The 43,769-nt window shown below is 59.1% G+C and carries 38 protein-coding genes, 1 tRNA gene and 1 pseudogene; 29 read left to right on the top strand and 11 right to left on the bottom strand.

Going from position 1 to position 43,769, the window contains the following annotated elements; genetic code table 11:
• Positions 1-87 precede the first annotated feature (87 nt).
• Positions 88-675, bottom strand: a complete 588-nt coding sequence (locus Q7C20_RS22930; protein WP_348055802.1) for a hypothetical protein — start codon at positions 673-675, stop codon at positions 88-90.
• Positions 676-691: 16 nt separating this feature from the next.
• The gene (locus Q7C20_RS22925) at positions 692-1,303 is read right to left on the bottom strand and encodes a hypothetical protein (protein ID WP_375070460.1); all 612 of its coding nucleotides are present in this window, start codon (positions 1,301-1,303) and stop codon (positions 692-694) included.
• A 436-nt stretch (positions 1,304-1,739) separates the two neighbouring features.
• Here Q7C20_RS22925 and Q7C20_RS22920 point away from each other — a divergent pair, with 436 nt between their 5' ends.
• Genes Q7C20_RS22920 through Q7C20_RS22910 form a run of 3 tightly spaced genes read left to right on the top strand, consistent with a single transcriptional unit; the run spans position 1,740 to position 3,458 of the window.
• On the top strand, positions 1,740-2,420 hold the full coding sequence (locus tag Q7C20_RS22920) for a CsgG/HfaB family protein (RefSeq protein WP_375070459.1): 681 nt from the start codon (positions 1,740-1,742) through the stop codon (positions 2,418-2,420).
• Positions 2,421-2,448: 28 nt separating this feature from the next.
• Positions 2,449-2,811, top strand: coding sequence for a DUF4810 domain-containing protein (locus tag Q7C20_RS22915; protein ID WP_348055796.1), 363 nt, complete (start codon positions 2,449-2,451; stop codon positions 2,809-2,811).
• On the top strand, positions 2,808-3,458 hold the full coding sequence (locus Q7C20_RS22910) for a DUF799 domain-containing protein (protein ID WP_375070456.1): 651 nt from the start codon (positions 2,808-2,810) through the stop codon (positions 3,456-3,458). The genes Q7C20_RS22915 and Q7C20_RS22910 overlap by 4 nt, the downstream gene beginning before the upstream one ends.
• A gap of 53 nt (positions 3,459-3,511) precedes the next feature.
• Here the strand turns inward: Q7C20_RS22910 and Q7C20_RS22905 are convergent, their stop codons facing one another.
• Positions 3,512-5,158, bottom strand: a complete 1,647-nt coding sequence (locus tag Q7C20_RS22905) for a M10 family metallopeptidase C-terminal domain-containing protein (protein WP_375070454.1) — start codon at positions 5,156-5,158, stop codon at positions 3,512-3,514.
• 513 nt (positions 5,159-5,671) lie between these two features.
• On the opposite strand from Q7C20_RS22905, the gene Q7C20_RS22900 reads away from it, so the two are divergent.
• The 3 genes from Q7C20_RS22900 (at position 5,672) to Q7C20_RS22890 (ending at position 8,627) form a co-directional block, all read left to right on the top strand.
• Positions 5,672-7,312 carry a von Willebrand factor type A domain-containing protein gene (locus tag Q7C20_RS22900; RefSeq protein WP_375070452.1) on the top strand — a complete coding sequence of 547 codons (1,641 nt, stop codon included), beginning with the start codon at positions 5,672-5,674 and terminating at the stop codon, positions 7,310-7,312.
• 140 nt (positions 7,313-7,452) lie between these two features.
• Complete coding sequence (locus Q7C20_RS22895; protein WP_375070449.1) at positions 7,453-8,025, top strand: RNA polymerase sigma factor; 573 nt, start codon at positions 7,453-7,455, stop codon at positions 8,023-8,025.
• The gene (locus Q7C20_RS22890; RefSeq protein ID WP_375070447.1) at positions 8,022-8,627 is read left to right on the top strand and encodes a hypothetical protein; all 606 of its coding nucleotides are present in this window, start codon (positions 8,022-8,024) and stop codon (positions 8,625-8,627) included. The genes Q7C20_RS22895 and Q7C20_RS22890 overlap by 4 nt, the downstream gene beginning before the upstream one ends.
• A 177-nt stretch (positions 8,628-8,804) precedes the next feature.
• Here the strand turns inward: Q7C20_RS22890 and Q7C20_RS22885 are convergent, their stop codons facing one another.
• On the bottom strand, positions 8,805-9,557 hold the full coding sequence (locus Q7C20_RS22885) for a hypothetical protein (RefSeq protein WP_375070445.1): 753 nt from the start codon (positions 9,555-9,557) through the stop codon (positions 8,805-8,807).
• A gap of 713 nt (positions 9,558-10,270) precedes the next feature.
• On the opposite strand from Q7C20_RS22885, the gene Q7C20_RS22880 reads away from it, so the two are divergent.
• Positions 10,271-10,585, top strand: coding sequence for a hypothetical protein (locus tag Q7C20_RS22880; protein WP_375070443.1), 315 nt, complete (start codon positions 10,271-10,273; stop codon positions 10,583-10,585).
• A gap of 274 nt (positions 10,586-10,859) precedes the next feature.
• Positions 10,860-11,111: a hypothetical protein gene (locus Q7C20_RS22875; protein ID WP_012724084.1), complete on the top strand. Its 252-nt coding sequence runs from the start codon at positions 10,860-10,862 to the stop codon at positions 11,109-11,111.
• A 1,167-nt stretch (positions 11,112-12,278) separates the two neighbouring features.
• Here Q7C20_RS22875 and Q7C20_RS22870 read toward each other — a convergent pair.
• The 3 genes and pseudogenes from Q7C20_RS22870 to Q7C20_RS22860 all read right to left on the bottom strand — a co-directional run bounded on the left by Q7C20_RS22870 (position 12,279) and on the right by Q7C20_RS22860 (position 13,917).
• Positions 12,279-12,842: a hypothetical protein gene (locus Q7C20_RS22870; RefSeq protein WP_375070441.1), complete on the bottom strand. Its 564-nt coding sequence runs from the start codon at positions 12,840-12,842 to the stop codon at positions 12,279-12,281.
• A 452-nt stretch (positions 12,843-13,294) separates the two neighbouring features.
• Positions 13,295-13,654: pseudogene (locus Q7C20_RS22865) on the bottom strand (DUF927 domain-containing protein); the annotation flags it as partial.
• Between the two features lie 186 nt (positions 13,655-13,840).
• Positions 13,841-13,917, bottom strand: a tRNA-Arg gene (locus tag Q7C20_RS22860).
• A 369-nt stretch (positions 13,918-14,286) separates the two neighbouring features.
• Here Q7C20_RS22860 and gabD point away from each other — a divergent pair.
• Together gabD and gabT are read left to right on the top strand one after the other, a co-directional pair.
• On the top strand, positions 14,287-15,729 hold the full coding sequence (gene gabD / locus Q7C20_RS22855; protein WP_375070439.1) for an NADP-dependent succinate-semialdehyde dehydrogenase: 1,443 nt from the start codon (positions 14,287-14,289) through the stop codon (positions 15,727-15,729).
• Between the two features lie 198 nt (positions 15,730-15,927).
• Positions 15,928-17,205, top strand: coding sequence for a 4-aminobutyrate--2-oxoglutarate transaminase (gene gabT, locus Q7C20_RS22850; RefSeq protein WP_110622919.1), 1,278 nt, complete (start codon positions 15,928-15,930; stop codon positions 17,203-17,205).
• 392 nt (positions 17,206-17,597) lie between these two features.
• On the opposite strand, the gene Q7C20_RS22845 is transcribed toward gabT, so the two are convergent.
• Both Q7C20_RS22845 and desA read right to left on the bottom strand, forming a co-directional pair.
• A complete protein-coding gene (locus Q7C20_RS22845; RefSeq protein ID WP_348055781.1) occupies positions 17,598-18,599 on the bottom strand; it encodes a sensor domain-containing diguanylate cyclase in 1,002 nt (333 codons plus the stop codon).
• A 313-nt stretch (positions 18,600-18,912) separates the two neighbouring features.
• A complete protein-coding gene (gene desA / locus Q7C20_RS22840) occupies positions 18,913-20,097 on the bottom strand; it encodes a delta-9 fatty acid desaturase DesA (protein WP_348055779.1) in 1,185 nt (394 codons plus the stop codon).
• 165 nt (positions 20,098-20,262) lie between these two features.
• On the opposite strand from desA, the gene dibA reads away from it, so the two are divergent.
• The 6 genes from dibA (at position 20,263) to Q7C20_RS22810 (ending at position 26,670) form a co-directional block, all read left to right on the top strand.
• On the top strand, positions 20,263-22,176 hold the full coding sequence (dibA, locus tag Q7C20_RS22835; protein ID WP_375070436.1) for a phosphodiesterase DibA: 1,914 nt from the start codon (positions 20,263-20,265) through the stop codon (positions 22,174-22,176).
• A 301-nt stretch (positions 22,177-22,477) separates the two neighbouring features.
• The gene (gene oscA, locus Q7C20_RS22830; RefSeq protein WP_010565387.1) at positions 22,478-22,660 is read left to right on the top strand and encodes a sulfur starvation response protein OscA; all 183 of its coding nucleotides are present in this window, start codon (positions 22,478-22,480) and stop codon (positions 22,658-22,660) included.
• Positions 22,661-22,727: 67 nt separating this feature from the next.
• Complete coding sequence (locus Q7C20_RS22825; protein WP_375070433.1) at positions 22,728-23,738, top strand: sulfate ABC transporter substrate-binding protein; 1,011 nt, start codon at positions 22,728-22,730, stop codon at positions 23,736-23,738.
• Positions 23,739-23,981: 243 nt separating this feature from the next.
• Positions 23,982-24,800 carry a sulfate ABC transporter permease subunit CysT gene (gene cysT / locus Q7C20_RS22820; protein ID WP_058413035.1) on the top strand — a complete coding sequence of 273 codons (819 nt, stop codon included), beginning with the start codon at positions 23,982-23,984 and terminating at the stop codon, positions 24,798-24,800.
• Between the two features lie 13 nt (positions 24,801-24,813).
• Positions 24,814-25,686, top strand: coding sequence for a sulfate ABC transporter permease subunit CysW (cysW, locus tag Q7C20_RS22815; RefSeq protein ID WP_375070431.1), 873 nt, complete (start codon positions 24,814-24,816; stop codon positions 25,684-25,686).
• Between the two features lie 3 nt (positions 25,687-25,689).
• Positions 25,690-26,670, top strand: a complete 981-nt coding sequence (locus Q7C20_RS22810; RefSeq protein WP_375070429.1) for a sulfate/molybdate ABC transporter ATP-binding protein — start codon at positions 25,690-25,692, stop codon at positions 26,668-26,670.
• 122 nt (positions 26,671-26,792) lie between these two features.
• Here Q7C20_RS22810 and Q7C20_RS22805 read toward each other — a convergent pair whose 3' ends face one another.
• Positions 26,793-27,317: a DUF962 domain-containing protein gene (locus Q7C20_RS22805; protein WP_375070427.1), complete on the bottom strand. Its 525-nt coding sequence runs from the start codon at positions 27,315-27,317 to the stop codon at positions 26,793-26,795.
• A gap of 83 nt (positions 27,318-27,400) precedes the next feature.
• Here Q7C20_RS22805 and Q7C20_RS22800 point away from each other — a divergent pair, with 83 nt between their 5' ends.
• From Q7C20_RS22800 to Q7C20_RS22760, 9 genes are all read left to right on the top strand, one after another.
• Positions 27,401-28,087: a Crp/Fnr family transcriptional regulator gene (locus tag Q7C20_RS22800; RefSeq protein WP_375070425.1), complete on the top strand. Its 687-nt coding sequence runs from the start codon at positions 27,401-27,403 to the stop codon at positions 28,085-28,087.
• Between the two features lie 38 nt (positions 28,088-28,125).
• Complete coding sequence (locus Q7C20_RS22795; protein WP_375070423.1) at positions 28,126-28,491, top strand: response regulator; 366 nt, start codon at positions 28,126-28,128, stop codon at positions 28,489-28,491.
• Between the two features lie 156 nt (positions 28,492-28,647).
• Positions 28,648-29,229, top strand: coding sequence for an alpha/beta hydrolase (locus Q7C20_RS22790; protein ID WP_375070421.1), 582 nt, complete (start codon positions 28,648-28,650; stop codon positions 29,227-29,229).
• Between the two features lie 50 nt (positions 29,230-29,279).
• Positions 29,280-30,206, top strand: a complete 927-nt coding sequence (locus tag Q7C20_RS22785; RefSeq protein WP_375070419.1) for a sigma 54-interacting transcriptional regulator — start codon at positions 29,280-29,282, stop codon at positions 30,204-30,206.
• A 126-nt stretch (positions 30,207-30,332) separates the two neighbouring features.
• Positions 30,333-31,115 carry a MetQ/NlpA family ABC transporter substrate-binding protein gene (locus Q7C20_RS22780; protein WP_348056277.1) on the top strand — a complete coding sequence of 261 codons (783 nt, stop codon included), beginning with the start codon at positions 30,333-30,335 and terminating at the stop codon, positions 31,113-31,115.
• Positions 31,116-31,624: 509 nt separating this feature from the next.
• Positions 31,625-32,290, top strand: a complete 666-nt coding sequence (locus Q7C20_RS22775) for an amino acid ABC transporter permease (RefSeq protein ID WP_375070417.1) — start codon at positions 31,625-31,627, stop codon at positions 32,288-32,290.
• Complete coding sequence (locus tag Q7C20_RS22770) at positions 32,271-32,930, top strand: amino acid ABC transporter permease (protein WP_375070415.1); 660 nt, start codon at positions 32,271-32,273, stop codon at positions 32,928-32,930. The genes Q7C20_RS22775 and Q7C20_RS22770 overlap by 20 nt, the downstream gene beginning before the upstream one ends.
• Positions 32,927-33,703: an amino acid ABC transporter ATP-binding protein gene (locus tag Q7C20_RS22765; protein WP_375070413.1), complete on the top strand. Its 777-nt coding sequence runs from the start codon at positions 32,927-32,929 to the stop codon at positions 33,701-33,703. Before Q7C20_RS22770 ends, Q7C20_RS22765 begins: the two co-directional genes overlap by 4 nt.
• Positions 33,700-34,554, top strand: coding sequence for a transporter substrate-binding domain-containing protein (locus Q7C20_RS22760; protein ID WP_375070412.1), 855 nt, complete (start codon positions 33,700-33,702; stop codon positions 34,552-34,554). The genes Q7C20_RS22765 and Q7C20_RS22760 overlap by 4 nt, the downstream gene beginning before the upstream one ends.
• Positions 34,555-34,680: 126 nt before the next feature.
• Here Q7C20_RS22760 and Q7C20_RS22755 read toward each other — a convergent pair whose 3' ends face one another.
• Positions 34,681-35,841 carry an AAA family ATPase gene (locus Q7C20_RS22755; protein WP_375070410.1) on the bottom strand — a complete coding sequence of 387 codons (1,161 nt, stop codon included), beginning with the start codon at positions 35,839-35,841 and terminating at the stop codon, positions 34,681-34,683.
• 119 nt (positions 35,842-35,960) lie between these two features.
• Here Q7C20_RS22755 and Q7C20_RS22750 point away from each other — a divergent pair, with 119 nt between their 5' ends.
• The 4 genes from Q7C20_RS22750 to Q7C20_RS22735 all read left to right on the top strand — a co-directional run bounded on the left by Q7C20_RS22750 (position 35,961) and on the right by Q7C20_RS22735 (position 43,567).
• Positions 35,961-37,043 (top strand): efflux RND transporter periplasmic adaptor subunit, encoded by a 1,083-nt coding sequence (locus Q7C20_RS22750; RefSeq protein ID WP_375070408.1) that lies wholly within the window; start codon positions 35,961-35,963, stop codon positions 37,041-37,043.
• Entirely contained in the window at positions 37,040-38,110 is a 1,071-nt protein-coding gene (locus Q7C20_RS22745) for an efflux RND transporter periplasmic adaptor subunit (RefSeq protein WP_375070406.1), read from the top strand. The genes Q7C20_RS22750 and Q7C20_RS22745 overlap by 4 nt, the downstream gene beginning before the upstream one ends.
• Positions 38,107-41,172 carry an efflux RND transporter permease subunit gene (locus Q7C20_RS22740; protein ID WP_375070404.1) on the top strand — a complete coding sequence of 1,022 codons (3,066 nt, stop codon included), beginning with the start codon at positions 38,107-38,109 and terminating at the stop codon, positions 41,170-41,172. The genes Q7C20_RS22745 and Q7C20_RS22740 overlap by 4 nt, the downstream gene beginning before the upstream one ends.
• 208 nt (positions 41,173-41,380) lie before the next feature.
• Complete coding sequence (locus tag Q7C20_RS22735) at positions 41,381-43,567, top strand: glycoside hydrolase (RefSeq protein WP_375070402.1); 2,187 nt, start codon at positions 41,381-41,383, stop codon at positions 43,565-43,567.
• Positions 43,568-43,769: the final 202 nt, after the last annotated feature.

Genomic DNA, 43,769 nt, shown 5'->3' with positions numbered 1-43,769 from the left:
CGCGAAAGCGGTATATCAGCCACTAAAGATACTGCCTGACCCACCGCCTTCGCGAGCAAGCCCGCTCCCACATTGGTCAGGCGTGCATCAGAACAATTTGCGCTGCACCGCCTCATCCAGCGTACTGCGCGTCAGCGCTTCAACCACTTCCCGCGTATCCGCCTGGAAGGGAATGCCCACGATCAGTAGGAGCTGCATCCAGGTGCGCACCGATTCGCTTTTACTGACCCGGCCCAACTCTTTGCCGTCCTTGTCTTTGAATACCGTTTCAAGGGTGAAAGTGTTCTTTGCCGTGGACGGAATGATGAAGAACGTCGCGCCGGTGATGATCGCCGAGGCCATGCTGAACTGTTCGTTGTTGTGCAACGTGGCGTCGGCATAGATGTCCGAGTCGACCTTATCCGTGCTCACCCGCGAGAAACGGTTGGACTGGCGGAATGAGTCGGCCACGGTTTTTTCCCAGAGGGCCGCCGGTTTGCCGGCGGCGGTGTTGCCCGGGCCGCCGTTGACGTGGCTCAGCGACGTGGTGCGCACAAACGCCGTAGGCTTTTGTGCCGGTGCGTTGGCGGTTGGCGGCCAGGTCTGCACCGGTGGCAGTTCATGTTGCGAGTAGGACACGCAACCGGTCAGCAAAACGGCCGCGAGGACCAGGCTGTGTTTAATCAATCCTTTCATGTGTTGCTCCTTGAAATTAAGGTTTGGCCAGTTTGGCGGTGGCTGTGTCGAGCAGTTTTGCGACCAGCTCGTTCAGCTGTTTGGCGCCCATGGTCGGTGCCCAGTATTCGCGGCCATAGAGGCCCACGTTGCGTTCGAACTTGACCTCTTGCTTGGCACTCGCCAGCTCCTTGCCGTCGCGGTCGACGATCACCAGGTCGCCAGCCACGTCAAAGGTGTCGACGTAAATCGGGCCGTTGACCCATATCCAGATCGTCAGCGTCAGCAAGGCCCCTGGCACGTAGCCGGGGTGAACGCCACGGTGGCCCTTGAGCGAGGTCATGTTGAACTTCAGCGCTACGTCGTTTTCGCCCAGTCGCACCGGGTACTCGGTGACTTGGCTGAAGTAGCCCGCAGCGCGCACGTACGTGTTGAGCTGGGCCGTGAGCGAGCGGCTGATTGCAGTTTTGTTGGCGTCGTTGACGTCGGCGGCGCTCACCGTCACGTCGGCGATTTGCGCACTGCGCGGGCTGCTGGTAGAGGCCGGATGGAGCGGGGCGCCGATGGGGCCGGTAACGGTGTAGGAGACGCAGCCGGTCATCGACAGCGTCGCTATCAGGGCCGCAGCCCGGAGGAGGATTTTCAACACGCAACTTCCTGTTTATTGAGCAAATCAAGCCAATGTCGCCCTCTGGCGGCATTACTTTAGAGGGCATTGCCGTTGGGCGGCGAGATGCCCATGAGCATCAAAACCGCTTGAGTACCGCGATCAACCCCGTAAAATGCCGCCGCATATGTTACAAGACATTTTTCAAGGATGAATCAAGAAATGCGCATTTCTGCTTATCCCCCGGCCTCCTGCTTTTCAGCGGGCAGCGCCTGCCCAGCCGCGCTGCTCCGCGCCGGGCATCCTCTCCAAAACAGTCACCTGCCTGCTCGACACTGCTGATGTTGAAGCGGTGGGCAAATGCGCGCGTTTTTCCAGACACGTCTGACAGCTTCGACTTGGCTGACGGCGTACACAGCATCCCTTGCCGCGGGTTTTACCTGCGGCAAGGGCTGATTTCTCACTTCAGGAGCACCCCGTGAAAACACTCTGCAAAATCCTGCTGTCGGGCCTTACCGCCGCAGCGCTGCTGGCCGTGGCCGGTTGCGCCACTGAAAGCAACCGCGCGATGCCGGTAGAACAAGTCGCCAGCGCCAGCGTCGCCTATTCCGGCGTGCGCGTGCCGATTGCCGTGGGCAAGTTCGACAACCGCTCCAGCTACATGCGCGGCATCTTCTCCGACGGCGTCGACCGCCTCGGTGGCCAGGCCAAGACCATCCTGATCACTCACCTGCAGCAGACCAACCGCTTCAGCGTGCTGGACCGCGACAACATGGGCGAAATCTCCCAGGAAGCCGCGATCAAAGGCACTGCGCAAAAGCTCAAGGGCGCTGACTATGTAGTGACGGGCGATGTGACCGAGTTCGGCCGCAAAGAGACCGGCGACCGCCAACTGTTCGGCATTCTTGGCCGTGGCAAAACCCAGGTGGCTTACGCCAAAGTCGCGCTGAATATCGTCAACATCAGTACTTCCGAAGTGGTGTATTCCACCCAGGGTGCCGGTGAATACGCCCTGTCCAACCGCGAAATCGTGGGCTTCGGCGGCACCGCCAGCTACGACTCCACCCTCAATGGCAAGGTCCTCGACCTGGCCATGCGCGAAGCGATCAACCGCCTGGTAGACGGTATCAACGCCGGCGCCTGGAACCCGCGCAAGTGACAGTCACACCCACAGGAGCAGCACACGGATGAACAAGGCAGTAAAGTTGGCGCTGATGCTGACAGCAATCGCGACGGTCGCCGGGTGCCAGACGGCGCCCCAACCCCTGTATCAATGGGAAAGCTACCAGCCGCAGGTTTACGAATACTTCAAGGGCGAGCCGAAAGAAGCCCAGGTGGAAGCACTGGAGCGTGACCTGCAAAAGATCAACGCCAGTGGCCGCAAGGCGCCGCCGGGTTACCACGCGCACTTGGGCCTGCTGTACCTCGGCCTGGGCAAGGATGACCAGATGGTGCAGGAACTGCGCACCGAGAAGGCCTTGTTCCCTGAGTCCGCCGCGTACATGGACTTTCTGCTGAAAAACGCCAAGACCGGAGTCGCCAAAAAATGAGCCTGTTAAAACTCACCGGCGCCCTGCTCGCCCTGGCCTTGCTCGGCGGTTGCGCGGCCCCCAAAACCATCGACTACACGGCGTACAAGCAAGCGCGCCCGAAATCGATCCTGGTATTGCCGCCGATCAATGAGTCGCCCGAAGTGCAGGCGTCCTACAGCCTGGTGTCGCAAGTCACTTACCCGTTGGCCGAAGCCGGTTACTACGTGTTGCCGATCGCCCTGGTGGACGAAACTTTCCGCCAGAACGGCCTGACCACTGCCAACGATATCCAGGCCGTGGCACCGGGCAAGCTGCATGACATCTTCGGCGCGGACGCGGCGTTGTACATCACCGTCAGCGAGTACGGCACCAAGTACATGCTCATCTCCAGCGACACCTCCGTGACCGCTTCGGCCAAGCTGGTGGATTTGCGCACCGGCACCACGTTGTGGACCGGTGCCGCGCGGGCTTCGAGCGAGGAAGGCAACAATAACAGCGGCGGCCTGGTGGGCATGCTGATCACGGCGGCAGTCAAACAAGTGATCAACAGCTCCACCGATGCGGCGCACCCGATTGCCGGTATCACCAGTGCGCGCCTGCTGTCGGCGGGGCAACGCACCGGGATTCTGTACGGGCCGCGCAATCCGAAGTACGGCACTGACTGATCTGCCGAACAAAGCCTTTGCTGGCCCCCCGGTCAGCAAAGGTTTCCAGGCATTCAGTTCACTAGAATGTCCTTCGGTTTGATCACCTGCGTGCTCTTCACCAGAAAGTCCGGGCGGCGATTGCCGGTCAGGTCGATGGCGACGAAGTAGCGGTAGGTGTGCGGGTTGTAACTCACGATTGCCTCTCCAATGCGCCCGGTGAATGCATTGACTAGGGTAAGGCGTGTATTGGCCTGTTTTTCCAGCCCGCGCAGGTCGAGTTTGTCTGTGCCCGAGGTAAAATCCGTGAACAATCGGGCATTGGCGAGGCTTGATTCGCGTGCCGTATTGAAGACGAAACGCGGTCGTGCCATGGGCGCATCAATCGGTGGTTTCAGGATCGGGCTATTGAGCGGGATGATATCCGCAGGCCGGACTCGCCCATGGGTCATGATCAACAGGTTTGCTCTGCCATCACCCGTCAGGTCGACGGACACCGAACCCCTGCCACTTTTCTCGTCATGGGTGATCAGCGCTTCACCTGCCTTGCCGCTCCAGGCATTGACGAAAGAAAGTGAAGCCAGGCCTGCGTTGCGCAACGCTCCCGATACGTCGATGGTGTCGATGCCGCTGGTGAAATCCATGATTTCATCCGGGTTTTCAGGCGTGGAGTCGTTGGCGGAGTGATAGATGAAACTGTCGGCGCCCCTGCCTCCGCGCAAGCGATCGGCACCCAACCCGCCGGTGAGGCGGTTATTCTCATCGTTGCCAATCAACGCATCATGGCCTGAACCGCCAATGGCGTTTTCGATGGTGCAATCTCGGGCGATGGAAACGTTGCCCTTCAAGTCGCCTATATCGGAGAACGAGCCCGCCCTCAGGTTGATGACTTGATTGTCGTAGTAACCCGAAGCGTCCAGCGTGTCGATGCCAGCACCGTCCCAAATGCAGAAAGTGGCTGTGTCACGGGAAGTGTTCAGCGAGTAATAGTCCCTCCCGCTGTTTGAATTGAAGCCATAGGTGTTGTTCTCCCTACGGGTTTGGGTGTTCGCGCCGTACTTGTGTTGAATGCTGCTGATGTCATCCATCATCGGTGCTTTGGGCCTGTCGCCAATACGTTTGCCACTGTAGCTGTCTGACACATAACTCATCACGGTGTGGGCGCGTGAGTCTTCTGCGTAGTCGCGCAGTTCCGCGAAGTCGGCGTCAGTGCGTGTTTCATCTTTGCCTCTGTGATTGTAATTGCTCGGATGAGGCAGCCCGAGGCTGTGGCCGATCTCATGCGTTAACGTTGGGCGGGTCACATAGTTTGGGTTGTAGCGGGTGTCTCCGTTATTGGAATAGGGGCCGGGAGGAGCGCCATAGGCAGTTGTCTGATCGCTCGAAATACCAAAAGACAAGCGGCCTTCGGCCCGACCGCCGTTTTCAGTGAAGACCACGTTAGCCACATCACCCCACGACTGAATGGCGCGCCGCGCCTCTTGTTTTTGGAGTTCGTTGAACGCGACACCTCTAATGGAGTTGAAGTAGTAGGCTATTTCGGTCTTGTTATTACGGTTCAAGTCCTGCCATGTGGGCATATGCCGTGTGAGCTGCTCAACGGCTCGTTGTTTATCAAAAGATTGCTTGTTGACTCTACTGATATAGGGGTCGTTCGCGCGTTGAGTGGCGTCATGGTTGCCTTCGTTCGTGTTTGCAGTATCCGGAGAAGGAGTGCCCAAACGACGATGTTGTTGGATGTCTCGTGGTGGCGCCGATCGCACAAAAGGGTGCCGGGTGGAGGATTGGGTAAACGGTCGCCACACCGGCCGTAAAAGGGAAGGACGTTGAGCGTGCTGGGTGTCGGTTGGCGTTAGGGGATAAAAAGGCGTTCTCGACTCTATTTTCAAGAGGGTTATTTCCGCTGTGTGTTTACACTCATCCTTACTGCGTCAAGCCCGCAAATTCCCTTTGCCGAGTGTAAAACTGCCAGTGCGGGAATAAATTTCCAAAGGTCGATATGTGTCTTGGTAAATCCTTATGTGCCGTTAACAAACTGTTGACGTTGATGGTTGTTGGTTCACGCACTATTTGATTTCAGCACGCATGCCCGCTGTTGCTGGGTAGACGACAGTCAACGGGTTTACCCACTGCTACCTGTACGGATTTTCCGAGTGTTGCTGGCCTTTAACCCGAACCATGGAAGCCTTGCGTCTGACCTTGTGAGCGGATCATTCATACACGAGGTTAAGCCAATGTCCCGTCCCCTTCTGCACATGCGTCCTGCAGCCCAAGGCTTCACCGTTACGCTGCTGGTAGCGTTGGCAGGTTGCGGGCTGTCTTCCTCCCGCGATGTGCCAAAGCCAGCCGACGCAGCGCCCATCTCCGAGCTGCAAAGCGAACCTGTCCAGGGTGCAATGAGCAAACGCATGGCCTTGCCCGCGCCCATGGCCACGCGCCTGGCGATGCAGGATTCGACGGCGATGCAATACCGCAGCGAGCCCCGTGAGCAATACGCAAACCTGCCGGAAAACCCGGTGCACCGAGTCACGGAAATGCCCGTCTCAACCTTCAGTGTCGACGTCGACACCGGCAGTTATGCCAACGTAAGACGTTTCCTCAACCAAGGCAGCCTGCCGCCCGAAGGTGCCGTGCGACTGGAGGAAATGGTCAATTACTTCCCCTACAACTACGCGTTGCCCACCGACGGCTCGCCCTTTGGTGTGACCACCGAAGTGGCCGCCACGCCGTGGAATCCACATACCCAATTGCTGCGCATCGGCATCAAAGCTTCCGACCGTGCCGTGGCCGACCTGCCACCAGCCAACCTGGTATTCCTGGTGGATGTGTCGGGCTCCATGAACCGCCGCGAAGGCCTGCCGCTGGTGAAAAGCACCCTGAAGTTGCTGGTGGATCAACTGCGTAAACAAGACTGCGTATCGCTGGTGGCCTACGCCGGTGAATCCCGTGTGGTGCTTGAACCGACCTCCGGGCGCGATAAAACCAAAATCCGAAACGCCATCGATCAACTCACCGCAGGCGGCGCCACCGCCGGTGCATCCGGCATCGAACTGGCCTATCAGATGGCACGTGCGGGCTTTATCGACAAGGGCATCAACCGCATCCTGCTGGCCACCGACGGTGACTTCAACGTGGGCATCAGCGACTTCGACAGCCTCAAGCAGATGGCCGTTGACCAGCGCAAAAGCGGTGTCTCACTGACCACCTTGGGCTTTGGTGTGGACAACTACAACGAACACCTGATGGAGCAACTGGCCGATGCCGGCGATGGCAACTACGCGTATATCGACAACCTGCGCGAAGCGCGCAAGGTGCTGGTGGATCAGCTGAGTTCAACCCTGGCAGTGGTGGCGCGGGATGTGAAACTGCAGGTGGAATTCAACCCGGCCCACGTCAGCGAATACCGACTGCTCGGCTATGAAAACCGCGCCTTGAAGAGTGAGGATTTCAACAACGACAAGGTCGACGCCGGAGAAATTGGTGCAGGGCATACGGTGACCGCGCTGTACGAAATTGTGCCGAAGGGCGAGAAGGGCTGGCTGGAGCCGCTGCGTTATGCCGCCTCGCCTGCGGTTGGCAACCCATCGGAGGAGCTGGCAATGGTACGCGTGCGCTACAAGCCGGCTGCTGGGGGTGAGAGTCAATTGATCGAGCGGCCAGTGCGCAACCCATCGACCAACGCCAGCGACGACCTGCGCTTCTCGGCAGCAGTGGCCGCCTTCGCCCAACAGCTCAAGGGCGATGGCCGCTACACTGGCAGCATGAGTTTGCAGGACACCGCCGCCCTGGCCCGCTCGGCCCGAGGCGACGACCCGTTCGGCTTGCGTAATGAATTCGTGCAACTGGTGGAATTGGCGCAGAGCCTCAAACACTGACGAACCATTGTGGGAGCGGGCTTGCTCGCGAATGCGGTGTATCAATTAACAGATTTATTAGCTGACCCACCGCATTCGCGAGCAAGCCCGCTCCCACACTTGGATCGATGTCGACTGTCAGAAAGGAGTTCGCCACCAACATGGCCGTTCCAGATGATTCACCCAGCGACGAATCGCTGCTGGCCCGCTACCGAACCGGCGACGCTGCCGCGTTTGAAGTCTTGTACGCGCGACACCGCCAAGGCCTTTACCGGTTTCTCGTGTCCCTGAGCAACAAGGCCGAACTGGCCGAAGAAGTGTATCAAGACACCTGGCTCAGCCTGATCCGCAGCACCACCCAGCCACAGGGGCGGGCGAGTTTTCGTACGTGGCTGTTCCAGATTGCCCGCAACCGCCTGATCGATCACTGGCGCAAGCACGGCATGCACAACCCACTGCACGACAGCTACGACGAACAACTGCACGCCCAGGCCGACGACAGCGCCGGCCCCGAGCAACAACTGAGCCTGAGCCGCGACCAGGCGCGCCTCGACGCCGCGCTGCAAGACCTGCCCGCCGACCAGCGCGAAGTCTTCCTGCTGCGCCTGCACGGTGAACTCGAAGTGCCGCAAATCGCCGCCCTCACCAAAACCCCGCTGGAAACCGTGAAAAGCCGCCTGCGCTACGCCCAGCAGAAACTGCGCCGCCTGCTGGCCGAGGAGATACCCGTATGACCGACTCCCGACACACCCAGGGTTCCGACGACGTGTTACTGCAACACGTTCGTCAACACAGCACCGGCGAACCCCCAGCGTCCCTCGATGCCCTCATCCTCAACACCGCCCGCCGCGAAGCCCCGGCGCCGCAGCCAAGCCTGTGGCAACGCTGGCTGCAAGCCTGCCAGCGCCCGCGTTGGCAGATGGCATTTGCCACCGTCGCCGGTGTCGCGCTGTTGGTCGGCGTGGTTGTGCGCTCACCCGTGCCGCAACCGGAGATATCCACAGCAACCTTCAGCGCCCTGCGCGAAGAAACCGCACGCCCTGCACCGCAAGCGTATTCGGCGCCAGCGCCCATGACGCGGATGGCGGTTGCCCCCAAGGTAGACAGTGCGTCGGCACAAGCCGAAATCGCCGGTTCCTTGGCGGATGCACCGGCGGCGAAACTGAGCAAGCGCGCACCGGCGGCGCAGCCTTCATTGGAGGAGGGCTTGCAGGAGATTGTGAGGCTGCGTGAGGCTGGGGAAACCAGGTTGGCGGATGAGAAGCTGCTGGCGTTGTACAAACGCTTTCCACAAGAGGATTTGCCCGCGCGGCTGGAGGCGTTGAAAGCCCGTTAATACAGCGCCCACAAAAAAGCCCCAGGTGTTTCGACCTGGGGCTTTTTCATCTGTGTATGGTGCACCCGGCGTCGTTTGAACTGGGCGGTAAGAGTCCCGTGTTTACTGGGTATCTTAGGTCGTGTGTCGGTTAGGCATACACGTGGGCATACATGGCCCTTACTGCTATCCGTGCTTTTACGGCTTGGAGGGTGGCTTTTTCATCTCGGAAGGACGTCGTTTCAACTCAGTCTCACGGATCACGCGGCCAGTCGTACCGTCAAGCTTGAATAGGGTTCTTCCCACGAGTATGAACGTGCTTTTGCTGTCCGCCAGAATCAGATGGCCAACCAAGCGTTCGCCTTTTTCGGTTACCACGACGTCCACCGCTTCAAGTTCTCCAGCAGCTTCCTGCTGCGTATATTTTTCGAAGTCTGCCAGCCCAGTACTCATGCCTTGGCGAACACTCGCGGCAGGAGCGAGGAAGGCCATGAACATGAAGATGCCCATCCATGGCGCAAGGCCACTCACTACGTTCGCTTTAGGTCTCTTCGTAATAGCTGTGATGTAGATCGCTGCGATCACCGCAAATGTAATCGGCAATAGAGCGGAGCCGACAATGGGCAATTTTTCCGCTACATCCAATACGCTAGAGAAAGAGTTGGTATACCCATGGAGAAGTAGAGCGGGTGTACTCAGGGATAGCTCGTTTGGGTCGATGCCGAACTCCCGGAATCTGCCGACAAGGAGCGAGTAGCCATAGATCACCAGTGCCGCTTGCGATGCTAATGCTCCGAAGGTAATCAGTTTGAAAGCTAGATCGGTATTGGTTTTCGCTTCCTTAGCAGCGTGTTCATCGACCGTTTCGAGACGAGCGGGGGGTAAGGGACCAGTGAGGTGGATAGGGTTGAGCAGCTCGACCTTCAGTGGTTTGTCTCTGCGCCAGAACATGGTGTTTCCTACTCCAATGGGTAACTGAAGAAAATACCGCTGAATCTGGTGGGAGGGTAGGGCTGAAATATCGCTGGGGACCCTGGAGAATTCTTGAAGGTACGGGGCATGAAACCCGCGGGATCGAGTTAGTGGGAGGTGCCGGAAGTTACTGAAATTTCAATCGTTGAAATTGAAAGGATCTTGAAGAAAAAGGGCCATCGTTACAGCTTTGGTAAAGGTGGCTGTATCTGTCGCTGATAGTGAACACCTGCATGGCGTCAACCATGGTGATGGGTGTCAACCACGTCAACCTGTCAACCAACTTAAAAAATCCATCCGCTAACACGAACGTACGGGTTCTTTGCCCCGTACCTTTAAGAATGCTCCAGGGTCCCCACTATCGAACCAAAGCCAAGAACATGACCCGCCTCGCTTCGCTGGAGGAGTAATACTAAATGGGGCTAGGGGGATACCCTGATAAAACCGTGTTACGTGTGTTACGCGTGTTAATTAAGTGGGTAAGTCTATGATTTCAAATGATTTATGTGGCGTTACACAGCTGTGACTGGTTTGCCGATATGCGTGTTACATGGCAAATAGGTATTACATCAATGAATGCTCTGGGAGGAGCGGTTTGTGATGATTAAGGCGGGTCTTATCAACTAGGGGCTTTCGCTTAGAGGGCCGCTACCGCCGCTGCCCGTCGGCACCAGGGAATAAGGAGATTGATCATGTGGCTCAAAAATGTAGCATTTGCGCTGTTGATTTGCCCCCACGTCACCGCTTGCTTTAGCAAGCCATTCCAGCCCCCCACGGCCGATGCCGACTTGTGGGAGAAACCCGGCGCCAGTCATCAGGATTTGGTTGCGTCCATGTTGGCGTGTGGTGAGAAGAATGGTTCCGGCGTTGATCCCAAGGCCAGCTTCCAAGAGATGGCCCAGCGATTTGTATGTATGAAGCGTGCGGGCTATACCAGGCGTGACGGTTTCGACATCTGTGCATTGCACCCCAAGGAGCCGTTGAAGGCCTGTGAGTCGGCGCTATGAAGCCATAAAGGCATCGCACGGTATTAAAACTCGTTAGGGCGAGTTGCCCCAGGTATCTATAGGTACATCCAGCTGACTGCTTCCGGCCAAAAGCGGACGCTTATCGGCGCATGATCGAACTAAGTGCCGCCGGCGCCATAAAATTAATGTCTGACCAGTATTTTGCGCACCTAGAAGAAGCACGCGGAAGGGGTTCAACCTGAGGCAGGCTTTTAGTGATATTTTTAATACTCGGCCAATTTGAAGCCCAAAACAATTAACCGCAGGAGAGAGTATGTCCGACATACCCATGATTAAATCGACGGAAGTGTTCTCTCGCCTTAGCGCATTTCATCCCAGTATCGAAGTTTGGCCAGATAGCGAGTTTTCGAATGATGGTTATGCTTACTACTGGTTGGTGGCGCACAGCGATGGCGCGACCCGTATGCTTTCCTATGTCCGCTGCAAAGACGGTGGCTGCGAGCAGCGCACCTATGACGTTGAGGGCGATGATCTTTGGATCCCAGCTGGAACGGCCGTGGCCTGACAATTCATTCAAGCCGACACCGCTTCGCGGCTTGGCTTAATTTTCAGGTATTAGGGACTGCTTTTGGCCGAGAGCGACGTTTTGGGTTACCCCTCGCTCCGCTAGATACCTGCATGAGACGCTTCGACGTCAGCAGACCTAATCCTGCAGTGCGGTGTAACCCACTTGCAATAGACACGCTCAGTTCGAATCGAGTAGTGTCTCAAAATGCTTAGCTTAATCGTTATGGATAATTTGATTCCGGAAAAGGAGTGAAGAAATTAGAAATTGGTATATATATATTTTGAAACTTGAGCTGAACTCATGGTACGTGGGTACAGCTAAAGGGTTGAGATCAAGGCTGCGAAGCCATGGTAAAAAAAGCCCTTACTCTACATTAAATAAAAATGGCGCCATCAGATATATAGAGGGCGGCCTCACGGGAAAGAGAAAAGCAACTCACTTACATGCGGCCTTTAGATCAATTGGCGATTGTTTCTGGGTGACAGAGATTGAAAATACTATCACTGTAGCTCTGGGACAAAAGTATGGCTTCGATAAAGTTAGGGGTGGCTCTATAATTCACCCTTGGAATCACAAGCTAAGTGATATTAAAGTGGAAGACCTAATTCGACGATTTATTTGTAGTGATATTAGACTTAAATACAAGCTAAACGAAATAAATTTAACTCAAGAAAAGCCATTTGTCTTCCCGCTCACTCGGCGAAGGAATACATAGCAAGGCATTCAAGCACGCTCGCCGGACGCGCTTTCAGCGCGCCAGCCCAGTCCCAGTGAGACTGTCCGCTTTTGGCCGGATGCTGACTTTAGCGTTACACGCAGTGGCAGCGTTACATCGGAGGTACGCTATGTCGCCCGACTGTCTAACAGGCATGAAAGCCAATGAAACCGGGCGTTTGGTGAAGAGCGTTACACTCGTGACACCGGTTACACCAGTTTTGGAAGGGGGCTGGATACGTGCTCTCATGCTGCCTTTCCAAATTGGCCCTACACCACATGGTTGGCCTCTAGGGTGGGTAATTGCACTCAACCTGACCACCCATCTGCATTGCACTTGCCCACTCATTTGCATTCGACTTGGCAAGTCGTCCGCACCGGATTTGACCAGCACACTGGGTGGCCCTAATTGGCAGAAGTCCACCCAATGTTGATACTGCAGAGATGAAATCACGCTCGCTTAAAAGCAACCTTAATCGCCGCACCAGCTTGACCAGCGAGCAAAGCTATCTCAGAGTTGATGACAACCTCGCTCCAAGACAATTTGGTTGCGACGCACACCATTAAATACAGCTCACAGTAGCGCCCCCCGAGTTCGGTTTTGACCCAAGCAAGGGTGCCCCCTAAGGCAGCCATCGTGACTGGGATAGAGATATACAGGCTTCCGTCCGTCACCCGCATGCCGCCACGACGACATTCGAAGTGAACGGCCAGTCGTTCGTAGGTCTCAATGTCAATGCCATGCACGACGACGAAATAGCTTAAGCAATCATCTTGGTTCACTGTAGTGATCATATTTTTACAGCCTACCTCGCAGGCCAACTCGTCATTGGTGTCATAGCAGATAAATTCCGCTTTTGCCCCACTTCTGCCAGTGTCGACCGGCTGTATTGGGTCGTCTTCTTCCATCTCGCGACGGGCAGAAGACGACCCAAAGCGGACATTTGACAGAAAGTAAGCAGTAACGAATTTTTCACTGTGGCTCCAATTCTGACCATAAACAATTGCGCCCAATGCCGGCCATTAACGTACCGTAGCCTTCAAAATTACTGGCACTCACCTCATCCTGGCTCGTCCACGTTGCTTCACACTCTTCGCACACCCACAGCGAAATATTTGTGGAGCGCACCCGCATTGCTCGAACGTAACCTTGGCTGCACCTTTGGCACTCAATCAGCATACAAATAATCTCTGACAGTACTTCGGTGTAGTCTAATCCTATCGGCTGCTTATGGCCGTTTTCTGCCTCTCGCGACGGACAGAAAACGGCCAACAGCTGTCACACTCTCATCGTTAGCGGTACTCGGCGAATGGTGGGCCAGCTCAGGACAACGGTGAAACTGGCTAGGAAAGCGTTACTCCGCCGTTTACAGTGTCTTGAATGACCCCATTCACCTTACGACCCAATAAAGTCAGCACTTCAAAAATATTTGGGTCGGACGGATCAACTGCCATGCCCAACGTGGTGGGTCACACATCCCGATTTCATCCAGCACCAGGAGCCCGTCTGAGTCGCAGTCCGCCATGAACCGAGGCGGCGACTTGCAGATGAGTGGTCTTGCCGCCGGAGCTGTCATTGTAGATGTGGAAGCCGCCTGACTCTTACCCAAGCAAGTCCAGCAGAGGCCCTAAATGCCAAGCGGCGGTGCGCAGATTTGCTATTGCCATTGCCCCAGAAACCCTGCCGCATTGATCAGTGGCGACTGGGCATCAACCTCATAAAAAAGCAGGTGTCCGGCGTACGTGCCGATCTGTTGTTCGGACAAAAGTCAGGCGTTTTCTTGCCAGCCCATGGGCGTCACCAAACGTACTCGTTGGGCGCTGTCGAGGGGCGTCGTTTGACTGTAGTGCGCCCACTTTCTGTATGCCTCCAGTTATACGAACCTCAAGGCATACACAGCGGGAAGTTATATGTGTAGACAGGCACGGATAGCCAGAAACAAGAAAGCCCGCACAGGGCGGGCTTCTCGGAGTGTTTCGTAAACTGTTTGAGACAGCCAGAAACTAGTATGTGGTGCACCCGGCGGGATTCGAACCCACGACCCCTGCCTTCGGAGGGCAGTACTCTATCCAGCTGAGCTACGGATGCTTGTGCGGGCGACATCATACCCATGTCGACCTTGGGCGTCCATGCTGGGTTTTGGCCGTTAACGTGTAGGAAATCAGCGGACTGCGGCGCTATGGCGGGCGCAGCCGATCAATACGTGGGAACGCGGCCTGTTCACGCTGATCAGAAAGATTCGGCAAATGCGCCGTTATCGTTCTTTTTTTCGAACATCCTATTGCCCTGTACCCCCATTGATCCTAGGATTCGTTTGAGATTTCAAACGCTCTGTCTCCCGTGCGCTATTTATGTGCTTGCGCGCTGAGGCTGATTTCCCTGACGGCAGCCCACAAGGCGCCTTTCAACAACTCTAATTCGCTCCGCGTGCGCGCGGTGCTGTTAAGGAAAGCCGACATGCAGCTTAAAGATGCCCAGTTGTTCCGCCAGCAAGCCTTTATCGATGGCGCTTGGGTGGATGCGGACAACGGTCAAACCATCAAGGTCAACAACCCTGCCACGGGCGAAATTCTCGGCACTGTGCCGAAGATGGGCGCCGCTGAAACTCGCCGCGCCATTGAAGCCGCCGACAAGGCTCTGCCGGCCTGGCGTGCATTGACCGCCAAGGACCGCGCGAACAAGCTGCGTCGCTGGTTCGAACTGATCATCGAAAACCAGGATGACTTGGCGCGTCTGATGACCCTGGAGCAAGGCAAACCTCTGGCTGAAGCCAAGGGCGAAATCGTCTACGCGGCTTCGTTTATCGAGTGGTTCGCCGAAGAAGCCAAGCGTGTTTACGGTGATGTTATTCCTGGCCACCAGCCGGACAAGCGTCTGATCGTGATCAAGCAACCGATTGGCGTGACCGCAGCGATCACCCCGTGGAACTTCCCGGCCGCGATGATCACCCGTAAAGCCGGCCCTGCGTTGGCCGCCGGTTGCACCATGGTATTGAAGCCTGCGTCGCAAACGCCGTTTTCCGCTTTCGCCCTGGCTGAGCTGGCGCAGCGTGCCGGTATTCCAAACGGTGTGTTCAGCGTGGTGTCCGGCAGTGCCGGCGACATCGGCAGCGAGCTGACAGGCAACCCGATCGTGCGCAAGTTGTCCTTCACCGGCTCGACCGAGATCGGTCGCCAGTTGATGGCCGAATGCGCCAAGGACATCAAGAAAGTCTCCCTGGAGCTGGGCGGCAACGCGCCGTTTATCGTGTTTGACGATGCCGACCTGGATAAGGCCGTCGAAGGCGCCATCATTTCCAAGTACCGCAACAACGGCCAGACCTGCGTCTGCGCCAACCGTCTGTACATTCAGGATTCGGTGTACGACGCGTTCGCCGAAAAACTTAAGGTGGCCGTGGCCAAACTCAAGATCGGCAACGGTCTGGAAGACGGCACCACCACCGGCCCGCTGATCGACGAGAAAGCCGTGGCCAAGGTTCAGGAGCACATTGCTGATGCCTTGAGCAAAGGCGCCAAGCTGTTGGCCGGCGGCAAGGTCATTGACGGTAACTTCTTCGAGCCGACCATCCTGGTCGACGTGCCGAAAGACGCCGCAGTCGCCAAGGAAGAAACCTTCGGCCCGTTGGCGCCGTTGTTCCGCTTCAAAGACGAAGCCGAAGTGATTGCGATGTCCAACGACACCGAGTTCGGCTTGGCTTCCTACTTCTACGCCCGCGACCTGGGCCGTGTGTTCCGTGTGGCTGAAGCGCTGGAATACGGCATGGTTGGCGTGAACACCGGGTTGATCTCCAACGAAGTGGCGCCGTTCGGCGGCATCAAGGCCTCGGGCCTGGGCCGTGAAGGCTCCAAGTACGGGATCGAGGATTACCTGGAAATCAAATACCTCTGCCTGGGCATCTAAGCTCTGTAAGGGGTAAGTCCGGGAAGAGATTGCAGCAGACGCAGAGGGCACGAGAGCGCTGACCCTTTGAGTGTTTCAAGACGTTATTCGTAGTGGCCGGGAAAGCTGTGGCAGTCGATCATCGCATGCTGCCGCAGTTTCCTCCCCGCCACGTATTCCTTGGACCCCGCCACCCGATGAGTGGCGAATGAGGACTTTATGAGCAAAACCAACGCTTCCCTGATGAAACGCCGCGAAGCCGCTGTACCGCGCGGTGTTGGCCAGATTCACCCAATCTTCGCCGAATCCGCGAAGAACGCCACCGTGACCGACGTTGAAGGTCGCGAGTTCATCGACTTCGCCGGCGGTATCGCCGTGCTGAACACCGGCCACGTGCACCCGAAGATCATCGCCGCCGTGACCGAGCAGCTGAACAAGTTGACCCACACTTGCTTCCAGGTGCTGGCGTACGAGCCTTACGTGGAACTGTGCGAAAAAGTTAACGCCAAGGTCCCGGGTGATTTCGCCAAGAAAACCCTGCTGGTCACCACCGGTTCCGAAGCTGTCGAAAACGCCGTGAAAATCGCCCGCGCTGCCACTGGCCGTGCTGGCGTGATCGCGTTCACCGGCGCCTACCACGGCCGCACCATGATGACCCTGGGCCTGACTGGTAAAGTCGTGCCTTATTCGGCCGGCATGGGCCTGATGCCAGGCGGCGTGTTCCGTGCATTGTTCCCGAACGAACTGCACGGTGTGAGCGATGACGATTCCATCGCCAGCATTGAACGCATTTTCAAGAATGATGCCGAGCCGCGTGACATCGCTGCCATCATCATCGAGCCGGTGCAGGGCGAGGGCGGTTTCTACGTCGCGCCTAAATCCTTCATGAAGCGCCTGCGCGAACTGTGCGACAAGCACGGCATTCTGCTGATCGCCGACGAAGTGCAAACCGGCGCTGGCCGTACCGGTACCTTCTTCGCCATGGAACAGATGGGCGTTGCCGCCGACCTGACCACCTTCGCCAAATCCATCGCAGGCGGCTTCCCGCTGGCCGGTGTGTGCGGCAAGGCCGAATACATGGACGCCATCGCCCCAGGCGGCCTGGGCGGCACTTACGCCGGTAGCCCGATCGCCTGCGCCGCTGCATTGGCCGTGATGGAAGTGTTTGAAGAAGAGCACCTGCTGGATCGCTGTAAAGCGGTTGGCGAGCGTCTGGTGACCGGCCTCAAGGCTATCCAGGCCAAGTACCCGGTGATCGGCGAAGTGCGTGCCCTGGGCGCGATGATCGCGGTCGAGCTGTTCGAAGGTGGCGACAAGCACAAGCCAAACGCTGCTGCCGTCGCCTCCGTGGTGGCCAAGGCGCGTGACAAGGGCCTGATCCTGTTGAGCTGCGGCACCTACGGCAACGTGTTGCGCGTACTCGTCCCGCTGACCTCGCCGGACGAGCAGTTGGACAAAGGCCTGGCAATCATCGAAGAGTGCTTCTCCGAGCTGTAAGCGGCGCTGACCCTATCGACAGAAAAAAACCCGCTTCGGCGGGTTTTTTTGTGCCCGATGCAACACATTCAGTCTCTTGGTGTGCAACAAGGGTTGAATGTGGGAGCTGGCTTTGAGTGCTTAAAGTTAGGCCTTTCAAGGTCTTTGGAAATCTGTCTGGTAGGGCGAACACGATCGCCTGTGGCGAGCGGGCTTGTCGAATCGTCGCACCGCCCGCGTTGGGTTGCGAAGCGACCCCGAAACCAGCGGCCGAGGAGTATCTGACTCACCGCATTCTTCCTTTTTAGGGTCGCTTCGCAACCCAACGCGGGGCAAGCCCGCTCGCCACAGAGTACTTATCGCCTGTTCTGTCTAAAGACCTTGAAAGGGCTGGTGCTTAAAGGGGGTTGGCTTCAGGCTGCTATCACGCGGTTCTTGCCCAGGCGCTTGGCCTCATACATGGCCGCATCGGCCCGTGCGAACAGGCTGTCCAGGGTCGAGTCTTCTTCGCGCAGGCTGGCCAGACCTTGGCTGACGGTCACGGTGAACTCCCGGCCTTCGTAGCTGAAATTCAGCGCCTGGATTTCCTTGCCAAGGCGTTCGGCCACTTGCAACGCCATCTCCGGCGCGCAACCGGGCAGTACGGCGGCGAACTCTTCGCCGCCAATGCGCCCGAACAGGTCGCCACGGCGCAGTACGCTGCGGCCGCTCTCGGCGATACGCCGTAACACCTGATCGCCCTCCAGGTGGCCGTAGGTGTCGTTGACTTCCTTGAAGTCATCGATGTCCAGCAAGAGGAACGCCAGCGGCCCGCCTTGCACGCAGGCGCTGTCGAACGCCTGGTTGGCGCATTCGAAAAAGTGTCGGCGGTTGCTGCTTTGGGTCAGCACATCGGTGGTCGCCAAGCGATGCAGTTCAAGCTCCATCTGCTTCTTGTCGGTGATGTCTTCGGCCATGCCGACCACGATCACCGGCTCACCGGGTTCAACTTGCTGGCTGATGTAGCACTTGTCGCTCAGCCAGCGTATCTGCCCGTCGGCAGTGATAATGCGGTATTCACGGTCTTCCACGGCGCCCTTTTCCAGCACGCGGGCCAGGCTGTGCTCGGCGTAGTCGAGGTCTTCGGGGTGAATGCTGTTGCGCCATTCACGGTGGTCGGCCAGCAATAAACCCGCCGAACGGCCAAACACACGTTCATAGGCAGGGCTCACGTACAGCACGCGACGCGTTTCCCAATCGATGGCCCACATCACGGCATTCACGCTGATCAGCAACGAACTCAGCAGTTGCTCGCGCTCACTCAGCCGCTCGACTTCACCCTGGGCGTGCATCAGCGCCAGCAGGGTCGCCGCCGCTGCCGGGCGGGGATGCTCGGCAGTGGGAACGTCGGATAAGGAGGGCTTTTCGTGAACCATCGGCACAACTCTCTCTGGGCGCGCCGCAGGATGGAACAGCGGTCACTACAAGGGCCACCATGATGGCGAAGTGTTCATTGAGAGAGGGGAATTGCGGTGAAGTTCCGTGATTAGGCTGACTAAGAAATGACGTCAGAAACCAGTGGCGTGCCGAATCCGGACTTCCGCTCGATGCTTTTCACTTGAAGGTGAACGCTGTATCTGTGGCGAGCGAGCTTGCTCGCGCCGGGCTGCGCAGCAGTCCCGATTTGGGGCCGCTTGGCGGCCCAGCGGGAGCAAGCTCTCTCGCCACAGGAGAGGTGTGAACGCCCGGTCAAACCGTCGCAGGACGCAGCGAATAGGTCTTCAATTGATGGGCAAAATCGCGCAGTGACTGAATGCCGCTGGCCTCTGCTTCGTGTACCCACTCCTTGATCGCAGCCAGCATGTCGTGGCCATTGGAGCTGGTCTTGAGCCAGATCTGTTGCAAGGCCAGACGCTTCTCGTAAATCACCTTCAGAGCATGGCTGTGCTCCAGCATGCTCTGGATGCGCACGTGGTGGCGGTCATCCAGCAGGCTGGTTTCACGCGACAGCAGGCGCTTGGCGCGGTGGAACTGGTGGCGCACCGAATGATCGACCTTTTCCAGCTCTTGCTTGACCAGCGGGCCTATGACCAACTTGCGGTACTGGGCCATGATCTGGAAGCGGTTGTTGAGGATCGCCATCGCAGTGTCCATGTCCAGATGGCCCTTGCCTTCAACGCGGTGAGCGATGGGGGCTACGCGCTGCACCTTGGCCAGGCGGAAGAAGCTGAACACTTTGATCCATGCCCAACCGAGGTCGAATTCCCATTTCTTCACCGACAATTTGGCGGAGTTGGGGTAGGTGTGGTGGTTGTTGTGCAGCTCTTCGCCGCCAACAATGATGCCCCACGGCACCAGGTTGGTCGCCGCGTCACGGCATTCGAAGTTGCGATAGCCGACCGCGTGGCCCAGGCCGTTGATCACGCCCGCAGCCCAGAACGGAATCCACATCATCTGGATCGCCCAGATAGTGATGCCGATGGTGCCGAACAGCATCAGGTCGATGACGCCCATGATCGCCACGCCCAGCAACGGGTAGGGCGTGTAAATGTTGCGTTCGATCCAGTCGTCCGGGCAGTTTTTGCCGTAGATGCGCAGGGTCTCGGGGTTTTCGGCTTCGGCGCGGTACAGCTCGGCGCCTTTGCGCATCACGGTGGACAGGCCTTTGACGACCGGGCTGTGCGGGTCATCAACGGTTTCGCACTTGGCGTGATGCTTGCGGTGGATGGCAGTCCACTCGCGGGTGTTCTGCGCCGTGGTCAACCACAGCCAGAAGCGGAAGAAGTGTTTCAGGCCGGCATTGAGCTCCAGGGAGCGATGGGCTGAATAACGGTGCAGATAGACGGTGACCCCAACAATGGTCACGTGGGTCATCAACAGCGTGACTGCAACCAGTTGCCAGGCTGACAGGTCAAGAAAACCGTTGTACCACATAGGCTGTATGGCCCTCAGATAAAGAAAAAGACAGCTCACGCATTATCACTAAGCCAACAGAGAAAACCAGCCGCTCTTTCAGATAGGAGTGACTGGATGTTTCTTATTCTATAATCCGCAGCCTTTGTAGGGCGATTTTGTTTTTGGGTAAGGATTACTGACCATATGCTGTTTTCGTACCGAGGTGCCCTGCGTGCAGGGCTGGTCTACCTGCTGGTGTCCATTGTGTGGCTTCAACTCAGCCACCATTTATTAATCAACTTTCTTGATGACCCGAAGGAGTTGAGCCGCTGGCTGCAGGTGCGCGGCTATGTGTGGGTTGCCCTGAGCGCGTTGACGATTTACCTGATCTGCGCCCGTTTTGCCCGTGCTCACCCATTGCAACAACCCTTGAAAGAAAACCGCGAGCGCCTGCAGCAGGCGGCCGCCGTGTTCGACAGCACCCGCGAAGGCGTGCTCGTCACCGACGCCCAAGGGCTGATCGTGCACGTTAACCGTGCGTTCATGGCCATCACGGGCTACAGCTGCGAAGACGTCATGGGCGAGCGGCCCAGCCTGTTCAAATCAGGGCGCCATTCGTCGAATTTCTATCAACAGATGTTCCAGACGCTGGATAAAACCGGCGAATGGAGCGGCGAAATCTGGAACCGGCGTAAAAGCGGCGAGATTTATCCACAGTGGCAAACCCTCCGTGTCATCCACGACGAGGCGGGCACCATCAGCCATTACGTCGCCGTGTTCTCTGACATCAGCGCCATCAAGGATTCCGAGCACGAACTGGCGCACCTCGCCCATCACGACCCGCTGACCGACCTGCCCAATCGCCTGTTGTTCACCGACCGCGCCAAGCAGGCGCTGGCCTCGGCGCAAGTGCACAAGCGCGGCTGCGCCTTGCTGTTACTCGACCTGGACCACTTCAAAATCATCAACGACAGCCTGGGCCACAACGTTGGCGACCAGTTACTCAAGGTGGTGGGCGAGCGTTTGAAAGGCCTGTTTGGCCCCGGCGTCACCCTGGCGCGCCTGGGCGGTGACGAATTCGCGGTGCTGGCAGAAAGTTGTCCACAGGTGGTGCAGGCCGCCGCCCTGGCGCAACGTGTGCTCGAGGCAATGAAATTGCCGTTTATCTTTGAAGGCCACCAACTGTTTATCAGCGCCAGCATCGGCATCAGCCTGTTTCCCAGTGATGCACTGAGCGCCGAACAGCTGCTGCGTAATGCCGACTCGGCGTTGTTCAAGGCCAAGAGTGTTGGCCGCGAGGGTTACGCGCTGTACACCGAAGAGCTGACCGCCCACGCTCAGCATCGTGTGGAAATCGCCGGTGAATTGCGCCGCGCCCTCGACCAGAGAGAGCTGCGCGTTTACTACCAGCCGGTGCACGACCTCAACGGCAGCCGGCTGATCGGCGTCGAAGCGCTGGTGCGCTGGCAGCACCCGGAGCGTGGGCTGGTGCCGCCGGGGGAATTTATTCCCATCGCCGAACGCACCGGGCTGATCGCCGACATCGACGCCTGGGTGATGGACCAGGCCTGTCGCCAGATGTGCCAATGGCTGGCCGACGGCGCGCCGCTGAGTTTTATTGCGGTGAATGTGTCCAGCCGCCTGTTTGCTCGTCGCGAGCTGTATGAGCAAGTCGCTCAGGTGTTGCACGCCAGCGGCCTTGACCCGGCATTCCTTGAGCTGGAAGTCACCGAAAGCGCAGTGATGGAAGACCCGGAAGTCGCCCTGGAGCAATTGCATCGTTTGCGTGAGCTGGGCTTGCGCCTGGCCATCGACGACTTTGGCACCGGCTATTCCTCACTGCTGCGCCTCAAGCGTTTGCCGGTGCAGAAGCTCAAGATCGATCAGGGTTTTGTCGCCGGGCTGCCGTGGGATGAAGATGACGCGGCGATTGTGCGCGTGGTCATCGCCCTGGCGAAAAGCATGGGCATGCAGGTGCACGCCGAAGGGATCGAGCAAGTGGAGCAGGCGCAGTTCTTGTCTGATCAGGAATGCGACATGGGGCAGGGGTATTGGTTTGGCAGGCCGGTGCCGGCGGGGGAGATTGATTGGGACCGAGCACCGACTATTCAGACTTGAAATACAGCCAAAATGTGGGAGCGGGCTTGCTCGCGAATGCGGTGGTTCATTGATAAATGCGGTGGCTGGCACACTGCATTCGCGAGCAAGCCCGCTCCCACATTTAGATCTGTTCACGGCTTAATTTCAGCGTTGTCCGCAAAAATCCGCTCGCAACCCCACCTCCCGCCAGAAAATTCTTTCTGGTTATATAAACATTCTTAAATAGTATTTTTAAGAATATCCGCGCTTATCTACTATCGCCCTCACGCCGCAAGCAGTGCCGCCACTGCGAGGCACTATTCATTTCAGGAGCGAGACCATGAGCGCATCTCTACGGAGCGTCGACGGCCAGGACGAAGCAGCCATTTTGCGTGAGATCCAGAGCGCCCTGCGCGATCTGCGGTTTGGCGCGGTGGAAATTACTGTGCACAACGCCCAAGTGGTACAGATCGAACGCAAAGAAAAATTTCGTTTGCAGAACCCTGGCAACAAACCGGCTTAAGCCCAGACGGCGATAGACCCGCAACTATAAGAAAAAGCCAACACCCAAGAATTCTCAGGAGCCTTCTATGTCGTCGATTCGCCGTTACGCCCTGGCCGCACTGGCCAGTGCCGTGTTTGCCGGTTCCGCCGTTGCCAAGGACTACGAGTTGCTCAACGTCTCGTACGATCCTACTCGTGAGCTTTACCAGGACTACAACGCTGAGTTCACCAGCTTCTGGAAACAGTCCCACCCGGGCGACAACGTCAAGATCCAGCAATCCCACGGTGGTTCGGGCAAGCAAGGCCGTGCGGTCATCGACGGCCTGCGCGCCGACGTGGTGACCCTGGCCCTGGCCGGCGACATCGACGAAATCGCCAAACTGGGCAAGACCCTGCCGGAAAACTGGCAAACCCGCCTGCCGGATGCGAGCACTCCGTACACCTCGACCATCGTGTTCCTGGTGCGCAAGGGCAACCCCAAAGGCATCAAGGATTGGGGCGACCTGATCAAGAAAGACGTGTCCGTGATCACTCCGAACCCGAAAACCTCCGGCGGTGCGCGCTGGAACTTCCTCGCCGCCTGGGCCTACGGCCTCAAAGCCGGCGGTAGCGAAGCCAAGGCTCAGGAATACGTAAAAGAGCTGTTCAAGCACGTGCCGATCCTCGACACCGGCGCGCGTGGTTCGACCATTACCTTCGTCAACAACGGTCAGGGTGACGTGTTGCTGGCCTGGGAAAACGAAGCCTTCCTGGCCTTGAAAGAAGACGGCGGCGCCGACAAGTTCGACATCGTCGTGCCTTCCCTGTCGATCCTCGCCGAGCCGCCGGTGGCCGTGGTCGACAAAAACGCCGAGAAAAAGGGCAACACCGAAATCGCCACTGAATACCTGAAACACCTGTACAGCCCGGCTGGCCAGGAGATTGCGGCGAAAAACTTCTACCGCCCACGCGATGCAGCGGTCGCCGCCAAATACGCCCAACAGTTCCCGAAACTGGACTTGGTGACTATCGACAAAGACTTCGGCGGCTGGAAAACTGCCCAACCGAAATTCTTTAACGACGGCGGCGTGTTCGACCAGATTTACACCGCGCAGTAAGCCAAAAATACCTGTAGGAGCCCGCTTGTTTGGAGAGGCTCTTACTGTGGCGAGGGAGCTTGCTCCCGCTGGGCTGCGAAGCAGCCCCAAAATCAGACAACCGAGTTGCACCAGGTGCAACGCGGGTACCGGTTTGGGAGCGCTTCGCGCTCCAGCGGGAGCAAGCTCCCTCGCCACAGTAAGTTACCTCTGCATTTACGGCGCGCTCCTACAGTGGTTTCTACCCTTTAACCAAGGACTCTTATGTCGCGTCGTATCTCCCCCGTCATACCCGGCTTCGGGCTGACGCTGGGCTACACCGTGGTGTACCTCAGCCTGATCGTACTCATCCCGCTGGCGGCGATGTTTGTACACGCCGCTCAACTTACCTGGGATCAGTTCTGGAACATCATCTCCGCACCGCGCGTGCTGGCGGCGTTGAAACTGAGCTTCAGCACCGCGCTGTACGCCGCCTTGATCAACGGCGTGATCGGTACGCTGCTGGCCTGGGTGCTGGTGCGCTACACCTTCCCCGGCCGCAAGATCATCGACGCGATGATCGACCTGCCGTTCGCCCTGCCCACCGCCGTAGCCGGTATCGCGCTGACCGCGCTGTACACGCCTAACGGGCTGGTCGGCCAGTTCGCCGCAGACCTGGGCTTCAAAATCGCCTACACCCCGTTGGGCATCACCCTGGCGCTGACCTTCGTCACGCTGCCATTCGTGGTGCGCACGGTGCAGCCGGTGCTGGCCGATATCCCCCGGGAAATCGAAGAAGCCGCCGCGTGCCTCGGCGCCAAGCCGTTGCAGGTGTTCCGCTACATCCTCGTACCCGCGTTGCTGCCAGCGTGGCTGACCGGTTTCGCCCTGGCGTTTGCCCGTGGCGTCGGTGAGTACGGCTCGGTGATTTTCATCGCCGGCAACATGCCGATGAAAACCGAGATCCTGCCGCTGCTGATCATGGTCAAGCTCGACCAATACGACTACCGCGGCGCCACGTCCATCGGCGTGCTGATGCTGGTGGTTTCCTTTGTTTTGCTGCTGCTGATCAACTTGTTGCAGCGGCGCATCGAACGTCCATAAGGAGGCGCGGAACATGTCCCAATCGTCTATTTCCGCCGCGTCCTCGGCCAACGCTGCCCGTCGTGGCAGTGCAGTGTCGCGACGCATCCTGATCGGCCTTGGCTGGCTGGTGTTTTTCCTGTTCCTGCTGCTGCCGCTGTTTATCGTGGTGTCCCAGGGTTTGAAGAACGGCCTCGGCGCATTCTTCACCGCGATCCTCGAACCCGACGCGCTGTCCGCGCTGAAACTCACGGTGATCGCCGTGGCGATTTCGGTGCCGCTCAACGTGGTGTTCGGCGTCAGCGCCGCCTGGTGCGTGAGCAAGTACTCGTTCCGTGGCAAAAGCATTTTGGTCACGCTGATCGACCTGCCGTTCTCGGTGTCGCCGGTGATCGCGGGTTTGGTCTACGTGCTGATGTTCGGCGCCCAGGGCTTCTTTGGCCCATGGCTGCAGGAACATGACATCCAGATCGTGTTTGCCTTGCCCGGCATCGTGCTGGCGACCATCTTCGTGACAGTGCCCTTCGTCGCCCGTGAACTGATCCCGCTGATGCAGGAGCAGGGCACCCAGGAAGAAGAGGCCGCGCGCCTGCTCGGCGCCAATGGCTGGCAGATGTTCTGGTACGTGACCGTGCCGAATATCAAATGGGGCCTGATCTACGGCGTGGTGCTGTGTACTGCGCGGGCCATGGGTGAGTTCGGTGCGGTGTCGGTGGTGTCCGGCCACATTCGCGGCGTCACCAACACGCTGCCGCTGCACGTCGAGATTCTCTACAACGAATACAGCCACGTTGCCGCGTTTGCGGTGGCGAGCCTGTTGCTGATCCTGGCGCTCTTCATCCTGCTGCTCAAGCAGTGGAGCGAGAACCGTATCAACCGCCTGCGCAAAAGTGCCGGTGAGGAATAAGTCATGTCGATTGAAGTCCGTAATGTCAGCAAGAATTTCAACGCCTTCAAGGCCCTGAACAGCATCAATCTGGACATCCAGAGTGGCGAGCTGGTGGCGTTGCTCGGCCCGTCCGGCTGCGGCAAGACCACTTTGCTGCGCATTATTGCCGGCCTGGAAACCCCGGATGACGGCAGCATCGTGTTCCACGGTGAAGACGTCTCCGGGCACGACGTACGGGATCGCAACGTCGGTTTTGTGTTCCAGCACTACGCGCTGTTTCGCCACATGACGGTGTTCGATAACGTTGCTTTTGGCATGCGCATGAAGCCGAAAAACCAGCGCCCGACTGAATCCCAGATCGCGGGCAAGGTTCACGAACTGCTGAACATGGTGCAGCTCGATTGGTTGTCTGATCGCTACCCGGAACAACTTTCCGGTGGCCAGCGCCAGCGTATTGCCCTGGCTCGCGCATTGGCGGTGGAGCCCAAAGTGCTGTTGCTGGACGAACCGTTCGGCGCCCTCGACGCCAAGGTCCGTAAGGAACTGCGCCGCTGGCTGGCGCGCCTGCACGAGGATATCAACCTGACCTCGGTGTTCGTGACCCACGACCAGGAAGAGGCCATGGAAGTTGCCGACCGTATTGTGGTGATGAACAAGGGCGTGATCGAGCAGATCGGCTCACCGGGTGACGTCTACGAAAACCCGGCGAGCGATTTTGTTTACCACTTCCTTGGGGATTCGAACCGACTGCACTTGGGTGAAGACCAGCACCTGCTGTTCCGTCCGCATGAAGTGTCGCTGTCGCGCCATGAACTGGAAGACCACCACGCGGCAGAAGTGCGCGATATTCGCCCGCTGGGCGCCACTACGCGCGTTACCCTGAAAGTGGAAGGCCAAAGCGAGTTGATCGAAGCTGAAGTGGTAAAAGACCACGACAGCCTGACCGGGCTGGCCCGTGGCGAAACCCTGTTCTTCAAGCCCAAGGTCTGGCAAAAAGCCTGAGCCCCATAGAGATCAATGTGGGAGCTGGCTTGCCTGCGATAGCATCACCTCGGTATCACTGTTAAATCGAGGTGCCTGCATCGCGGGCAAGCCCGGCTCCCACATTGGATCTGTGTTAATCCTCAGACAACGGCGCGTTTTTCTCTGATAGCCACCGGCCCCGACCGCTCCTCGATCTGCTGTTTCAGGTCACCCCGCAACCCCACCAGAAACGCCAACTCCGCCACCACAAACAACGGCCCGACGATCAGCCCCGACACGTCGTCCACAAACGCCGGCTTCTTGCCTTCGTAATAGTGCCCGACAAACTGAATCACCCAGCCCACCACAAACATGCCAACGCCGCTGCTGAGCCACACCAGGGTGCTCTGCGCTGCCAGCACATGCCCCGCCCATACCGACAGCCCCATCAACAGCGTCATCAGCATGCCCAGCGCCAGTTCCAGGCGCAGGTAAAACCACGCGGACAACAGTGCGACGACTACCGCCGGTGAAATCCACAGCCCACCCACCGGCCATTCGGGGCGTGACAGCAGCACCGCCACCGCGACCACAATCAGCGGGATGCCGATGAAATGGCTGGCGATATTGCGCGGGTCGCGGTGGTAGGCGGCGTATTGACTGAGGTGGTCGACGAGGCTTTTCATTGTTGTTCCTCCTGTAGGATGGGTGATCATGCCCTGTCAGCCTGCGCCTGACTGTCAACTGGGCGACAATCTTCGGAGTTCTCATGGACGCAGAGCAATGGCGATCGCGGCTCGCCACCGGTCATTGGTTCAGCCATTTGCCAGGTCCGTTTCAGCATAGCTTGCTGGCCCACGCCCGGCCGAGGCAGCTGACGGCGGGGCAGTACCTGTTCAAGCGCGGCGACCCGCCGTGCGGCCTGTATGCGGTGCTCGACGGCACGCTGCGCATCAGCGCGGTGAATGAACACGGCAAGGAAGCGGTGCTGAGCCTGGTGGAGTTGCCGTACTGGTTCGGCGAAATCTGCCTGTTCGATGGCCTGCCACGCACCCACGACGCCTGCGCCGTGGGGCCGTGCACGTTGTTGCAGGTGCCGCAGCAGGCGCTGCTGAACATCCTCGATCAAACCCCGCAATACTGGCGCGACCTGGCCTTGTTGATGAGCCACAAGCTGCGCTTGAGCTTTATCAACCTCGAACAGCTGAGCCTGATGCCCGCCTCGGTTCGGTTGGCCCATCGTTTGTTGATGATGGTGGAAGGTTACGGCGACACCGAGCACGCAAAAAGCGTCCTGCAACTGCCCCAGGAAGACCTGGCGGCGATGCTGAGCCTGTCGCGCCAGACCACCAACGCCCTGCTCAAAGACCTGCAAGCCCAAGGTGTCGTGCGCCTGGGCTACGGCGAGATCGAGATTCTCGACGTTCAGCGCCTGCGTGAGGCGACGCACACCTGAGGATGATAGCCTGCGCGTCTGATTAATCGAGGTGTGTTATGCGCGTCCTGTTAGTGGAACATGAATCCGACGAGGCACAGCGGATGGCCCGAGGCTTGAACGAGGCCAGCTACACCGTGGAAGTCGCGGCCAATGGCATGGCGGCGCTGCGTTTTGTGGAGAGCACCGAGTACGACCTGGTGATTCTGGATGTGATGCTGCCCGGCCTGAATGCCTGGAAGTTGCAGCAAGCAATCCGGCTGAAAGGCAAGACGCCGATGCTGTTCCTGACCACGCCGGGCGGGATTGAAGACCGGTTGCGCGGGCTGGAGCTGCATGAAGATGACTATTTGCTCAAGCCGTTTGAGGCCAAGGCATTGGTGGCGCGGGTGAAGAAATTGCTGCGGCGTGATCGTGGGCGTTGACTGCTCTGGCGCCATCGCAGGCAAGCCAGCTCCCACCTTTTGATCTTCACCGGTTTGAGTTTTTGGTTATTAATAAATAGCTTCTTATTCCTTAACGAATATATATCCCCTCCCTATACTGGTCAGCAACGTTAAACGCTGCAGGAGGGCACACCCATGCACAGCGAATCGATTCGTTACCTGATCGTGCCGGGCTGGCAAGGATCGCCAGAAGATCATTGGCAAAGCCACTGGCAGAACAGCCTGCCCAACAGTGCGCGCGTGGAGCAGGCCGACTGGTTGACCCCGCGTCGCGAAGACTGGGTGGCGGCGCTGGCCGAGGCCATTGCGGCAGACAGTACGCCGGTCATTCTGATCGCCCATAGCCTGGGTTGCATCACCGTCGCCCATTGGGCCGCGACGGCGCCGCTGCACTTTTTGCGTCAGGTGCGCGGTGCGTTGCTGGTGGCCCCGGCCGATGTCGAACGCCCTGCGTGCTCACCTGCCTTGCGTAATTTCGCGCCTATTCCGACCGACCTGCTGCCGTTTCCAAGCCAGGTGGTCAGCTCCGACAACGACAGCGCCGTCAGTGCCCCTCGGGCGCTGGAGCTGGCGCGCAACTGGGGTGCCGAAGCGGGCATTTTGTCGGGTGCCGGCCATATCAATGTGAAGTCTGGCCACCAGCGCTGGGAGCAGGGTTTTCCCTACCTCTATCGCCTGCAACACCGCCTTGAGCACCACGCCCGGCGTAGTGCCTGATATTTTTTCAACGCCCCGTCCCTTGAGTGGATTGGGGGCGGGAGCCTGCCATGAGCCTGCATGAAACCTACGGCCAGCCGCTGCTGACCTTTCCCGACGCCGACAAAAGCCCGCTGAGCATTCGCGCCAAGGCGCTGGTGTTCGTCGACCCACGCTCGCGCCAATTGCGCGAAGAGCTGGAAAGCCTTGCGCCGCGCGCCTTGCCCGTGTTGATTCGCGGCGAGACCGGCAGTGGTAAGGAGCTGCTGGCGCGCCACATTCACCGTGGCAGCGACCGCACCGGCTTGTTTGTGTCGGTCAATTGCGGCGCCATCAGCCCAACCTACGCCGACGCAGAATTGTTCGGCTACGCCTCCGGTGCCCACAGTGGCGCGGCGAGCAGCCGGGCCGGATGGTTTGGGTCAGCCAATGGCGGCACCTTGTACCTGGACGAGATTGGCGACTTGCCGTTGCCGATCCAGGTGAAGTTGTTGGCCGCGCTGGAAACCCATGAAGTCACGCGCGTCGGCGCCCATCAGCCAAGCCCGGTGGACGTACGCTTGGTGGCGGCCACCAGTATCGACCTGGCCCAGGCCGTGGCGGCGGGCAAGTTTCATGAGCGCTTATTCCATTACTTGAGCGAGGGCCGGTTAGACTTGCCGGCACTGCGCGAGCGTGTCGGCGACATTCTGTCCCTGGCCGAATACTTCTTGGGCATCTACAGCCAGCGCCTGGACCTGTCGGTGCCGTTGATCAGCGACGCCGCCCAGCGCGTGCTGGAAGACTACAGCTGGCCGGGCAATACCCGCGAGTTGGAAAACGTCATTCACTTTGCTTTGCTGGTGAGCAGTGGCGATGAGATTTTGCCCGAGCATCTGAATTTGCCGGCGCAGGGCTCGCCGCTTGAGCAGGTGCGCCGGATCTTCGAGAGTGCCAGCCCGGCTGAGCAGGAAACCTTGCGCAAATTCCTGCATGAACAAAATGGAATATCAACGTGAATAAAAGATATTGTTCGAGAATAAAAAATCTAGGTATCTTCCCTTCCACGCCGCGATAGCACTTCGCTGGCACACCATAAAGAATCGGTCGTCAGAGACGCCCCGGAATTTCGATAAGGACACTGCATGAAAAAGGTTCTGTTGTTTACCGCACTGGCGGCTGCCCTGACTGCAAGCTTCGCCCAGGCCAACGAGAAACTGGTGGTGGCCGCCACGCCGATCCCGCACGCCGAGATCCTTGAGCTGGTTAAACCGACCCTGGCCAAAGAAGGCGTGGACCTGGAAATCAAAGTGTTCACCGACTACGTGCAGCCGAACACGCAGGTTGCCGAGAAGCGCCTGGATGCCAACTACTTCCAGACCCTGCCGTACCTGGAAAACTTCAACAAGGGCAAGGGCACCAACCTGGTCACCGTGATCGGTGTGCACGTTGAACCCATCGGTGGTTACTCGAAAAAGATCAAAAATATTTCCGAGCTTAAAGACGGCGCCACCGTGGCGATCCCTAACGAAGGCTCCAACAGCGGCCGTGCCTTGTTGCTGCTGCAAAAGAACGGCCTGATCACGCTGAAAGACCCGACCAACCCGTTGTCTACGCTAAAAGACATCGCCAGCAACCCGAAAAACCTGAAATTCAAAGAGCTGGAATCCGCGCTGCTGCCACGGGTGCTGGACCAGGTTGACCTGGATGTGATCAACACCAACTACGCGCTGGAAGCTGGCCTCAACCCGGCCAAAGACGCGCTGATCATCGAAGACTCGAAGTCGCCGTACGTGAACTTCCTGGTCGCCCGCCCAGACAACAAGGACAGCGACGCTATCCAGAAACTGGCCAAGGCGCTGACCAGCCCCGAAGTTAAAGCCTTCATCGAGAAGAAGTACAACGGCGCAGTCGTGCCGGCGTTCTGATGTAACCCAAAACCCCCTTCAAGGTTTGAACGCCGACGGCTACCACAGCGTCGGCGTTTTTTATGCCCACAATTTGGAATGCAATCAAAAATGTGGGAGCGGGCTTGCTCGCGAAAGCGGTGTATCAGTCAGAGTATTTGTTACTGACAGACCGCTTTCGCGAGCAAGTCGAATCGTCGCACCGCCGCTCCCACATTTTGAACTGCATCGGTTCAGATATCGCGGCTATTGATAGCCCGGCTCAACGCCACCAACCACTTCACCAGCTCTTGCGGATCTATCCGTTTCACTTCGTTCATCATTCGTTCCCTCGAATCATAAACCCCCAACCATAGCCGCCACCTGTCAAACCCGCGAATCCGGGGGGTTATCTTTTTGGGTGATATCAATATGCTTTTTGGGTATTTAAATTTTAATTTTTATACCTTTAAAGTTCGCGCTACCCGGCGTTACCCACGTCGGATTGAACTGCGCTCGCCGCATTACCCTTGCGGCGCCATGGACTGCAAATGACCTTCGATTTCGCGTTTATCCTCAGCACCCTGCCGGCGTTTTTGAAGGCCGTGGGGGTGACGCTGCAAGTGGGCTTGATCGCCATTGCTACCTCGCTGTTGGTGGCGCTGATCAACGCCGCGCTGCTGGTGTTTCGAACGCCCTACCTGTCGCGCCTGGTGGCGGTGTATGTGGAGCTGGCGAGGAACACGCCGCTGCTGATCCAGCTGTTTTTCGTCTACTTCGCCTTGCCGGCCCTGGGCTTCAATATCTCCGGGTTCTGGGCGGCGATCATCACCATGACCTTCCTTGGCGGCGCTTACTTCACCGAAGTGCTGCGCGCCGGTGTGGAAGCGGTGCCGCTGGCGCAAATCGAGTCGGGCAAGTCCATCGGCCTGTCCAACTGGCAACTGCTGCGCCACGTGATTCTGCCCCAGGCCGGCATCCTCAGCCTGCCGGCGCTGTTCGCCAATTTCATCTTCCTGCTCAAGGAGACCACCGTGGTCTCTGCCGTGGCGGTGCCGGAGATTCTTTACACCACCAAGAGCTACATCGCGCTCTACTACAAGACTTACGAGATGCTCGCCGTGCTGACGCTGATTTGCGTGCTGCTGTTTTTGCCGCTGTCGCTGCTGCTCAGCCGCCTGGAAAGGAGGCTCCAGCATGGCCAGTTCGGGTCTTGAATTGTTGTGGGTGTCGTTGCCGCAACTGGGCAAGGGCGCCGCGCAAACTCTGTCGATTTCGTTTTTGAGCATCGCCTTCAGTACCGTCGGCGGCGTGTTGTATGGCGTGTTGCGTACCCTGAATAACCGCGCAATTAATCTGGTGCTGCGGGTGTACCTGGAGCTGTTCCGGGCCATCCCGGTGCTGGTGTGGCTGTACCTGCTGTTTTTCGGCCTGCCGATTTTCTTTGGCCTGAGCGTTCCGAGCTTCTGGTGCGCGGTGCTGGTGTTGTCGCTTTGGGGTGCCAGTGAAGTGGGCGAGGTGGTGCGCGGCGCGTTGCATTCACTGCCGCGCGGCCAGCGCGAGGCGGGGTTGTCGATTGGTCTGTCGGCGCCGCAACTCTACGGCTACGTGCTGCTGCCCCAGGCGCTGAAACGCATGACGCCGCCAACCATCAACGTCTACACGCGCATCATCAAGACCAGCTCGCTCGCGGTGCTGATCGGCGTGGTAGACGTGATCAAGGTCGGCCAGCAAATCATCGAGCGCACTTACGAGTCGGTATTGATCTACGGCGCGCTGTTCCTGTTTTTCTTCTTTATCTGCTACCCGTTGTCGGCCGCCTCCAAGGTGCTGGAACGGCGCTGGGCCCAAGCATGAGCGCATTGATCGAGTTTCAGGGTTTCAACAAATTCTTCGGCGAGACGCAGGTGCTCAAGGGCATCGACCTGAGTGTGCAACGCGGCGAAGTGGTGGTGATCCTCGGCCCCAGCGGCTGCGGCAAAAGCACCTTGCTGCGTTGCCTCAACGGGCTGGAAGTCGCCCACAGCGGCAGCCTGCGTTTTGCCGGCAAGGAGCTGCTGGATAAAACCACCGACTGGCGCCAGGTGCGTCAGGACGTCGGCATGGTGTTCCAGAGTTACCACCTGTTCCCGCACATGAGCGTGCTCGACAACATTCTGCTCGGCCCGCTGAAAGTGCAAAAACGCGAGCCGCGCGAAGCCCGCGCCCAGGCCGAAAAACTATTGGAGCGCGTGGGCCTGGCCGACAAGCGCGACGCCTTCCCGCGCCAGCTGTCCGGCGGCCAACAGCAACGCATCGCCATCGTCCGCTCGCTGTGCATGAACCCGCACGTGATGCTGTTTGACGAAGTCACTGCCGCCCTCGACCCGGAAATGGTCAAGGAGGTGCTGGAGGTGATTCAGGGCCTGGCCCGCGACGGCATGACCTTGCTGATCGTCACCCACGAAATGGCCTTCGCCCGCGCCGTCGCCGACCGCGTGGTGTTTATGGAGGCCGGCCGCATCCTCGAACAAAACACCCCCGAGGCATTCTTTACGAACCCGCAAACCGCACGCGCGCAGCAGTTCCTGGAGAAGTTCTCCTTTGTTTCAACACTGCCCAAAAAGACCAAGGAATTGGAGCTGCCATGAAAAAATTACTGCTGCCACTGCTCGCCGTCGCACTGCTCGCCGGTTGCGATAAAAAGGCCGAAGAGCCTGCAAAACCTGCTGCCGCTGCCGTGAGCGCCATCGACAAAATCAAGGCACGCGACAAGCTGATCGTCGGCGTGTTCACCGACAAACCGCCGTTCGGCTTTGTGGACGAAGCCGGTCGCTACGTGGGCTTTGATACCGACATCGGCCGCCAATTTGCCAAGGACTTGCTGGGCGATGAAAACAAAGTTGAGTTTGTCGCGGTTGAACCGGCCAGCCGCATTCCGTTCCTGCAAAGCGACAAGGTTGACCTGATCCTGGCCAACATGACCGTGACGCCCGAGCGCAAGGAAGCGGTGGATTTCACCAACCCCAACCTGAAAGTCGCGGTGCAGGCTCTGGTGCCGCAGGGCAGCTCGGTGAAAACCCTGGATGACCTGGCTACCCGCACCACCATCGTGACTACCGGCACCACTGCCGATATCTGGCTGACCAAAAACCACCCGGATTGGAAACTGCTCAAGTTCGAGAAAAACTCCGAGTCGCTGCAAGCGTTGTCGGCGGGCCGTGGTGATGCCTACGCGCAGGATAATCTGGTGCTGTTCAGCTGGGCCAAGCAGAACCCTGGCTACCGCGTGCTGGAAGAGAAGCTTGGTGACGAAGCGCCGATTGCGCCAGCGGTGAAGAAGGGCAACATAGAACTGCGCGACTGGGTGAATGCCGAGTTGGCGAAGTTGGGTGAAGAGAAATTCCTGCTCAAGCTGTATGACCAGTACGTGCGTAAAGAGCTGAGCGATGACACCAAGCCCGAGAGTGTGATTGTTGAAGGCGGCAAGTGGCAGGGCTAACTATGCGCTGACTGTTCTGGCGCATTCGCGAGCAAGCCCGCTCCCACATTCGACCGCATTCTCATGTTGGAACTCGATCAACTGTGGGAGCGGGCTTGCTCGCGAAGAGGCCATTCCAGACGCCGACTATTCCGGCCAATGCCACGCCGGCGCATCCAGAATCCCTTGCCCGACGATTCGGGTCTCCCCCAACACTTTCTCCAGCACAATCGAATTACACCCCTCATCCTGCTCCAGCGCCGCAATCAACCGGCTCGCATGCGACACCACCCACACTTGGCACTGCATGGACGCTTGGATAATCAACCGCGCCAACGCCGGCAACAGGTCCGGGTGCAAGCTGGTTTCCGGCTCGTTCAGCACCATCATGGTCGGCGGTCTCGGCGTCAGGAGCGCGGCGATCAGCAACAAATAACGCAACGTCCCGTCCGACAGCTCCGCCGCCGACAACGGCCGCAGCAACCCTTCCTGATAAAACTCAATGGCGAAGCGCCCACCCTGCAATGGCTGGATGTTCAGGCGTGCACCGGGAAACGCGTCACTCACCGCGCGCTGCAACGCTTCCGGGTCGCCGATTTCGCGAATGGTCTGCAACGCCGCCGCCAGGTCTCGCCCATCGTGGTGCAGCACCGGCGTGCGCGTGCCCAACTGCGGTTGGCGTACCGGCGCGTCCACATCGCTGCGAAAGTGATCATAAAAGCGCCAGCCACGAATGCTCTCACGCAGCAACAGCACCTCCGGCGAGCCGCGCAGACTGCCGACCTGATCGAACAGGCTGTGGTAGTTCGGCGTGTGCTGGGCGAGTACGTCCCAGGCGCGGCCTTCGCGGGCGCGCACCATCGGCCCGGAGCGCTGCACCAGCAAGCTGGCCGGGCGATAGATAGGCCCGGCCCAGATGCATTCCTTTTTTACTTCCGGGTCCAGGGAGAAAAACGACAGGCTGGGTTCGGGCAGCCCCAGCGAAATGGCATAGCTGAAATCTTCCCCGGCAAAGCCCAGGCGCAAACGCTTTACGCCCTGGCGCACGGTGGACTCAATCGGCACCTCGCCCGAGCGCATGCGCCGAGTGATGGTTTCCGGCCCGGCCCAGAACGTCGAGTCCAGCCCACCTTCGCGGGCCAGCGCGTTGATCACCCCGCCCTGGGCGGTTTCTGCGAGCAAACGCAGGGCGCGGTACAAGTTGGATTTGCCGCTGCCATTGGGGCCGGTGATCAGGTTCAACCGGTCAAGCGGCACCACCAATTTGTTGATGGAGCGGTAATTGGCGACCGCGAGAGTTTTCAGCATGTGTATTCAGTCGGTGTGGGAACCCTCGGAGTATGGGATCCTCCCTGCAGATAAGGAACCCTGAACTAAGCTCAGAGTCGCATACACACTGGCACATCGCATCACGCAAAGGAGCCTGCATGGGCGGTCGAACTATCACACTTTTCGTCGGACTTGGCCTGTTGACGCTGTTAAGCGGCTGTGGCGAGAAAAAGGCCGAACCCAAGGAACATTCACGGGTATTTGTGCAGACCGTGCAGTCGACTGACTTTGCCGCAGCGGTCACGCTGACAGGCGATATCCAGGCCCGTGTTCAAACCGATTTATCCTTCCGCGTCGGCGGCAAGATCATCCAGCGTATGGTCGACGTGGGCGACCGCGTCACCGCCAGGCAAGTGCTGGCCAAGCTCGACCCCAAGGATCTGCAAACCAACGTCGATTCCGCCCAGGCCCAGGTTGTGGCCGAACAGGCGCGGGTCAAACAGACGGCCGCTGCCTTCGTGCGTCAGGAAAAGCTCCTGCCCAAGGGCTACACCAGCCGCAGCGAATACGATTCCGCCCAGGCTGGGCTGCGCAGTAGCCAAAGTGCGCTGGCCGCCGCCCAGGCGCAACTGGCCAACGCCCGTGAGCAACTTGGCTACACCTCGCTGATTGCTGATGCGCCGGGGATTATTACCGCGCGTCAGGCCGAAGTCGGCCAGGTGGTGCAGGCCACGGTGCCGATTTTCAGCCTGGCCCGCGATGGCGAGCGCGATGCGGTGTTCAACGTGTATGAATCGTTGCTGGTCGAGCCGCCACCGGATGCGCCGATCACCGTGAGCCTGTTGGATAACCCGAGCATCAAGGCCGTGGGCAAGGTGCGCGAAGTTACGCCCGCCGTGGCCGCCAATACCGGCACCGTCCAAGTCAAAATCGCCCTGCAAAGCCTGCCTAAAGGCATGGAGCTGGGTTCGGTGGTGAGCGCCACCGCCAATGGCCCGGCCAAGGCCAGTATCGAGCTGCCGTGGGCGGCGTTGACCAAAGACCTCAACGAACCCGCCGTGTGGCTGATCGACGGCGACGGCAAGGCGCAGTTGCACAAGGTCACCGTGGCGCGTTACCTCACCGGCAAAGTGATCATTGGCGACGGCCTCAAGGGCGGTGAAAAAGTCGTGGTGGCCGGAGGGCAATTGCTCCATCCGGGGATGATCGTCGAGATCGCCGACCAGGGAGTTCAGCCATGAAGCGCCTGACGGTATTACTCGCCGCCAGCCTGTTGCTCGCGGCGTGCTCCAAGGAAGAACCGCCACCGGAGCCTGTGCGCCCGGTGCTGTCGATGGAAGTGAAAGCCGAAGACCAGGAAAACCTTGGCCGTTTCGCCGGTACGATTCAGGCCCGCTATGAAAGCAACCTGGGTTTCCGCGTGCCCGGCCGCATTGCCCGCCGCGCGGTGGACGTGGGTGCGGAAGTGGAGAAGGGCGCGTTGCTCGCGGTCCTCGACCCCACCGACCAACAAAACCAGCTGCGCTCGGCCCAGGGTGACCTGGCCCGCGTGCAGGCGCAGTTCATTAATGCCCAAGCCAACGCCCGCCGTCAGCAAGAGCTGTTCAACCGTGGCGTCGGCGCCCAGGCTCAATTGGACATTGCCCAAACCGACCTCAAAACCACCCAGGCCACCCTTGACCAAGCCAAGGCGTCGGTCAACCAGGCGAAAGACCAACTCAACTACGCCGAATTGCGCACCGACCACGCCGGTATCGTCACCGCCTGGAATGCCGAGGCCGGCCAGGTGGTCAGCGCCGGCCAGCAAGTCGTGACCCTGGCGCGCCCGGACATCAAGGAAGCGGTGATCGACCTGCCTGCCGGCCTCGCCGAGCGTCTGCCAACGGACGTGGTGTTTGTGGTGGCCGAGCAACTCGACCCCAGTGTTAACACCACCGCCATCGTGCGCGAGATCGAGCCTCAGGCCCAAAGTGCCACGCGCACCCGTCGTGCCCGCCTGACCCTGACCGAGACGCCTGCTGCATTTCGCCTCGGCACGGCGATCAGCGTGACCTTGAGCACCGCCATCGCGCCGCGCATCGAATTGCCGGTCAGCGCCTTGCAGGAGGTCGACGGCAAAACCCGCATCTGGCTCCTCGACACTCAAAACCAGACCGTGCAACCGCGTGACGTCAGCGTGATCAGCCGTGACGCCGACAGCGCGCTGCTCAATGGCGGCGTCAAACCCGGCGAGCGCATCGTGACCGCTGGCGTGAACAGCCTGAAACCCGGACAAAAAGTCAAAATCGACGAGGACAGCCCGCGATGAAAGGGAGCTTCAACTTATCCGACTGGGCCCTCAAGCATCAGTCCTTCGTCTGGTACCTGATGTTCGTCGCGCTGCTGATGGGCGTGTTCTCGTACATGAACCTGGGCCGCGAGGAAGATCCTTCGTTCACCATCAAAACGATGGTGATCCAGACCCGCTGGCCGGGCGCGACCCAGGAAGAAACCCTCAAGCAGGTCACCGACCGCATCGAGAAAAAACTCGAGGAACTTGATGCCCTCGACTATGTAAAAAGCTACACACGGCCGGGTGAGTCCACGGTGTTTGTGTTCCTCAAGGACACCACCAGCGCCAAAGACATTCCGGGGATCTGGTACCAGGTCCGCAAGAAGATCGACGATATTCGCGGCAACTTCCCCCAAGGGCTGCAGGGGCCGTCGTTCAACGATGAGTTCGGTGACGTGTTCGGTTCGGTGTACGCGTTTACCGGCGACGGCCTGTCGATGCGCCAGCTGCGCGACTACGTAGAACAGGTGCGCGCCGAGATCCGTTCGGTGCCGGGCCTGGGCAAGGTCGAGATGATCGGCCAGCAGGATGAAGTGATTTACCTGAATTTCTCCACACGCAAACTGGCAGCGTTGGGGATTGATCAACGTCAGGTTGTGCAAAGCCTGCAATCGCAAAACGCCGTGACGCCCGCCGGGGTGATCGAGGCCGGGCCGGAGCGGATTTCAGTGCGCACCTCGGGGCAGTTCGCCTCCGAGAAGGACCTTGCAGACGTCAACCTGCGGCTCAATGACCGCTTCTATCGCCTGGCCGATATTGCCGACATCAGCCGTGGCTACGTCGACCCGGCGCGGCCCATGTTCCGCTTCGACGGCAAACCGGCGATTGGTTTGGCGATTGCCATGCAGAAGGGCGGCAATATCCAGTCATTCGGCAAGGCCCTGCACACACGCATGGATGAGCTGACCGCCGACCTGCCGGTGGGCGTTGGCGTGCACAAGGTGTCCGATCAGGCGGAAGTGGTGGAAGAGGCCGTCGGCGGCTTTACCAGCGCGCTGTTTGAGGCGGTGATTATCGTGCTGGTGGTGAGTTTTATCAGCCTCGGCATGCGCGCCGGGCTGGTGGTGGCGTGCTCGATTCCGTTGGTGCTGGCGCTGGTGTTTGTGTTCATGGAATACAGCGGCATTACCATGCAGCGGGTTTCGCTGGGCGCGTTGATCATCGCCCTCGGGTTGTTGGTGGACGACGCGATGATCACCGTCGAGATGATGATCACGCGCCTGGAAAAAGGCGAAACCAAGGAGCAGGCGGCCACCTACGCCTACACCTCCACGGCCTTCCCGATGCTCACCGGCACGCTGGTGACCGTGGCCGGGTTTGTGCCGATTGGCCTCAATGCCAGCTCGGCGGGCGAGTACACCTTCACCCTGTTCGCGGTGATTGCCGTGGCGATGCTGGTGTCGTGGGTGGTGGCCGTGCTGTTTGCGCCGGTGATTGGCGTGCATATCCTCAGTGCCAACGTGAAGCCGCACAACGACGAGCCGGGGCGCGTAGGGCGTGCGTTCAACGGCGGCATGCTGTGGGCCATGCGTAACCGCTGGTGGGCGATCGGCATCACCGTCGGGCTGTTTGTGGCGTCGGTGTTCTCGATGCAGTTTGTGCAGAACCAGTTCTTCCCGTCGTCGGACCGCCCGGAAATTCTGGTGGACCTGAACCTGCCGCAAAACGCCTCGATCAACGAGACCCGCAAAGCCGTCGACCGCCTCGAGGCGATTATCAAGGATGACCCGGACATCGCGCGCTGGAGCACCTACATCGGCCAGGGCGCGATTCGTTTCTACCTGCCCCTCGACCAGCAATTGGAAAACCCCTACTACGCACAGTTGGTTATTGTGAGTAAGGGCCTGGAAGAGCGGGGCGCGTTGATCGCGCGCTTGCAAAAGCGCCTGCGCGATGACTTTGTGGGCATCGGCAGCTATGTGCAGCCGCTGGAAATGGGCCCGCCGGTGGGCCGTCCGATTCAGTACCGAGTGTCCGGCAAAGACACCGACCAAGTGCGTAAACACGCCATCGAACTGGCCACCTTGCTCGATCAAAACACCCACTTGGGCGAGATCATCTACGACTGGAACGAGCCGGGCAAAGTGCTGCGCGTGGACATCGCCCAGGACAAGGCGCGGCAGTTGGGGCTGTCGTCGGAAGACGTGGCGCAGTTGATGAACAGCGTGGTCAGCGGTGCGTCGGTGACCCAGGTGCACGACGATATCTACCTGATCAACGTGGTCGGTCGCGCCGAAGACGCCGAGCGTGGTACGCCGGAAACCCTGCAAAACCTGCAGATCGTCACGCCCAACGGCACCTCGATTCCGCTGCTGGCTTTCGCCACCGTGCGCTATGAACTGGAACAGCCGCTGGTGTGGCGTCGCGACCGCAAGCCGACGATCACCGTCAAGGCCTCGGTGCGCGATGAGATGCAGCCTACGGATTTGGTGAAACAGCTGGCGCCGACCATCGACAAATTCAACGCCGAGCTGCCGGTGGGTTACAAGGTGGCCACCGGCGGCACCGTCGAAGAAAGCGGCAAGGCCCAAGGCCCGATCGCCAGGGTGGTGCCGTTGATGCTGTTCCTGATGGCGACCTTCCTGATGATCCAGCTGCACAGCGTGCAGAAGATGTTCCTGGTGGCGAGTGTGGCGCCGCTGGGCTTGATTGGCGTGGTGCTGGCGCTGATTCCCACGGGCACGCCCATGGGCTTTGTGGCGATCCTCGGCATCCTGGCGCTGATCGGCATCATCATCCGCAACTCGGTGATCCTGGTGACACAGATCGACGCCTACGAACGCGACGGCTACACGCCGTGGGATGCGGTGGTTGAAGCCACTGAGCATCGGCGCCGGCCCATTCTGCTGACGGCGGCGGCGGCCAGTTTGGGCATGATCCCGATTGCCCGCGAAGTGTTCTGGGGGCCGATGGCCTACGCGATGATTGGCGGGATTATCATTGCGACCTTGCTGACGCTGCTGTTCCTGCCAGCGCTGTACGTGGCCTGGTACAAGATTCGCGAGCCCAAGCAGGAACATCCGGAAAAACGCGGTTAAAAAATGTGGGAGCGGGCTTGCTCGCGAATGCGGTGTATCAGTCGACCTATCTTTTACTGACCCACCGCATTCGCGAGCAAGCCCGCTCCCACATTTGGATCTCCACAAGGCTAAGGTGATGTATGAAACTTCCCTAATTGCCCTGTGTGCTCCCCTCAGCCCATCAAGTGTTTTACCCTCGACCACCCTTTGCACACAGGTCGACCCCATGATTTCCCTGCGCCATGTTCTCCTGGTCTGCGGCTTATTGCTCTCACCGATCACCTGGGCAGCCTTGCTGGAAAACGCCTTGTGGCGCGTCGAACTCGACCCCGCCACGCTCGCCCTGCGCGTCACGCCTGCCGGTAAAACCCCGGTGCAAGCCTCCAGCGGTGTTGCCACGCACGCCGTCAGCGAGCTGCAAACCGGCGCTGAACAGGCCGCCTGGCAATGGGACAACGGCGCCTACCACCTGACCGCCCGCCTTGAGCGCCGCGACCTTTCCCTGACCATCAGCGCGCGCGAGCCGGGCCAGTTGCCGCTGCTGCGCCAACCCGCCGAGGCCATGGGCAAAGGCTTGATCTGGCCGTTGGCCGAGGGGCATTACGTGCCTGCCGACAACCCGATCTGGAAGGCGTTTTTACTGGAGCAGGGCGAACTCAACACCACGCAAGACCTCAGCCTGCCGCTGTGGGGCATGGACCACGGCAGCTTCACACTGAACTGGTTGCTGACCAACCCCTACAACAACCACGTGCAATGGCAGGCCGACGGCCAGGGCCTGGCCCTGTCGGTGGCTCACGAATTTACCCGTCTTGACCCCACGGCGCCGATGACCTTGCGCCTGCACCTGGGCGACGCCGACCCATTGGCCGGCGCCAAGCGTTATCGCCAATGGCTGGTGGAGCAAGGCCGCTATGAACCGCTGGCCGACAAGCTGCGGCAAACGCCGGAGGCCGAAAAACTGCTTGGCGCCAGCCATATCTATCTATGGGGCAACAGCCTGCTGGCACCGACCGACGTGCGTGACTGGCCGCTGCTGGTAAAGCGCTTGCGCGATCATCCACTCAAGGGGCTGTTGGACAAAGAGGCGACTCAGGTTTTGGCGCAGGCCAGGGGCTTGAACCTTTATGAGCAAGGCGTGTTGTTGCGCGGCCTCAATGCGGCGATCAATCAGCAAGCGCGGCAGGCCTGGCAAGTCGAAGAGCCGGACATGGCCCGACTCGCCGCCCGCTATGGTGAGCTGCGCAGCGAGCTGGCCAGGGAGTTTGCCGGGGCCTTGACCGACACCCCTGAGACCTGGGGTAACCAGACGATTCAATCCCTGCGCGACGCCGGACTGCCGCGTCTGTTGCTGACCCTGGGCGAAGGCTGGGAAGGTGGCCTGTGGCACCCCGAAGCGATCCGCGCCGGTGTCGAGGCGGGTTACCTGATGGCGCCCTACGACTCCTATGAAACCGCCTTGTCCGCCACTGAAAACCCGGACTGGACCACCGCGCACCTGGGCGCCAGGGCCTACCGCGACTGCGCGATTGTGCTCAAGGACGGCAAGCTGCAAACCGGCTTTCAGCAATCGGGCCACTACATCGACCCGCGCTGTATACGACCTTTGCTGGAAGCGCGGGTGAGGGCTGTGCAGGCTAAAGCCGGTTTCAACGCCTGGTTCCTTGATGCCTACGCCGCAGGTATGGTTTTCGACAGCTACCGTGAAAGTGCGCCCATGACGCAGGCGCAGAACGCTGAAGGCAATATCGACGCTTCCCGCTGGATCAACACGGTACTCAAGCTGCCGGCGGGCTCCGAAGATGGCAATGCCAGCACCGCCCAAGGCGTCCTGTTTGCCCACGGCATGCAGACGCCGGTGATCGGCTGGGGTGACCGGCAGATGACCCAGGACAAGCAGTCGCCCTATTACGTCGGCGACTGGTACCCGCCGGAACAGCCGACGGTGTTCTTCAAGCCCGTGCCGTTGAAAGAGCCGTTTCGCACACTGTACTTCGACCCGACGATGCGCCTGCCGCTGTACCAGGCGGTGTTTCACGGCTCGGTGATTACCACCCATCATTGGTTATTCGACAGCCTGAAGCTGAGCAATGTGCGGGCTGAGAACGAGCTGACCCAACTGCTCTACAACGTGCCGCCGCTGTATCACCTTACGGAGGCGACCCTTGAGCAGCGGCTGCCGATGATTCAGCGTCAGGATCGGTTTTTCAGGCCGCTGCATCAGCGTTTGGCGGCTCAGACGATGACCGATTTTCGTTGGCTGACGGCGGACAAACAGGTGCAGGAGACCACGTTCACCGATGGCACGCGGTTGGTGGCGAATTTTTCAGCCGGGGAAAAAGAAGGGTATGCCGGGCGCAGTGTGACGGCGCTGGTGGTGGGTGAGAAACCTGAGGTGTATCAGGTGAAATAGCTATCGCAGGCAAGCCGGCTCCCACAAGGGAATGCATTCCAAATGTGGGAGCTGGCTTGCCTGCGATGAGATAGGTATCTACACAACTCGAGCTAGACGCTTAAACACCAGTAGGTAGAGCTTTCGTGGCGAGCGGGCTTGTCCCGCGTTGGGCTGCGTAGCAGCCCCAGAACCAGCCACTACGAAGTAGTCTGATACACCG

Source organism: Pseudomonas sp. AMR01, from assembly GCF_041946035.1.
Lineage (GTDB): Bacteria > Pseudomonadota > Gammaproteobacteria > Pseudomonadales > Pseudomonadaceae > Aquipseudomonas > Aquipseudomonas antarctica_B.
The sequence above is the reverse complement of the archived record's forward strand: the minus strand, read 5'-3'. Positions and strand labels throughout refer to the sequence as shown.

What these genes read in the sequence shown, in the direction of transcription:
- Q7C20_RS22770 (WP_375070415.1), top strand. Translation starts at nt 32,271, where the DNA reads ATGGCCAGTTCGGGTCTTGAATTGTTGTGGGTGTCGTTGCCGCAACTG.
- Q7C20_RS22745 (WP_375070406.1), top strand. Translation starts at nt 37,040, where the DNA reads ATGAAGCGCCTGACGGTATTACTCGCCGCCAGCCTGTTGCTCGCGGCG.
- cysT (WP_058413035.1), top strand. Translation starts at nt 23,982, where the DNA reads ATGTCGCGTCGTATCTCCCCCGTCATACCCGGCTTCGGGCTGACGCTG.
- cysW (WP_375070431.1), top strand. Translation starts at nt 24,814, where the DNA reads ATGTCCCAATCGTCTATTTCCGCCGCGTCCTCGGCCAACGCTGCCCGT.
- gabD (WP_375070439.1), top strand. Translation starts at nt 14,287, where the DNA reads ATGCAGCTTAAAGATGCCCAGTTGTTCCGCCAGCAAGCCTTTATCGAT.
- Q7C20_RS22910 (WP_375070456.1), top strand. Translation starts at nt 2,808, where the DNA reads ATGAGCCTGTTAAAACTCACCGGCGCCCTGCTCGCCCTGGCCTTGCTC.
- Q7C20_RS22755 (WP_375070410.1), bottom strand. Translation starts at nt 35,841, where the DNA reads ATGCTGAAAACTCTCGCGGTCGCCAATTACCGCTCCATCAACAAATTG.
- desA (WP_348055779.1), bottom strand. Translation starts at nt 20,097, where the DNA reads ATGTGGTACAACGGTTTTCTTGACCTGTCAGCCTGGCAACTGGTTGCA.
- Q7C20_RS22775 (WP_375070417.1), top strand. Translation starts at nt 31,625, where the DNA reads ATGACCTTCGATTTCGCGTTTATCCTCAGCACCCTGCCGGCGTTTTTG.
- Q7C20_RS22790 (WP_375070421.1), top strand. Translation starts at nt 28,648, where the DNA reads ATGCACAGCGAATCGATTCGTTACCTGATCGTGCCGGGCTGGCAAGGA.
- Q7C20_RS22825 (WP_375070433.1), top strand. Translation starts at nt 22,728, where the DNA reads ATGTCGTCGATTCGCCGTTACGCCCTGGCCGCACTGGCCAGTGCCGTG.
- Q7C20_RS22885 (WP_375070445.1), bottom strand. Translation starts at nt 9,557, where the DNA reads ATGTTCTGGCGCAGAGACAAACCACTGAAGGTCGAGCTGCTCAACCCT.
- Q7C20_RS22765 (WP_375070413.1), top strand. Translation starts at nt 32,927, where the DNA reads ATGAGCGCATTGATCGAGTTTCAGGGTTTCAACAAATTCTTCGGCGAG.
- gabT (WP_110622919.1), top strand. Translation starts at nt 15,928, where the DNA reads ATGAGCAAAACCAACGCTTCCCTGATGAAACGCCGCGAAGCCGCTGTA.
- Q7C20_RS22810 (WP_375070429.1), top strand. Translation starts at nt 25,690, where the DNA reads ATGTCGATTGAAGTCCGTAATGTCAGCAAGAATTTCAACGCCTTCAAG.
- Q7C20_RS22930 (WP_348055802.1), bottom strand. Translation starts at nt 675, where the DNA reads ATGAAAGGATTGATTAAACACAGCCTGGTCCTCGCGGCCGTTTTGCTG.
- Q7C20_RS22735 (WP_375070402.1), top strand. Translation starts at nt 41,381, where the DNA reads ATGATTTCCCTGCGCCATGTTCTCCTGGTCTGCGGCTTATTGCTCTCA.
- Q7C20_RS22890 (WP_375070447.1), top strand. Translation starts at nt 8,022, where the DNA reads ATGACCGACTCCCGACACACCCAGGGTTCCGACGACGTGTTACTGCAA.
- Q7C20_RS22895 (WP_375070449.1), top strand. Translation starts at nt 7,453, where the DNA reads ATGGCCGTTCCAGATGATTCACCCAGCGACGAATCGCTGCTGGCCCGC.
- oscA (WP_010565387.1), top strand. Translation starts at nt 22,478, where the DNA reads ATGAGCGCATCTCTACGGAGCGTCGACGGCCAGGACGAAGCAGCCATT.
- Q7C20_RS22785 (WP_375070419.1), top strand. Translation starts at nt 29,280, where the DNA reads ATGAGCCTGCATGAAACCTACGGCCAGCCGCTGCTGACCTTTCCCGAC.
- Q7C20_RS22880 (WP_375070443.1), top strand. Translation starts at nt 10,271, where the DNA reads ATGTGGCTCAAAAATGTAGCATTTGCGCTGTTGATTTGCCCCCACGTC.
- Q7C20_RS22915 (WP_348055796.1), top strand. Translation starts at nt 2,449, where the DNA reads ATGAACAAGGCAGTAAAGTTGGCGCTGATGCTGACAGCAATCGCGACG.
- dibA (WP_375070436.1), top strand. Translation starts at nt 20,263, where the DNA reads ATGCTGTTTTCGTACCGAGGTGCCCTGCGTGCAGGGCTGGTCTACCTG.
- Q7C20_RS22800 (WP_375070425.1), top strand. Translation starts at nt 27,401, where the DNA reads ATGGACGCAGAGCAATGGCGATCGCGGCTCGCCACCGGTCATTGGTTC.
- Q7C20_RS22750 (WP_375070408.1), top strand. Translation starts at nt 35,961, where the DNA reads ATGGGCGGTCGAACTATCACACTTTTCGTCGGACTTGGCCTGTTGACG.
- Q7C20_RS22740 (WP_375070404.1), top strand. Translation starts at nt 38,107, where the DNA reads ATGAAAGGGAGCTTCAACTTATCCGACTGGGCCCTCAAGCATCAGTCC.
- Q7C20_RS22845 (WP_348055781.1), bottom strand. Translation starts at nt 18,599, where the DNA reads ATGGTTCACGAAAAGCCCTCCTTATCCGACGTTCCCACTGCCGAGCAT.
- Q7C20_RS22780 (WP_348056277.1), top strand. Translation starts at nt 30,333, where the DNA reads ATGAAAAAGGTTCTGTTGTTTACCGCACTGGCGGCTGCCCTGACTGCA.
- Q7C20_RS22875 (WP_012724084.1), top strand. Translation starts at nt 10,860, where the DNA reads ATGTCCGACATACCCATGATTAAATCGACGGAAGTGTTCTCTCGCCTT.
- Q7C20_RS22795 (WP_375070423.1), top strand. Translation starts at nt 28,126, where the DNA reads ATGCGCGTCCTGTTAGTGGAACATGAATCCGACGAGGCACAGCGGATG.
- Q7C20_RS22900 (WP_375070452.1), top strand. Translation starts at nt 5,672, where the DNA reads ATGTCCCGTCCCCTTCTGCACATGCGTCCTGCAGCCCAAGGCTTCACC.
- Q7C20_RS22760 (WP_375070412.1), top strand. Translation starts at nt 33,700, where the DNA reads ATGAAAAAATTACTGCTGCCACTGCTCGCCGTCGCACTGCTCGCCGGT.
- Q7C20_RS22805 (WP_375070427.1), bottom strand. Translation starts at nt 27,317, where the DNA reads ATGAAAAGCCTCGTCGACCACCTCAGTCAATACGCCGCCTACCACCGC.